This is a genomic window from Rahnella sp. P4_A8, assembly GCF_056402435.1.
This window is the reverse complement of record NZ_JBFUHK010000002.1, coordinates 115343-171969: the sequence shown is the minus strand read 5'-3', so window position 1 is coordinate 171969 and position 56627 is coordinate 115343. Positions and strand designations below refer to the sequence as shown.

Below are 56627 nucleotides of genomic sequence, written 5' to 3'. Positions count from 1 at the left end.
GACAATAAAGATGCGGAAAATGTGCAAGAGTTTCTGAAATCCTATCAGTCGCCAGAAGTGGCGAAAGCGGCGGAGAAGATCTTTAACGGCGGGGCGGTGCCGGGCTGGTGAGGGTGTTTGTGGGGAATATTATGAGCACTAAAAATGGTGTCCCCTACAGGAATCGAACCTGTAACTAGCCCTTAGGAGGGGCTTGTTATATCCGTTTAACTAAGGAGACACGGGCGCCTGTGGAAAGCGCCCGCGTAGTATACCCATTTTTCTCGTAATAATAAGGCATCAGGCTGCCGTTTGGTCGTTTCCTCGCCACTCAGGGCTTCGCGGCCTCTTTTTTCGCTGCTTCCTGCTCCTCTTTCTTCGCTTCAGCTTTTTTCTGAGTACTCATATCGTTGCGGATCTGCGCGTGGCTTATCAGCGCGAAGATAAAGGTGCCGCCGAAGATGTTGCCAGCCAGTGTCGGCAGGGCGAACGGCCAGATAAATTCGTACCAGGGAATGGCGCCCGAGAACACCAGATACAGCACTTCTACCGATCCGACGACGATGTGCGTCAGGTCGCCAATCGCCACCATATACGTCATCAGCATGATCACCCACAGTTTGGCGGTCCCGGCAGAAGGGATCATCCAGACCATGGTGGCAATCAGCCAGCCGGAAACCATACCGCCGACAAACATACCTTCGGGGTCTTTTTTCATGATATCCATGCTGATGGTGCGAAACGCCTCGTCGGTTGCGGTATCGAAAAAGGGCACCAGATGAAACACCAGCGCCGCCAGTCCGCCGCCGATGACGTTACCCGCCAGCACGATGCCCCATAAACGCAGCAACAACAGAATGTTTCTGCCGGTCGGTTTTTGCATGATGGGTAACACGGCAGTAACGGTGTTTTCGGTAAATAACTGCTGGCGCGCCATGATCACAATAATGAACCCGACGGTATAACCGATATTTTCAATGAAGAAACGTTCCGGTGTATCGGGCAGGCGGGCGTGAAGAATGCCTTTTGCCATCAGCGAGGCGCTGATCGACAATCCGGCGGCAATTGCCGACCACAGCAACGCCTGTCCGTCGCGCTCAAGCTCTTTTTCACCTTCCATGCGGATAACTTCGTGAACGGCGGCTGCTTTCGACGGCAAGTTCTCTTCACCGGTCTCGATTTCCTTTCCCTGTGTATGTTCGTCACTGTCAACATCCTTGTCATTGTGATGCTGTTTTTCTCCGGCCATCGTTGTTCCCCAAAAGTAAAGCAAAGTGATTGCAGATATGTTCATGAGTAAGCATAGGCGAGGCAGGTGAATTATGAGCAGGTATACAAAAAAGTTACAAACCGTTAACCCATGAACCTGATGGAACATTTCAGAAGATGTTTGCCGGATTTCAGGCTTTTCAGCCGGGTAAACTGTGCCTCCCTGAGCTGCGTCGCGCCTGACGCCTGTGATATGATGCACACTTGTGAAAAATAAGAGACATCACCATGTTTGAAGCCCTTGATCTGAGCTGTGTTCGTGATGAACGAACCCTGTTTAGCGGCTTAAGTTTCACTATCGAACCGGGCGAAATGGTGCAGATCGAAGGCCGTAACGGTGCCGGTAAAACCAGTTTACTGCGTATTCTTGCCGGGCTGTCCTCTCCGGACGCCGGTGAAGTCCGCTGGCAGGGCGTGAGTACCCGCCGTCAGCGCGATATTTTCCATCAGCAGCTTCTGTACCTCGGCCATCAGCCCGGCGTAAAGTCAGTGCTTACTGCGTTTGAAAACCTTGCCTTTTATCTGTCTGTGAATGGCCAGACGGTCAGAGGTAATGCCAGCGCGGAAGCGATTTATCAGGCGCTGGAAAACGTCGGATTGCTGGGTTATGAAGATGTGACGGTGGGGCAGATGTCCGCCGGGCAGCAACGCCGCGTCGCACTGGCGCGTCTGTGGCTGAGCGATGCGCCGCTATGGATCCTCGATGAACCGCTGACCGCCATTGATAAACAAGGCGTTGCCACACTGATTGCGCTGTTTGAACAGCATGCGCAGCAGGGTGGAATGGTGTTGCTGACAACGCATCAGGATTTGCAGGGTGTTAACCGCGACGTGCGAAAACTTCGTCTGACCAGCGCAGAGCCGGTGTGACGCGAAGGGGATATAAAAGGAATGTTTACGAAAGTCCTGCGCCGCGAGCTGAAAATTGCCTTTCGCAAAAGCGCTGAAATTATCAATCCGCTGTGGTTTTTCCTGATTGTGATTACGCTGTTCCCGTTAGGGATCGGCCCTGAGCCTGAACTACTGGCGCGCATTGCGCCCGGCATTGTCTGGGTCGCCGCGCTGTTATCTTCCCTGCTGGCGCTGGAAAGATTGTTCCGTGATGACTATCTCGATGGCACGCTCGAGCAGCTTCTGTTATTGCCTTCGCCGCTGGCACTCACGGTTCTGGGGAAAGTATGTGCTCACTGGGTGGTGACGGGGTTGCCGTTACTGATCCTTTCACCGCTGATTGCGCTGCTGCTTTCACTGGATTTTGAGACCTGGAAAGCCGTCGCACTGACGATTTTACTGGGCACGCCGACGCTGAGTTTTATCGGTGCGATTGGTGTGGCGCTGACCGTCGGGCTGCGCAAAGGTGGCGTTCTGCTCAGTCTGCTGGTATTGCCGCTGTATATTCCGGTGCTGATTTTTGCCACCGGCGCGATTGATGCCGCCTCGATGTCGATGCCGATCGGCGGTTATCTCGCCATTCTTGGCGCGATGCTGGCAGGCAGTGCAACGTTAGCGCCTTTTGCCACCGCCGCCGCTTTGAGAGTGAGTATCCACTGACACTTTTTGCCGGTAAAAGGCGATAGCACAGAATTATTTTACGTGTCGTTACAATAGAGAAGAAAAAACGCAACCTTTGACTAACATCACACTTCTCTATAGTGAACAATAGAGCTGCCAATAATAAGTGCGGGTGATTTAACACTGACCGCGCAAGAACCCACCGAGGTTTCACGGCATATCACACAGTGACATTTTAGAGTGAGCAACGATAACAATGTGGAAATGGTTACATCAACTCGCCAGGCCTGAACGGCTTTACCACGTCTGTGGCCGGTTCATTCCCTGGCTCGGGATTGTGGGGCTTGCCTGCCTGCTGATTGGCTGGGTATGGGGTTTTGGCTATGCGCCGCCGGATTACCAGCAAGGTAACAGTTACCGGATTATGTATATTCATGTCCCGGCGGCCATCTGGTCGATGGGGGTTTACAGCGGGATGGCGATTGCGGCATTTATCGGCCTGGTGTGGCAGATGAAAATGTCCGATCTGGCGGTAGCGGCAATGGCACCGGTTGGCGCTGTTTTCACCTTTATCGCGCTGGTCACCGGCTCGGCATGGGGCAAACCGATGTGGGGCACCTGGTGGGTGTGGGATGCGCGTCTGACCTCCGAACTGGTGTTACTGTTTCTGTATCTCGGTGTGATAGCGCTGTATAACGCCTTTGATGACCGCCGTCTGGCCGGGCGTGCCGCCGGTATTCTGGTACTGGTCGGCGTGGTGAACATTCCTATCATCCATTACTCCGTACAGTGGTGGAATACGCTGCATCAGGGTTCCACCAATATGCAGCAGACCATCGACCCGAGCATGCGTTATCCGCTGCGCTGGGCGATTTTCGGTTACCTGTTCTTCTTTATTACCCTGACGCTGATGCGGTTACGAAACCTGATTTTGGTGCAGGAACGTCTGCGTCCGTGGGTGGCCGGTCTTGTGAATAAGGAGCGTCGCGGATGAGTCCTGCATTCTCAAGCTGGCATGATTTCTTTGCGATGGGCGGCTACGCCTTTTATGTCTGGCTGTCGGTCGCTGCCACGCTGCTCTCGCTGGTTGTGCTGGTGGCGCATACCCTGATTCAGCACCGGCAAATCCTCGGCGACGTCCGTCGTCGTCAGGCACGCGAAAAACGCATCAGTCAGTCTCAGTCTAAAAAACAGCCAGGCGCACAGACGTCACCGCTGGAACCGGACACTTCCCCGGAGAAGTTATTGTGAATCCACGTCGTAAAAAGCGGCTGTCGCTGGCGCTGGTGGTGCTGATCGGTCTTGGTCTGAGCATTTCACTGGTGATGTACGCGCTGCGCTCCAACATTGATTTGTTTTATACACCCGGTGAAATCCTGCAGGGCAAAGGCGAGGACCACGAAATGCCGACGGTGGGCCAGCGCCTGCGTATCGGCGGCATGGTGATGCCCGGCTCCGTGAAACGTGACCCGAAAAGTTTGCAGGTGAGCTTTAAAATTTATGATGCGCGTGGCGCGATTGCCGTGACCTACAACGGCATCCTTCCCGACCTGTTCCGTGAAGGGCAGGGCGTGGTGGCGCAGGGTGTGATGGAACCGGGGAATGTGGTGAATGCCATTCAGGTTCTGGCAAAACACGACGAAAAATATGTGCCGCCGGAAGTTGCCGACGCCATGAAAGAAAACCACAAAGGACCGGCTTCGGCCTACGTGGGTAACGATAAAGGAAACGACCGCTCATGATGCCGGAACTGGGAACATTTGCACTCTGTCTGGCATTAGGGCTGGCGGTATTGCTGAGTATTTATCCGCAGTGGGGCGCCGCACGTCAGGATGGCCGGATGATGGCGATGGCGCGCCCGTTGTCTTACGGCATGTTTGCCTGCATCGCGCTGGCGTTCATTATTCTGGTGCATGCGTTTGTGGTGAATGATTTCACCGTCGCCTATGTTGCTAATAATTCCAACACCCACCTGCCGGTGTATTACCGCGTGGCGGCGACGTGGGGAGCGCACGAAGGTTCGCTGCTGCTGTGGGTGTTATTACTCAGTTGCTGGACGCTTGCCGTGGCGCTGTTTAGCCGCCGTATGCCGCAGGATGCGGTGTCGCGCGTGCTGGCGGTGATGGGCATGATCACCGGCGGTTTCCTGCTGTTTATTCTGCTGACATCCAACCCGTTCATCCGCTCGTTGCCTAATTTCCCGGTGGACGGCAGCGACCTGAATCCGGTGTTACAGGACATCGGCCTGATATTCCATCCGCCATTGCTGTACATGGGGTATGTCGGTTTCTCTGTGGCCTTTGCTTTCGCGATTGCTTCGCTGATGGCAGGGCGTCTGGATACCGCGTGGGCGCGCTGGTCGCGTCCGTGGACACAAGCCGCATGGGTGTTCCTGACCATCGGTATCGTGCTTGGATCGGCGTGGGCGTATTACGAATTAGGCTGGGGCGGCTGGTGGTTCTGGGATCCGGTTGAAAATGCTTCCTTTATGCCGTGGCTGGCGGGTACGGCGCTGATCCACTCGCTCGCCGTCACCGAAAAACGCGGGACGTTCAAAGCCTGGACGGTGCTGCTGGCCATCACTGCGTTCTCGCTGTGTCTGCTCGGGACTTTCCTGGTGCGCTCCGGCGTGCTGGTTTCGGTTCACTCGTTTGCCTCAGATCCGGCACGCGGCATGTTTATTCTCGCGTATCTGGTCATTGTGATCGGCGGTTCGCTGCTGCTGTACGCCTTTAAAGGTAACTCGGTGCGCGCACCAAGCCGTCATGAACCGCACTCCCGCGAAAGTTATTTGCTGGGCAATAACGTATTGCTGGTGGCGGCGATGCTGGTGGTGCTGCTTGGTACGCTGCTGCCGCTTATCCACAAACAGCTCGGGCTGGGCAGTATTTCTATCGGTGAACCTTTCTTTAATACGATGTTTACCTGGCTGATGGCGCCGCTGGCGCTGTTGTTAGGCATCGGACCACTGGTGCGCTGGCGTCGTGATGAGCCCAGCAAACTGTGGCGTCGTCTGGGTGTTGCGCTGGTCGTCACGCTGGTCTTGTCGATTCTTCTGCCGTGGTTGTTGCAGGATAAAATCGTCGGTATGACCGTGGTGGGAATGCTGATGTCGGTGTGGGTGATTGTGCTGACGTTGATGGAATTACACGAACGCGCCACCCATCGTCATTCATTCTGGCGCGGTCTGACCAAACTTTCACGCAGTCACTGGGGCATGGTGCTCGGCCATCTCGGCGTGGCGGTGACGGTGATCGGCATCGCGTTTAGCCAGAATTATAGCGTTGAACGTGATGTGCGCATGAAGTCCGGCGATACCGTGGATATTCATGATTATCACTTTATTTTCCGCGATGTTCGTGACATTACCGGCCCGAACTATACCGGCGGTGAGGCGAATATTGATGTGACGCAGAACGGCAAGCAAGTCACCACGCTGCACGCCGAAAAACGCTTCTACAGCGTGGCGCGCAGCATGATGACCGAAGCGGCCATCGACGGCAATCTGGCGCGTGACCTGTATGCGGCGCTCGGCGAAGAGATGGACGATGGCTCGTGGGCGGTGCGTTTGTACTACAAACCCTTTGTCCGCTGGATCTGGCTCGGTGGCCTGTTTATGGCGGCCGGTGGCGTGCTGTGTATTCTCGACCCGCGTTATCGCATGAGCAAAAAGCTTAAGAAGCAAGGTCTGACGGAGGCTGAAGAAGCATGAACCGTAAACTTCTCTTTATTCCGCTGATTTTGTTCCTGGCGCTGGCCGCGGCTTTTCTGGTGCAACTGACCCGCAATGCCAACGGCGATGATCCGACGCTGCTGGAATCAGCCCTGATTGGCAAACCGGTGCCGGTGTTCAAACTGGAATCGCTGGCGCAGGCGGGCAAAACCTACGATCAGTCGGTGCTGCGCGATGGCAAACCGATGCTGCTCAACGTCTGGGCGACGTGGTGTCCGACCTGCCGCGCCGAACATGATTATCTCAATACGCTGGCGGCGAAAGGTGTCCGTGTGGTCGGCCTGAACTACAAAGACGACCGGCAGAAAGCGGTCAACTGGCTGAACACGCTGGGTAATCCTTACATGCTGAGTCTTTACGACGGCGACGGCATGCTGGGGTTAGATCTGGGGGTTTATGGCGCGCCGGAAACCTTCCTGATCGACGGACAGGGCATTATCCGCTATCGCCATGCCGGTGACTTAAATGAAAAAGTCTGGCAGACCGAAGTTCTGCCGCTGTACAAAAAATACGGAGGCAATGTATGAGACTGATTTCATCGCTGCCTGCGTTGTTGCTGGGCATGCTGCTGAGTGTCAGCGCGTTCGCCTCCATCGACACGTATCAGTTCAAATCGCCGGAACAGGAACAGGCTTACCGGGACATCACGGCGCAGTTGCGTTGCCCGAAATGTCAGAACACCAATATTGCCGCGTCGGATTCGATTATCGCCGCCGATATGCGTACCAAGGTGTTTCAGTTGCTTAATGAAGGGCAGGACAGACAGCAAATCGTCGCGTATATGGTGGCGCGTTATGGCAATTTCGTGACTTACGAACCGCCGGTCACGCCCTCTACCTTTATTTTGTGGCTCGGGCCGGTGCTGGTCATTGTTATCGGCGCAGGCATGATTTTTATGCGTTCCCGCCGGGGTGCTGCGCGCACTGAAAACACGGCCACATCAATGTCAGAACAAGAGAGACAGCGCCTGGCGCAGTTACTTAAAGACAGCGACAGGAAAGGATCATGAGCATTTTTTGGCTGTGCATTTTGGTGATGCTGGTTATCGCACTGGCGCTGTTTATCGTGCCGGTTATCCGTGGCGACCGCGCGGAACACACTTCCCGCGATGCGCTGAATAAAGCGTTTTATCATCACCGTTTGACTGAGCTGGAAGAAGACGAAGCGCAGGGCGTGGTGGACGAACGTCCGGCGCATATTCAGGAATTGCAGGAAAACTTACTGACCGATATTCCGGCGGGTCAGGTGCCCGCCGCTATTCAGCCGATTGGTCGCTGGACGCTGGTGCCCGGTGCTATTTTGCTGGTGATCATCACGCTGGGTTTGTATCTCTACGCCGGTGGTCTGGGGCAGGTGAGTGCGTGGAATCAGGTCATGCAGCGTATGCCCGATTTACGCCATCGCATTGCTGATGATCACGGCGCGCCGCTGACCGCCACCGACGTACAGGATTTAGGGCTCGGATTGCGTACCGATTTGCAGGCAAATCCGCATAATATCCAGGACTGGGTGATGCTTGGCCGTGTAGGGATGGCGCTCAATAATGCCGCCACCGCCACGCAGGCTTATGCCCACGCTTATCAGCTCGCGCCGGATGATATGTCAGTCAAACTCGGTTATGCCGAAGTGTTAACCCGTTCGTCCGATCCGCAGGATAACCTTACCGGCGGCAACCTTTTGCGCAGTATGCTGGAAAAATCTCAGGGTGATCTGCGTGTATTAAGTCTGCTGGCCTATAATGAATATGAACAGGGACACTACCCGCAAGCCATTGGCGCGTGGGAAGTTATGCAGAAAATCCTGCCAGCCGGTGACAAACGCCTGGAAATGGTCAACGCCAGCATTGCGCAGGCAAAACAAAAAGCGGGGCTGGATCAGGTTAAACTGTCGGTCAATGTCACGCTTTCTGCTGAGGCTCAGGTGAAACTTCCGCAGAATGGCACGGTCTTTATTTCGGTGACTGATGGCAGCAGTCCGGTGCCGGTTGCGGTGAAAAAGCTGCCGCTGAGTCGCTTCCCGCTGGCGATCACCGTCGATGACAGCAACGCAATGATGCCGGAACGCTTGCTTTCTTCGCTGCATCAATTAAAAGTACGCGTTCGTATTTCACAAAATGGTCTGGCAACGCCAGCTTCAGGTGACTGGTACGGCGACAGTCCGCTGACTGATTTTTCCGGCAACGGTCAGGTCAGCATTGAGATTAATCAGCAGGTTCCTTAATCAGGAACCGACGATCAAAAACAGGGAGATATCCATGAACTTACGCCTGACTGGGCTGGCGTTTGCGACAGTTTTACTGGTCGGTTGTGCCGGCACATCCGGATCATCGGACAGCGAACAGCAGGGACGTTCTGATCCGCTCGAAGGTTTCAACCGGGTGATGTTCGACTTCAACTATAACTATATGGATCCGTATCTTGTGCGCCCTGTCGCGGTGGCGTGGCGTGATTACGTGCCGCAACCGGCGCGTAACGGCACCAGCAACTTCCTGAGCAACCTGGATGAACCGGCCAGCATGGTTAACTCCTTGCTGAAAGGCGATCCGTACCGTGCAGCGATCCACTTTAACCGCTTCTTCCTGAACACCATTTTAGGGATGGGGGGACTGATCGACGTCGCCGGGATGGCGAACCCGAAACTGGCGCGTGAAGAGGCGCAGGGCTTTGGCAGCACGCTTGGCCATTACGGCGTGGGTTACGGCCCGTATGTGGTTCTGCCAGGTTACGGCAGCGCGACAATTCGTGATGAAGGTGGTGATCTGGTTGATGATTTGTATCCGATGCTCAGCTATCTGACATTCTGGATGTCAGCCGGTAAATGGGTACTGGAAGGGGTGGAAACCCGTGCAGAACTGCTCGATTCTGATGGCCTGATCCGTAACTCTTCTGATCCGTATCTGTTTATACGTGAGGCTTACTTCCAGCGTCATGATTTTCTGGCAAGAGGCGGTCAGCTGATGCCGCAGGAAAACCCGAACGCCGCACTGATTCAGGGCGACCTGAAAGATATCGACTCGGAATAACCGTTCCGGACACACAAAAAAAGCGCCTTCTGGCGCTTTTTTTATATCAGGCGTATCACTCAGTTCATCAGAAGCTGTAGTTAAAGTTCGCGCCGTACAGCATGGCGGTCCCTTTGGCCTGGTATTCGTAATTCGGTACACCATCAGCGACTTTCTCACTGATGTTCACCGTCTGGCCATGCATATAGGAGACACCGACGTCCACAGATGCGTCTTTATTGAAGGCGTAAGTGGTACCGGCTGAAATCCAGAAGCGATCCTGATCCGGGATAGAAATGGTGCGGTTATCTGCCGGAACCGGGCTGTCATCAAAGGCGATACCGGTACGGAACGTCCAGTTATCGTCATAGTAGTAGGTGGTACCCAACGCGATGCGGTAAGCATCATGAAAGCCTTCATCTTTCTGGAACAGCGTCTGGCCGTTAGAACCGGTGGCTTTCAGCTCCTGGAACTGGCTCCAGCTGGTGTAAGCCAGGCTGTAGTGAATCGCCCATTTTGGTGCCACACGGTTATAACCGGACACTTCCCACATTTCTGGCAGGTTCAGGGTCAGGGAACCCGGAACAGTTTGACCGCCAGTCCCGCCTAAGGCTTTTGGAATGCCGTTGCGGTATTCGCCATCGAAGTCAATTTTGACTTCAGAACGGTAGGTGAAGCCGTAGCGGTTATTATCATCCACTTCATACAGAATACCGGCGTTCCAGCCGTAGCCCCACTCATTGCCTTTCAGCTTGGCGGCTTCCGTATCCGCAGGCAGCCGGCCACCGGTTTGAATTGGCACCAGTTCACCGGCGGTACGACGGAATTTAGCTTTCGCGTAAACGGCATCAAAGCCCAGGCCGAAGCTGAAATGCTGGTTCAAACGGTAAGCAACGCTTAAGTTAGTGTTGACGGTAGTGAGGTCAGTTTCGCCGCCGATCGGGCCTGCCGGATAATTATCGCTGAATTCTGTCGCCAGACCGTAGTTTGACGTAGCTGATGCACCGACGGCCCATTGATCATTGAGCGGCATAATAAAGTGCAGGTTCGGTACCCACTGATTTGGTGCAATGTTATCCGCATCAGTGCTCTGACCTGTAACCGGCGAGTTGCCCGTCACTTTGACATCCGGGTCGATATAAATCGCGCCCGCGGAGAAGGAAGGACGATCAAACATGGTCATGGTTGCCGGGTTACGGCTCCCGGATGCCGCGGTGTCAGCGATGGCACCTTCACCCGAGAAAGAGCGACCTAAACCCGCAGCGGTATATTCATTTAACTGAAAACCTGCTGCATATACGTTGGAGGAAACAATTGCCACTGCAGCTGCCAGAGCTGATCTTTTAAACAGGTTTTTCTGGTTCATGACCAAAACCTCAATTTTATGTTTTTTATCAAACAATGTTACATAGAGTAACAATGAGCGCGGGATTGTAGGGTCCGTTATCAGTCTGACAAATCAGACCAGTGAGCGAAGTATAGGTCTGACCTGTGGTGAAGTTGCAATAATGTTTCGTTGATATTTCTTATTTGATGCAAGAAATTGGATCTGCTTAACAAAAAACAAACAATAAAAGTTCAATTAAGAAACGTTAAAGTGAGAACAATAACGCTGTAATCATCGATTACTTACATATACGTGATCTGGATCACCTGAAAGGCACATAATAAGTAAGTGCTAGTGTGTTGTCAGAGAGGTGGCGTAAAATACAGGCTGGAAATAAAACTTTATTCGCAAACAGGCCAGACGGTGGATGTTGCCGTTGGTGCCGGGGAGAAATTATGTCTGACGTAACCATGTCCTCTAAATCCACTCAACCTCTGCATTCCATCAACAAATGTGGTGCGGAAGAAACCGCAGCCTGCTGTTGTGTAGATGTGGGTACCATCATGGACAACACTGATTGCACTGCTTCTTACAGCCGCGTTTTCGAAACCGAAGCCCAGGCGAAAGAAACCCTGCAAGCCCTGACCGAACGTGCCCGCGGCGTAGAATCTGAGCCGTGCGAAATCACCAGCCGTATCGAAAAAGTAGCAGGCGGTGTTGAACTGAATATCGATTTTACTTTCAGCTGTCAGGCTGAAACGATGATCTTCCAGCTCGGGCTGCGTTAATCCCCGTCATACTTTGAGCCGCAGATGCGTTGGCTGCACTCAGTAACCCGAATCACTGACTTATGTCAGCTCATCGGGATTACTTCGATTGCCGCCTTCCTGCGACTCAAATTATTTAGGGGAAGTTGTAATACCGCTTAAATAAGCGGTATTTTTTTGTCTGCTATTTCTGCCTGCCGCCTTTCTTCTCATTCTTATTTCAGAAAAATTTGCTGTTGCTCGCACTTCATTGCCTTTCACTTTGCCAAATGTAAATACATAGTTAAAACTGAGTTATCAGGTCTGACCTCTTAGGACCCTATTTTTCTCAGGAGCTCGTATGAATAACGTTATTCCACTGGTGACGCGTGAGGGCGATCGCATTGCGATTGTCGACGGCTTGCGCACGCCGTTTGCCAAACAGGCCACCGCTTATCACGGCATTCCTGCTGTCGATCTCGGCAAAATTGTGGTCAGTGAGCTGCTGGCAAAAAGTGGGATAGACCCGAAGCACATCGACCAGCTGGTTTTCGGCCAGGTAGTCCAGATGCCGGAAGCGCCGAATATCGCCCGCGAAATTGTGCTCGGCACCGGCATGAATGTGTCGACCGATGCGTACAGCGTTTCACGTGCCTGCGCCACCAGTTTTCAGGCGGTCGCCAACGTGGCCGAAAGCATTATGAGCGGCATGGTGCAGGTCGGGATCGCAGGCGGAGCGGATTCTTCTTCAGTACTGCCGATTGGCGTCAGCAAACGTCTCGCCCGCGCCCTGGTGGATGTTAATAAAGCGCGCACTCTGTCGCAGCGCCTTTCCATTTTCAGCAAACTGAAACTGCGTGATTTATTGCCGGTGCCGCCGGCAGTAGCCGAATATTCTACCGGTCTGCGCATGGGGGATACCGCTGAGCAGATGGCGAAAAGCCACAATATCAGCCGTGCGCAGCAGGATGAGCTGGCGCACCGTTCTCATACGCTGGCTGCACAGGCGTGGGAGCAGGGTTATTTAAGCTCGCAGGTGATGGCAGCGCAGATTCCGCCTTACCGCGAAGTGCTGCAAAAAGACAACAACATCCGCCTGAATTCTGAAATCAGCCAGTACGCCAAATTACGTCCGGCGTTTGACCGCAAACACGGCACTGTTACCGCTGCCACCAGCACGCCGCTGACTGACGGTGCGGCGGCGATATTAATGATGAGCGAATCCCGCGCGCGTGAACTGGGTCTTGAACCTCTCGGCTACCTGAAAAGTTTCGCATTTGCTGCCATCGACGTCTGGGAAGATATGCTTCTCGGGCCTGCTTATGCCACGCCGCTGGCGCTGGACCGCGCAGGGCTGACGCTGGGTGATTTGGATCTTATCGATATGCACGAAGCGTTTGCCGCGCAGACGCTGGCGAATATCAAAATGTTAGCCAGTGATGAATTCGCCCGCGAAAAACTCGGCCGCAGTCAGGCAGTTGGCGAAATAGACTGGGATAAATTCAATGTTCTGGGCGGTTCACTGGCCTACGGACATCCTTTTGCGGCCACCGGCGCACGCATGATTACGCAAACGCTGCACGAATTACGCCGTCGGGGAGGCCGTTACGGGCTGACGACGGCTTGCGCAGCGGGCGGCCTGGGTGCGGCAATGATTCTGGAGGCCGCGCAATGAGAGATAATATGGAAAATCTGAATCCGGCAGATACGGAAGCTGCCGAACCGGCTTCTGCTTTTTCGCTGATGTTTACTGCTGAACACGTGGGGATTATCACCCTCGATGTTCCCGGTGAAAAAGTGAATACCTTAAGGGCTGAATTTGCTCAGCAAATCTGTGCCATTTTGCAAAAAGCACAGCAGTATCCCAATCTGAAAGGTCTGGTGCTGATTTCCGGCAAACCGGACTCGTTCATTGCCGGTGCGGATATCACGATGATTTCCGGTTGCCGGACCGCTGCCGAAGCCAGTGAACTGGCGCAAAAGGGCCAGACGGTGATGTCGCAGATTGCGTCCTTTTCCGTGCCGGTGGTGGCGGCCATTCATGGTAGCTGTCTCGGCGGTGGTCTGGAACTGGCGCTGGCGTGCCATGCCCGCGTGTGTTCGCTGGATGAAAAAACGCAACTCGGCCTGCCGGAAGTACAACTGGGTTTACTGCCGGGTTCCGGGGGTACGCAGCGGCTTCCGCGGCTTATCGGCGCGCCTAAAGCGCTGGAGTTGATGTTAACCGGTCGCAGTGTTCGCGCGAAGCAGGCGCTGAGAATGGGGCTGGTGGATGACGCAGTACCGTATTCTATTTTGCTGCAAACGGCGCTGGAACGTGTGGCAAAAGGACGTAAATCACGTCCGCCATTGCCGTGGCAGGCGCGTCTGGCCGGTGGCCCGTTGGGCAAAAGTTTGCTGTTCCATTTTGTGCGCAAACAGACGCGGGCAAAAACGCACGGCAATTATCCTGCCACCGAAAAAATCATAAATGTGGTGAAAACCGGGCTGGATCAGGGCAGTGGTAGCGGCTATCAGGCGGAAGCTAAAGCCTTTGGGGAGCTGGTGATGACGCCGGAATCTGCGGCATTGCGCGGCCTGTTTTTCGCCTCCACCGCGCTGAAAAAAGAAAAGGGCGGCGATGCCGAACCCTTGCCGGTTCGCCGTGCAGGTATTCTCGGTGGTGGCCTGATGGGCGGCGGTATCGCGAATGTGACTGCCACCAAAGCCGGTCTGCCGGTGCGTATTAAAGACATTAATCACGAAGGCATCCGTCATGCCCTGAAATACAGCTGGGATTTGCTGGAGAAAAAGGTGCGAGGCCGCAGGCTGACCCGCAACGAACAGCAACGGCAGATGATGCTGATTTCCGGCACCACGGATTACAGCGGTTTTGCGCAGATTGATATCGTGGTGGAAGCGGTGTTTGAGGATTTATCGCTCAAGCAAGCCATGGTGGCAGAAATCGAGCAAAATGCTGCCCCCCATACGATTTTTGCCTCAAACACTTCTTCTCTGCCCATTCATAAGATTGCAGAGCAGGCTGACAGGCCGGAACAGGTGATCGGACTGCACTATTTCAGCCCGGTGGATAAAATGCCGCTGGTGGAAGTGATCCCGCATGCGGGCACCAGTGCGCAGACGATTTCGACAACGGTCTCGCTGGCCAGGAAACAGGGGAAAACGGCGATTGTGGTGGGCGACAGTGCCGGATTCTACGTAAACCGCATTCTTGCGCCTTACATCAATGAAGCGGCGCGTTGCTTACTGGCTGGTGAACCGGTCGATCACATCGACAAAGCGCTGGTGAATTTTGGTTTCCCGGTCGGGCCCATCCAGTTGCTGGATGAAGTGGGCATTGATGTCGGCACAAAAATTGGTCCGATTCTGGTGGATGCTTTTGGTGAGCGTTTTGCCGCACCCTCCGGTTTTGATGCAGTGCTGAAAGACGACCGAAAAGGGCGTAAGAACGGTAAAGGTTTCTACCTTTACGGGCAGAAAGGGCGGGCGACGGCGAAGAAACAGGTCGATCCGGCGATTTACCGTCTGCTGAATGTCACGCCAAAAGTGCAGCAATCAGAAGATGAGATCGCCCACCGTTGTGTGATGCTGATGCTCAACGAAGCCGTACGTTGTCTGGATGAAAACGTGATCCGCAGTGCGCGGGATGGCGATCTTGGTGCCGTGTTCGGAATTGGCTTCCCGCCATTCCTTGGGGGACCGTTCCGTTACATGGACCAGTTGGGCATCGCCAGTGTGGTGAAGACACTGGAGCGACTGGCGCATCAGTATGGTGAGCGCTTCACCCCATGCGAAGGGCTATTACGTCGGGCGCATCAGGGAGAACGGTTCTGTTCAGATAGCGGGACAGGCGATAAGGTCAGTAAAGTGTGATTGTGGTCACTGCTTATTGCTGAGTTTCGCGAGAATCTGGAACGGATCATGCTTCATGCTTGCAGTCAGACAAATGCCCGCGGGATCTTTTTTATGGTGGGAATGACTTTGTACAGAAACAATCCCAAGCGATTGATCTACAACCTGAGTGGTTAAAAAATCGCCTGAATAGTTTACAAGCGGTAAGGGTTGGTGTAAAAAACAGCGTTTTCTTTACGTGAAGTTTCAGGCAAAATGCCCGACCGCTGATGCTTACCATGCAAAGCATGTGGGCACAGCGCGTTAAGTGGATGTACTGCCTGACAGCTATCTTGTAATGAGAGACATCAATCAGACAGTGATTGAAATGCTGGGCAATGGGTAATACAGCACGCAAGGCGTTTCTGTATGGCGCTATTTTTGTTAACAAAAGCGGTGCAATATGCAAGTTGTAATCATGCGTCACGGTGATGCAGTTCTCGAAGCTGCAAGCGATTCAGTTCGCCCCTTAAGCGAATGCGGATGTGACGAATCAGTACATATGGCTGCCTGGCTGAATGGCCGTGGCGTCAAAATTGACCGCGTTCTGGTCAGTCCGTACCTGCGTGCGCAGCAGACGCTTGAAAAAGTGCGCCAGTGTCTGGCGCTGCCTGAAAACGTTGAGATTGATATTCTGAAAGAACTGACACCGGGCGGAGATCCTGCTGTGGTCGCCAGTGAACTGCAGCATCTGGCGCTGACCGGCGTCAGCGCGGTACTGGTGGTATCTCACCTGCCGCTGGTCGGTTATCTGGTGGCAGAGCTGTGTCCGGGTGTTTGCCCCCCGATGTTCGCCACTTCCGCGATGGCAAGTGTTGAACTGAACGGTGAAACCGGGCAGGGGACTTTCGACTGGCAGTTCAGCCCATGCCAGGTGATGGCTAAGGTTTAGTTTTCCGGGACGGAAAACTAAACAAAGAAAGGCACAGCTTCTGCTGTGCCTTTCTCGTTTCTGGATATCGGTGTTGAGTTCGCGGTTAGCTGATTTTGTCGTCCAGCTCCACCAGCACCAGCAAAGCAGCGTTGCCGCCGAACTCTTTTGGGGCCTGATGGAAGGCTTCGACATCAGGATGCTGTGCCAGCCACAGCGGAGTTTGCTGCTTGAGAATATGTTTGCCGTGACCGTGCATTACGCAGGCGCAATGCACATGCTCGCGGCGGCAGGCGGCGATCAGCGCGCCCAGTTCCTGCTTAGCTTCTTTCTGTGTTAAACCATGTAAATCCAGAAACAGTTCGGGCGAATAATCCCCGCGGCGCAATTTTTTCAATTCGAAATGACTGACGTCAGGCCGGATATGGCGAACCGGGCCTTCTTCCTGCAACATCGGCTGGAATTCATCGGAAAAATAATAACTCGCGTCCACCTGTTCCTGAATCAGCTTTTTAGGCGACAGTTCTGATACCTTTTTCCGTAGCGGGCGGTGAGTAATCGTATCGTTTTTCAGGCGCTTGATGCCCGGAACAGCCTCGCGGAATAACGCCGCTTCCTCGGGGCTGAGCAGGTGTTTTTTCTTCATTTTTTTATCGTCATTTTCGTTCAATACAGACAGTGTACCTTCCGTCCCCCTGCGGTTTAAAGAAAACTCAGGGTTAAATTCTTCGAGACATCGCGCAAGTGCGTTGACTAGCTGCTGATTTGTGGCAGGCTTCGTGGCAAACTATGCGGCAAATAATGGGTTAAACGTCTGTTAAAAACCCGTGCACTGCCTGGAGAATAAAATTGGACAAAATTTTCGTCGACGAAGCTGTCAGTGAACTGCATACCATTCAGGATATGCTGCGCTGGACCGTCAGCCGCCTGAACGCGGCCAATGTCTATTACGGTCACGGCACCGATAATCCGTGGGACGAAGCAGTGCAACTGGTCTTGCCAAGCGTGTTTTTGCCGCTGGACATTCCTGAAGATATGCACACCGCGCGCCTGACATCCAGTGAGCGCCACCGCATTGTTGAACGAGTCATCCGCCGCGTTAATGAGCGTGTTCCGGTTGCCTATCTGACTAACAAAGCCTGGTTCTGTGACATGGAATTCTATGTCGATGAACGCGTACTGGTGCCCCGTTCGCCAATTGGTGAGCTGATCAGCAACCGTTTTTCCGGCATTCTTAGCGAACAGCCCCAACACATTCTGGATATGTGTACCGGCAGCGGCTGCATTGCCATTGCCTGCGCTTACGCGTTCCCTGAAACCGAAGTCGATGCCGTCGACATTTCTGCCGACGCGCTGGCCGTGGCGGAGCGCAATATCGACACGCACGGTATCGAGAACTGGGTCACGCCAATCCGCTCTGACCTGTTCCGCGAATTGCCGCCGCTGCAATACGACCTGATTGTCACCAATCCGCCGTATGTGGACGAAGAAGACATGTCAGATTTGCCGCAGGAATACCGCCACGAGCCGGTTCTGGGTCTGGCTTCCGGCAGCGACGGTCTGAAACTGACCCGCCGCATTCTGGCCTGCGCGCCGGATTACCTGACCGATAACGGCGTACTGATTTGCGAAGTGGGTAACAGCATGGTGCATCTGATGGAACAGTATCCTCAGATCCCGTTCACCTGGCTGGAATTTGAAAACGGCGGCGACGGTGTCTTTATGCTGACTAAACAGCAGCTCGTCGATTGTGCCGAAGAGTTCCGCGCATACCGCGACTGATATACCCGTCATCGATGACAATCATGACCGGTGTTGTGCCGGTCATTCAGAAAACAATCAACATAATGGTTAAGGAGCCGTGATGGCAGGGAACAGTATTGGGCAGTTTTTCCGCGTCACTACTTTTGGCGAATCCCACGGTGTGGCACTGGGCTGTATTATTGACGGCGTGCCGCCGGGCATTTCGCTGACCGAAGCAGACCTGCAACACGATCTCGACCGTCGTCGTCCGGGCACCTCGCGTTACACCACGCAGCGCCGCGAAGCCGACGAAGTGAAAATTCTTTCTGGCGTGTTTGAAGGCGTGACCACCGGCACCAGCATCGGTCTGATTATCCAGAATACCGATCAGCGTTCGCAGGATTACAGCGCGATCAAAGACGTGTTCCGTCCGGGACATGCCGATTACACCTACGAGCAAAAATACGGCGTGCGCGATTACCGTGGCGGCGGTCGTTCGTCTGCCCGTGAAACCGCGATGCGCGTGGCCGCAGGTGCGGTTGCCAAGAAATATCTGCTGGAAAAATTCGGCGTTAAAGTGCGCGGATATATGTCGCAAATGGGCGATATCACCTGCGAACTGAAAGACTGGGATCTGGTGGAAACCAACCCGTTCTTCTGCCCGGATGAAAGCAAGCTGGAAGCGCTGGATGAACTGATGCGTGCGCTGAAAAAGGAAGGCGATTCGATTGGTGCCAAAATCACCGTCGTGGCGGATCACGTGCCGGTCGGTCTTGGTGAACCGGTGTTTGACCGTCTGGATGCCGATCTGGCGCACGCGCTGATGAGCATTAATGCGGTGAAAGGCGTTGAAATTGGTGACGGTTTTGCGGTTGTCGCAAAACGCGGCAGCGAAAATCGTGACGAAATCACACCGAAGGGTTTCGAAAGCAACCACGCTGGCGGCATTCTTGGCGGGATCAGCAGCGGCCAGCCGGTCGTAGCGCATCTGGCGCTGAAACCGACTTCCAGCATTACCGTTCCCGGCCGTACGATTAACCGCGAAGGCGAGCAGGTCGAGATGATTACCAAAGGTCGCCATGACCCGTGTGTCGGTATCCGCGCTGTGCCGATTGCCGAAGCAATGATGGCGATTGTGCTGATGGATCATTTACTGCGTCAGCGTGCTCAGAACGGCGACGTCCACTCCACAGTGCCACGCTGGTAATTTATCTGATGAATCCTTTACGCACGCTACCTGCGTTTCGTGCTGTTTGCGTCAGTTTTCTGGCGCTTGCACTTTGCGCACCTGCCATAGCCGTAACGCCGTGGCAGAAAATCACCCAGCCCATTTCCGGCACGCCGCAAGCGATTGGCAGTTATGCCAATGGTTGTCAGGTTGGCGCACAGCCGCTGCCGCTGAACTCTCCGGCCTATCAGGTAATGCGTACCGATCAGCGTCGCTATTTCGGCCAGCCGGATTTACTGGCGTTCATCACCCGTCTGGGCACACAGGCTCAGCAAAAAGGGCTGGGCACCATGCTGGTCGGGGATATGGCGATGCCGGCTGGCGGGCGCTTTAGCAGTGGTCACGCCAGTCATCAGTCCGGGCTGGATGTGGACATCTGGTTGCAACTGCCGCGTCAGCGCTGGAGCGAACAGATGTTGCTCAAGCCGCAGCCTATCGATCTGGTCAGCGCCAACGGTAAATCCATTGTGCCAGCTCAGTGGCAGCCACGGATCGAAACGCTGATAAAAATGGCAGCGCAAGATAAAGACGTGGTACGGATCTTCGTCAATCCGGCCATCAAACAACAGCTTTGTCTGGATGCCGGAACGGATCGTGAATGGCTGCATAAGGTGCGTCCGTGGTTTGGTCATCGCGCGCACATGCACGTTCGTCTGCGTTGTCCGGTCGGTAACCTCGAATGTGAAAATCAGGCACCGCCGCCTCCGGGTGATGGCTGTGGCGCTGAGCTGCAAAGCTGGTTCCTGCCACCCAAGCCGGGCAGCGGAATCCCTGTGAAAAAAGAGCCGCCTCCGTTGCCGCCTTCGTGTCAGGCGCTGCTGGATAAACACGTTCTTTAATACGTTTTACTCACCCTTCGCCACGCATAGCGAGCTGACAGAAAAATGGACTGGTTGATTGTTGCCCCGTGGGTTTTGGTTGTTTTATTTTTCGTTGCACTGTTTGCCGGTTTCATTGATTCCATTGCAGGTGGCGGCGGGCTGATCAGCCTGCCAGCGCTGCTGGCGGCAGGTGTGTCACCGGCGCAGGCCATTGCCACCAATAAGCTGTCATCGATCGGCGGATCTTTCTCTGCCAGTCTTTACTTTGTGCGGCGTGGCGTGGTGGATCTCAACGATCAGAAGCTGAACATTGCCTGTACCTTTACCGGTTCGGTGATCGGCGCGATCCTTATCCAGCATCTGCGCGCCGACATATTGCGTCAGGTTTTACCGCTGCTGATCATCTGCATCGGTTTGTATTTTTTACTGACGCCGCGTCTGGGCGAAAGTGACCGGGCAAGGCGCTTAAATGCACTGCCGTATGCACTGGTAGGCGGCGGTTGCGTGGGTTTCTACGACGGCTTTTTCGGCCCCGGCGCAGGGTCTTTCTACGCACTGGCTTTTGTGACGTTATGCGGGTTTAATCTGGCAAAAGCCACGGCACATGCGAAAGTCCTGAATTTCACCTCAAACCTGGGCGGGCTGATCTTCTTTATACTGGGCGGCAAAGTGATCTGGGTGCTGGGATTTGTCATGGCCGCCGGACAGTTTATCGGCGCACGACTGGGCGCACGTATGGTGCTCAGTAAGGGGCAGAAGATGATCCGCCCGATGGTGGTTATCGTTTCCGTGGTGATGAGCTGCAAGCTGATTTACGACAATCATGGTGCTGAAATTCATCAGTGGTTAAGCCTGCATTTATAATGTCCGGAGCAGCAGAATGCTTGCCTGAAGTCATGAAAACACGCGTTTAAACAGGGGTATATTGTCGCCCCTGATCTTACTTTAACGAGTTTCACTGCAATTATGTCTGATTCGACTGCAACACATAACTATCATCAACTGATCGACATTTTTGATTCCTGCTTCTTTGAGGAATTCAACGTTCGCTTAGTGAAAGGCGACGACGAACCGATCTATCTGCCTGCTGATGAACAAGAACCGTTTAACCGTATTGTGTTCGCACACGGTTATTACGCCAGCGGCATGCATGAAATTTCCCACTGGTGCGTGGCCGGGGCCGAACGCCGTAAACGGGTTGATTTCGGTTACTGGTATTGCCCGGATGGCCGCGATGCGCAAACACAAAGTGAATTCGAGAAAGTGGAAGTCAAACCACAATCTTACGAATGGTTGTTCTGTGCGGCGGCAGGTTTCCGTTTCAACGTTAGCTGTGACAATCTCAGCGGCGATTGCGAGCCGGACCGCGTGGGTTTCCAGAACAAAGTACGCGAAGAAGTGCTGCGTATGCTGGAGCAGGGTATCCCTGAAAGACCGGCGCGCTTTATTAAAGCGTTACAATCGTTTTACAATACGGCCCCGTTGACGCCTGCAGATTTCCCTGCATTGCAGCCGATCGAATAAGAACTGAACACGAGAGGAAGAGTAATGATCGCAGAATTTGAAACGCGAATTTTAACGCTAATCGACGATATGGTCGAAAGCGCCAGCGACGATGAGTTATTTGCCAGTGGCTATCTGCGAGGCCACCTGACCGTCGCGGTGGCGGAAGCGGAAGAGAACGGTGAACACACCGCCGAAGCGCTGAAAATCCGTGTTCAGGATGGTCTGGACAAAGCCATCAAAGCCGGTGAACTTTCGCCGCGCGATCAGCTTCTGGTGCAGGGGATGTGGGAAAATCTGTATCAGGCATCTCTCCCTCAGTAATCTCTTTTCAGTAAAAAAAAGCGCAGCGACGGATTAACCGGCTGCGCTTTTTTATTGCCTGAGAAGGGGCTGGTTAATGCGATTCGACCGGGCGGCCTTTCAGCAGTTTTCTGACCCACATCCGGTTCGGGTTCAGTGCTGCCAGCGTGTCACTGTCGAGCGGCAGCGGTTCACCGGCAATCTGCGCCGCCAGAATTTCCGCCCCCAGCGGCGCGGAACTCAGACCGCGTGAGCCGAGCGCGCCAAACAGAAACAGATTTTCATACACCGGCGCTTCTGCAACCGGGCGATGACGCTGAATATCCAGATCCAGTTTTTTATAGCTTTCCAGCAATGCGTCGTAATCTGACACCGAGCCGATCATCGGCAGATGATCTCGTGTCGCGCAACGTACGCCGTTTCGCGCTTCGCCTTCACTCACATCCACGTCATGCGGCCATTGCTGATCCGGCAAACAGTTGAGTAAACGCTGGCGGTTTTCCTGCTGATCCTCCTCAAGGTAATCCGTGCATTTGTCGGCGCGGTGATAGCTTGCGCCAATACAATGATGCTGATTCTGCGGGCTGACCGGCGTCATATAGCCGTCGTAACACAGCACCTGTTTAAGCTTGCTCAGCGCCGGTGTGGTCGGAATATGCGAAACCTGACCGCTGACCGCGTAAACCGGCAGTTTTTCGGTCTGGCTGAAATCTGTAATGTCCGCACCGTTCGCCAGGACTACCGCCTGATGACGGGCAACATGGCCATCGGCAAAGGTCAGCGCCCACTGCGAATCTGCGTCAAAATTTAATGCGGTCACGCGCTGGCGATAATGTACCGTCAAGCCCTGCGTTTCGGCCAGCGCAATCAGCGAAGCCGTCAGTTCTGCCGGACACAGCCACGCGCCGAGCGGGTACGTCACGCCGCCGCTGCCGCATGGCAATCCGCACAACGCTTCCACATCTTCTTCACTCAGCCCTTTCGCCAGTGCTTCCGGCCAGCCGCCTGTGAGAATGCCGTCAATTTTGCCCTGACTTTTTTCGTCATAACCCAGTTGCGTGACGCCACTCCAGCCGTGATCGAAAGGCACATCCCGCTTTTCAAGCTGCGCATACTGGCGGCGGGCGAAGGTGAAGGCATGGGCAAAGAAGTTTTCCAGCGTGTCGCCGCGGCCATTGAGCAACGGATAAACCGCGCCCTGGCGGTTACCGGAAGCGCCGAGCGCCGGTTTTTCATCGGCGCAATACAGCGTGACCGCAAAGCCACGGCGAAGTAATGCCAGCGACAATACGGCGCTGGCGACGCCGCCGCCGAGAAGGGCGAATTCAGTGGCATTTTTCGCCGCCGGGCGCACATACCACGGTGCGGGATGAGGTACATCAATTTTTGCCGGCAGCACACCGGCTAACATATGCCGCTTTTCGCCGAATCCCGGCACCTTGCTGATGTCAAAACCTGCGTCCTGCAATCCGCGGCGGACAAAACCGGCCACGGTGAAAGTGGCGAATGTACCCTGCGGGCGGGTCATTTTCGCCATAGAACGGAATAACGCCTCCGTCCACATGTCCGGGTTTTTGGAAGGTGCAAATCCGTCGAGAAACCAGGCGTCGACCTGCTGATTCATACTGGTGTCACATGCCGGAAGCAGGGTAGTCACATCGCCGAACCACAGATCAAGCGTGATGCGCCCGTCCGCCAGCAGCAGCCGGTGACAGCCGGAAAAGGCCATCGGCCATTGTTCGCAAAGCTGCGCGGAATACGCGGCGAGTTCGGGCCATTGTGTGTGCGCTGTCGCCAGATCATGGGCAGACAGCGGGAATTTCTCGTAGCTGATGAAATGCAGGCGTTGCAGCACAGCGTCGGCGTGCGCGTCGCGGAACGCATCGAAGGCTTGCCACAGCGACAGAAAGTTCAGTCCGGTGCCAAAACCGGTCTCGGCGATGATGCACAACTGGCGGGGGTGAGCGGCAAAACGCGCCGGAAAATGATTGCCATTGAGAAAAACATGACGCGTTTCCAGCAGGCCGTTCTGATTGGAAAAATAGACGTCATCAAAATGTCGGGAAACAGGTGTACCCTGTTCGTTCCAGCTTAATTCAGCGGGTGTGATCGGGTTATGGCTCACGTGAAACTCTCTCAGTTCAAGGCGATGCCGGAGTTTAACGCTGCGTTTGCACCCGCGCAAATTTACCACGATTTACACAAGGAATTGCTGATCGGACTTGTTCGGCGTACAACTGTACGCTAGAGTGCGTGACGAAATCCCAAATGGTGAATAGTACAAGAGGTATTAAATGAAACGTGCAGTGATTACTGGCCTGGGTATCATCTCGAGCATCGGTAACAACAAGCAGGAAGTTCTTGCATCTCTGCAGGAAGGTCGCTCTGGGATCACCTTCTCGCAAGAGCTGAAAGATGCCGGGATGCGTAGTCACGTCTGGGGTGATGTCAAATTAGACACCGCAGGCCTCATCGATCGTAAGATTGTGCGTTTCATGAGTGATGCCTCGATCTACGCTTACCTTTCCATGCAACAGGCGATTGAAGACTCTGGTCTGACCCCTGAAATGGTTTCCAACGAACGTACCGGCCTGATTGCAGGTTCCGGCGGCGGTTCTCCGCGCAATCAGGTTGCGGGCTCCGACGGTATGCGTGCCAAAGGCCTGCGCGGCGTTGGCCCTTACATGGTGACCAAAGCGATGGCTTCCGGCGTGTCAGCCTGCCTTGCGACCCCATTCAAAATTCGTGGTGTTAACTATTCCATCAGTTCTGCCTGTGCCACCTCTGCACACTGCATCGGTAACGCGGTAGAAATGATTCAGCTGGGCAAACAGGACGTGGTGTTTGCCGGTGGCGGTGAAGAGCTGTGCTGGGAAATGGCGTGCGAATTCGACGCGATGGGCGCACTGTCCACCAGCTACAACGAAACTCCAGACAAAGCTTCCCGTACCTACGACAAAGCGCGTGACGGTTTCGTTATCGCAGGCGGCGGCGGTATGGTTGTTGTCGAAGAGCTGGAACACGCTCTGGCACGTGGCGCACACATTTACGCAGAAATCGTTGGCTACGGCGCAACGTCTGACGGTGCAGATATGGTGGCTCCATCTGGTGAAGGCGCAGTGCGTTGCATGAAAATGGCAATGAACGGCGTGGATACCCCAATCGACTACGTGAACGTGCACGGGACTTCTACCCCGGTCGGCGACGTGAAAGAACTGGGCGCTATCCGTGAAGTGTTCGGCGATAAAACCCCGGCACTGTCTTCTACCAAAGCCATGACCGGTCACTCGCTGGGTGCCGCAGGCGTTCAGGAAGCGATCTATACCTTGCTGATGGCTGAATACGGCTTCATCGCGCCAAGCATCAACATCGAGAATCTCGATGAGCAGGCCGAAGGCATGGACATCATCACTAAACCCACTCAGCGCGAGCTGACGACTGTGATGTCCAACAGCTTCGGCTTCGGTGGCACCAATGCCACGCTGGTCATGCGTAAGCTGAAAAACGACAAATAATCTGTCGCTAAGTCAGTCAATAAAAGCCTGCTTCCGAGCGGGCTTTTTTACATCCATCATCCTTCGGGTTGCCTCTGCGTTGGCTTCGTTCATTCACCTCAGTCACTTACTTTTGTAAGCTCCTGAGGATTCATTCTCTCGCCGCCTTGATGCAACTCGAATGATTTTGGATATGTTTATCAATAATTCAGGTACAATTTCGCCGCTTCTTATTTTCACCTTGTTGACATAATGCTCTCACTCAGACACATCCATCATCGACATCTGCATGTTCCGGCCTGGCTCGGGATAGTGGCGATCCTGATGTTGTTTATTGCGCCGGTGATTTCTAAATCGCTGGTGGCTGAGGGTGCGCAGCATATGATGATGTCCGGCATGGTGATGTCCGATATGGACATGGATATGCCGGATGCAGATATGGCTGACATGAATATGTCAGGCCATCACGCCTCATCGATGGAACATTGTCAGAAGCAAACCTGTAAATCAGCGCCGCAGGATGCGGTGAAAGCGATGCTTTCCGGTGAAATGAGCGATGCTGCCTGCGGTTATTGCGTGCTGCTGGTGCATTTACCGATGCTCGATTTACAGGCCATGCCGATGCTGTGGTCGCTGGATTTTTCCAGCCGTGCCCCTCCGCGCGCTGTTATACAACGTCTTATCCCTTCTCTGTTTTTCACGGATTCCCAACCCCGCGCACCGCCTGTTTTTCTGTAACTGCCTCTGAATCAATTTTTTCAAGTTAACTGCGATTGTTATCGCTGTTGACGGCGTGCTATTTGAAATTCAGGAAATCAGATTTATGAATCAACCTGCAAACCTGCCTGCCAGCGCGGGTAAAAAAATGCCTGCACGAGTGGCCTTTCTGGCGTTGCTGCGCCGCGTGCATTTTTACATTGGCCTGTTCGTCGGACCGTTTATTTTTGTCGCGGCACTCACCGGTACGTTGTATGTGCTGACCCCTCAGTTCGAAAATCATCTCTATTCTGATGCGCTCTTCACCTCCTCACACGGTGAACCGCAGCCGCTTTCCCGACAGATTGATGCGGCGCTAAACGTAACCGGCCAGGATAGACAGATTTATGCGGTCAGACCGGCTCCGTCTGCCGGTGAGACCACCCGGGTCATGTTTTCTGATCCGCAACTGGGCGCCTCCAAAAGCCGGGCGATTTTCATCGATCCGGTGACGCTGGCGGTGAAAGGGGACATGACGGTGTACGGCACCAGCGGCATTTTGCCGTTCCGCACCTGGCTGGATGATTTACATCGCGGCTTACTACTCGGTGATGCGGGGCGTATTTACAGCGAACTTGCCGCCTCCTGGTTGTGGGTAGCGGCATTGGGCGGCGTCGTGCTCTGGTTCACTGGCCGCCGTCAACCCCGCCAGTTGCGTAAGGTCAGCGGGAAAGCGGAAAAACAGCAGCACAGCCGCCGCTGGCACAGCTCGCTCGGCCTGTGTTTACTGGCTGGCTTACTGTTCTTCTCCGCTACCGGCCTGACGTGGTCGCAATGGGCGGGTGACAATATCGGTGTGCTGCGCGCGTATATGGGCTGGATGACGCCTGCCGTGAAAACCAGTCTGGATCCGCAGGCGGTCGCTGCACCTGCGGATGAACATGCGGAACATCATGCGCAGATGGCAGACATGCCTGATATGCCGGGAATGGATATGTCTGCGCATAAAATGCCTGCTGTGCCGCAAGCCGTCGCTGTTTCTGCACAGACTTTTGATGCAGTGGTACAGGCGGCGCGTGAGTCTGGCATTGCGGCGAACAAGATTGAAATCCGTCCAACGTATAGTGCGGAGAAAGCCTGGACGGTGACGGAAGTTGATCGCCGCTGGCCGACGCAGGTGGATGCGGTGTCCGTCGATCCCCGTTCAATGCAGATTGTCGATCACGTGCGTTTTGCTGATTTCCCGTTGCTCGCCAAACTCACCCGCTGGGGCGTGGATGCACATATGGGGATTCTGTTCGGCGTCTGGAATCAGGCCATCCTGGTGATTTTTGGTGTCGGACTTTGCGTGATGATTGCCTGGGGATATCGCCTGTGGTGGCTGCGAAGAACTGTCAGCAATGACGGTAGTCATCCGGTTGTTACTCTGCTACAAACCTGGACGTCGGTGCCGTTCAGCCTGCAATGCCCGATTTTGGTGATCACGCTCGGTCTGGCAATTTCATTGCCAGTAATGGGCGCGAGTTTACTTATTTTTATGCTGATCGATGTTATCCGCTGGCAGCGGCGAAATTCTTCGGGTAACGTCAGCGCATTCTGATCAGAGAAGAAAAAAACATGTTGATGGCGGCATCTGGCTCTGTATTGAAGCCTTTTTTACGTGACAGATTTTTGCATCTGTTAATCCTGCTTGGCGTCATTCTGACCCTGTTCCAGCCGGAGAAAATCAGCCGGTTCCCGCAGTTTGTGGACTGGGACACGATCGTCACTTTGCTGGGTTTGCTGATGCTGACCAAGGGCGTTGAGGTCAGCGGTTATTTTGATTTTGTTGGCCGTAAGATGATTAACGCCATCGACAATGAGCGGCGGCTGGCGCTGTTTCTGGTCACTGCGGCGGCGCTGCTGTCCACGTTTATGACCAATGACGTCGCACTGTTCATCGTGATTCCGCTGACGATCACGCTGAAGAAACTGACGTCGTTGCCGGTGACGCGGCTGATTATATTTGAAGCGCTGGCGGTAAATGGCGGTTCGCTGCTTACGCCGATCGGTAATCCGCAAAATATCCTGCTATGGAATAAATCCGGTCAGTCGTTCCTGCATTTTATCGGGCAGATGACACCGCTGGCGCTGATAACCCTGGCTGCATTATTGCTGGTGACCTGGTTTTGTTTTCCGTCGCATAGCCTGAAAAAGATTGAGAACAATCAGGGATACCCTTTCCGCAAGCGTCTGCTGGTAAGCTGCGTCGTCCTTTACGTGGTGTTTATTGCCTGTGTCGATCTGGGGCTGGCGTTGTATGGGTTGCTGGCGGTGATCCTGTGCTTTTTATTGCTGGCGCGGAATGTTCTGCTGCGTATCGACTGGCCGCTGATCCTGGTGTTTATCGTGATGTTTATCGATGTGCGTTTACTGGTCGGGTTGAATGCCCTGCAGCCTGCGTTTACCCACATTCATAGCTTGCCAGATTACGGACATTATCTGCTGAGCATCGGGCTTTCTCAGGTGATCAGCAATGTGCCTGCGACGATCCTGATGATCAACTATTTACCTTCCGGGCCGCTGCTGGCTTATGCCGTCAATGCCGGCGGTTTCGGGCTGGCGATAGGCTCATTGGCCAATCTCATCGCGTTACGCATGGCGAATGACAAAAAGATCTGGCTGCGGTTTCACTATTACTCTTTCCCGTTCCTGCTGTTCAGCGGCATCACGGGCTGGCTATTGCTGACGCTGTTTGTTAAATGACGGGCACCTGCAGCGAAGCCAGACGGTTCACGGCGGCGGTGATTTCAGCGGGGGTTAATGCTGAAAACCCCAGCAGCCAGCCGTCCTGATGTCGTGTCACTACACCGGCGCTGGCGGTAAACAAAGGTGAAAGCCGTGGCGTCTCAACGCCAGCCTGTGCGGCAAGGGCGCTGAAATGCGGTTCCTGCCCGGCAGGCAGACGGGCAGCGAGCTGTAGCCCTCCGGCTGCCACCTGAGGTGTCAGCCATTCAATCTTTTGCTTAATTTGCGCCAGCAGATGATCACGGCGGCTATGGTAAAGCTGACGTGACAAGCGCAGATGTGAAGCGAAATGCCCGGCCTGCATAAATTCCGCCGTGACGGCCTGCATCAGTTGCGAAGAATGGCCGTCATTCACGGTGCGCATCATCACCATTGGCGCCACCAGCGCAGGCGGTAATACGGCATAGGCCAGCCGCAAAGACGGAAATAAAACTTTCGAGAACGTCCCCACATAAATAACCCGCTGATGTTTATCCAGTCCCTGCATGGCCGGAAGCGGTCGCCCGTCGTAATGCAGTTCGCTGTCATAATCATCTTCGATGATCCAGCTGTTGTGACGTTTCGCGTATTCGAGCAGGTGTAAACGGCGTGACAAACTCAGGCTGACACCGGTCGGGTAATGGTGTGATGGTGTCAGGTACATAAGGCGTGGCACGGGTGAATCAGCTTCCGGCGCCATTCCCTGCTCATCCACCGCAATGGCGCAAATGTCGGCTCCGGCACTGGCAAACGCGTTGCGGGCGCCCGGATATCCCGGCTGCTCAACCCAAACCCTATCAGCCGGATCAATCAGCAGCATCGCCAGCAGTTGTAATGCCTGCTGAGAACTGGTGGTGATCAGGATGTGTTCAGCGCTGCAAATGACCCCGCGTGACTGCTGAAGATAGCTGGCCAGCACCTCGCGCAACGGCAAATACCCTTGCGGGTCGCCATATCCCAGCAGACGTTCGCCCTGAGTCCGCAGTTGTCTGGCGCTAATTTGCTTCCAGATTTTCAGCGGGAAGGCGCGCAGATCAGGCGAACCGGCTGCAAAGGCGACGGGCGATTGCGGATCACGACAACCGCCGGTGGCGACAATTTTCTCTCCGCGCGCTGACAATCCCGCCAATCCCGGTGGGATGACTTTACTGTTTCGGGAGGACGGAGCGCGGGGCAGTGACTGGCTGACAAAGGTGCCTTTGCCGGTATGGCGCTGAAGATAACCCTCCGCTTCTGCCTGCGCGTAGGCGGCTTCCACGGTCACCCGTGAGAGTTTCAGATCACAGGCCAGAATGCGGGAAGAGGGCAAGCGTTCTCCGCCAGCCAGCGCGCCGGAATTGATGGCCTGCCGCAACGCAGCACACAGCCGGTCACGCAAACCTGCCGCAGCGCCTGAACCGTTGGTCGCTGTGTTTTCGAAAAGCGTAATCAGTGCAGAGGGCTGAGACAGTGCTGGCATAATGGGTCTTATCATCGGCTTGAAATTGGCATTAATCATAAGACCAAAAACAGCGATGATGGAACTGTTTTCAGCCATATCACTTAATGAGGAAGCGTTTATGCAACAAGAGTCTTATGTTTTGGGATTCGCACCACCGTCACCTGAAATCAGTGCTGCGTATTTGTTGTCGAAACTGAGTTTTTATACTGATGCCGCCGATGTCGCGGCGGATTTACAAAACGGTGTGAGCGCAATTGTGGTTATTGATACCCGTTCTGCTGAACATTATGCACGCGGCCATGTGCCGGGCGCGGTCAGTTTTCCGCATAAACTGATGACAGCAGAAAGCACCCGCGAACTTAGCAAAGACGTGGTGTACGTGACGTATTGCGACGGAATCGGCTGCAACGGTTCAACGCAGGGCGCGTATAAACTGGCGAAACTTGGATTCAGGGTAAAGGAAATGATTGGCGGGCTGGATTTCTGGATCCGCGATCAGCACCCGGTTACGCCAGGTGAAGAACGCGGACAGTATTCACGGGAACAAATGCCGCCAGATTGCGGTTGTTGATAAGGCGTTATTGCAGGATTAAAACAGCAACCACAACAGCAGTACGACCACCACGAACGCGATAAACAACAGCGGCTTGCCGCCCATCGCCTGCATGGACGGCGGCAACATCGCGATAAACGGATTCATGATCGGTTGAGGATCGGTCCGTGTCACGGTGGTGAATGTATCGTCTGTATCATCGGCGCGTGGAGAACGGTCAACCCGCTGGCTGAACAGCACACCAATCAGATCACTGACCTGAACCTGCGTCAGCGGCGTGGAAAGCGTCGCACTGAAACGGTTTTCGGCGTATTCCGTTAGCTGATGAATTTCATGGGTGCTGGCCGGTTGCTTGAGCACGCTCAGCAATGTGGTCAGCGTCGGTGCGGTGGTCTGCTGGCTCAGTGACGCTTTCACCTGCATAAACTGGCTGAGCACCTGAAAATGCTTCGCCGGTATAGGTTCGCCCACTTTCACGCCAACCAGGGTAAACAGTTCCTGCCAGACTTTCACCGGGGCTTCGCCAGTGGCTGCACTGAGGCGGGTGACAAGCTGTTGCAGGCTGTTGTGTTCGGCAGGCAGCAACGGACGATCGGTGACCGGCGTCTGCTGGGGCTGCGGGATATTCATCTGACGGGTCTGGATCAGATCCAGCACCTGTTGCAACTGCGGATGCGTCAGCTGACTCAGTACGGTATGACCGAAATTCTGGCGGATAAAATCGCTCACCGCCTGCCGGTTATTACCCTGCGGCAGCAGCTCAGTCAGTTGCAGCATCAGCTGGCGTGAGGCATGGCTGTCCTGCGCCTGCGAGAGTTTTCCCTGCAACAGCGCTTCGGCCTGCGGGAATTGCTGTGAGGTGATTTCTGCACCGTGAGGCAACGCAAGATCGTGGCGCAAATTGGCCCAGATCTCAGCAGATTTGATTGGCGTGAGTGCCATCAGTTTGACGATCAGTTTTTCCAGCGTGGTGCGCTGTACCGGCGTTAATGGCAGCTCAGTACCTGCTTTAGCCGGAACGGTCTGACCCTGGGGTTGTGTTCTGTTGTCGCCAACCGGCATGCCCGGGCCGCTCAAAGGTTGCATATCACCGTCCTTCGCTGGAAATTTAAAACGTCGCTTAAACTCAATGATAAGTAAAAAGCACGGCGCAGAGCGCGGAAGCGCCTCATCATACCTGCAAAGTGTTTTAATCGACACAGTGAATAGCAGGCTGAGAAAGATTCTTCAGGATATTGTTTCCTAAAACAGCCGCTAAAAACGTCTGGCGGGGCGCGAAAGCAGAAAGTGGAGGGAAGGCGCCACCCTCTTCAGTGAGGATGGCATACGATTGAGAGAATTTATTTTTGTTTCGCGGACGCGCTACGGGTGAACAGCGGCTTTCGCAAACGCTGTGCCAGAATGACCCCGGCAAGCGTGATACCTCCGCCAATCAGATGGTAGCTGTGCAACTGTTCGTGCAGAAACAGTACGGCGATGACCGCAGTGAAAATCGGCGACAGATTCATGAAAATCGACGCTTTATTGGCACCCAAACGGATCACACCCTGGATCCACAAAAATGGCGCAATAATTGACGCCGGGATCCCCGCGAAAAGCACCAGCGGAATATTATGTGCCGTCAGGCTGACATCCTTCGCGAGCAGGAAGTTGGGCAGCAGCAATAAAACGCCGAAAATGATCTGCACATACAACGACTGCCAGTTCGGCAGCGGGATCGCCCAGCGTTTGGTGAGCACGCCATACAGCGCGTAGGAGGCCGAAGCCGCAAACATCATCAGTTCGCCCGTGCCGATGCCGTGTTGCAGCAACTGCGCCGGATCCCCGGCACTGACCAGCCAGACTAAACCGCCGAGGGAAATAATACTGCCCAGCGCCACACCTACTGTCGGGACCACACTGAGCACAAACAGGCCAATCAGCACGGTCAGCAGCGGGATGAGTGAATTCAGGATACCCATAAACAGTGCGCTGACGCTGTGTGCGGCGTAGTAAGCCAGACTCTGATACAGCACCATGCCCAACAGGCCGAGGATCAGCAGTTTCCACCCGTATTGTTTCACCACCTGAAGGTTGCGCAGCATGCCGGGCAGAACGAAAGGCGTCAGCGTCAGCAATGCCAGAAGCCAGCGGTAGAACGAAATGGCGGCAGGATCAATCGCGCTGGCCGAGGCTTTGCTGACAACAGCATTCAGCGACCAGATCAGGACGGCGAGCAGGGGAAAGAGCACATTCATTGAATATTATTCCTGAGTAAATCGTCACGTCAGTGTACGGTTGTCTTATTTGTTATATATAACGATAATCAGACAACTGATCGCGTAATTCAGACAATCCTCGTGTTGCTCACAGACAAAAGGTATTTATGCCCGCGCCCCGTAGTTCTTTGCCCCGATATTACCCGCCGTTACCGGAAAAGATGCCGGTGACCCTGCTTTTTCGCGGGGAAATTGTGGAGGGAAATTCTGAGTATGTTGAGCATTCACATCTGTGGAGCCAGATTATCTGCGTGAAATCCGGCGTTCTTGCCATGCGCGTGGCCGGACAGCGTTATCTGGCCCCGCGTGAATTCGCTATCTGGGTGCCCGCAGGGGTTGAGCATTCAAGCTATAACCGTAAAACCACGCGTTTTTGCGTCATTGATATCGCGCCTGAGCTGGATACCCATCTGCCCGCCGGGCCTTGCCTGCTGACGCCGACGGCCATTTTTAACGCCATTGCTGATGACTGTTTCTCACGGAATATGACCGAGCCGCAGAGTGAAACGGATCTGCGTATGTGCCGCGTTTTATTGGATCAAATCAGTCTGGCACCCCGTCAGAACACTTATTTACCCACATCGGAAAATAAATTACTGGCCCCCGTTCTGAGCGCACTGGAGAAAAACCCGGCGGATAATACGTCGCTGGCGCAATGGGCGAAGCAGGTGTATACCACCGAACGAACATTGTCGCGGCGTTGCCAGCAGGAACTGGGGATGAGTTTTGCCCAATGGCGTCAGCGGTTGCGTTTCCTGCATTCGGTCTCATTGCTGGAGCAGGGGAAAACGGTGCAGGAAGTCGCGCTTGATCTGGGCTACAGCTCGTCTTCGGCATTTATCGCCATGTTCCAGCAGGTTTCCGGCACCACGCCGCAGCGTTTTCGTAACGACAGGTAAACCTGTGCCCTGAAAGTTGGGATCTGGCCCGGTATCGTGGCAAAATCAATGCCCTCTTTATTTTCTATTCTTTCTTTAGGCCATGCTGCCGGAGACAAACGTGAAAATCCTGGTTGATGAAAATATGCCGTATGCCGTCGAGCTTTTTAGCCGGTTGGGGAACGTGCAGGCCGTACCTGGCCGTCCTATCCCGCAAGATGCCCTGAATGATGCCGATGCGTTGATGGTGCGGTCTGTGACCAAAGTGAACGAAAGTTTGCTGGCGGGAAAACCGGTGAAATTTGTGGGTACCGCCACGGCGGGCACCGATCACGTTGATGATGCATGGCTTGCCAGCGCAGGGATTGGTTTCTCGGCCGCGCCCGGCTGTAATGCCATTGCCGTGGTGGAATATGTTTTCTCATCCTTGCTGATCCTTGCTCAGCGCGACGGTTTCCATCTGCGCGATAAAACGGTCGGGATCATTGGTGTCGGTAACGTCGGTTCACGTCTGAATACCCGCCTTGAAGCGCTGGGTGTACGCACGTTATTGTGCGATCCGCCGCGAGCCGATCGGGGTGATGCCGGTGAATTCTGGCCGCTTGAGAAGCTGGTCGCTGAAGCCGATATCCTGACGTTCCATACGCCGCTGAATATGTCCGGCCCTTATGCCACACATCATCTGGTGGATGCGGATTTACTGGCGCGTCTGCCCGCTGACCGGATCCTCATTAACGCCTGTCGTGGTGAGGTGGTGGATAACGCCGCGCTGCTCGACGCACTGAATGGCAGCAAAAAACTGACGGCTGTGCTGGATGTCTGGGAACCGGAACCTGATTTGTCGTTAGCGTTGCTGGATAAAGTTGCTATCGGCACGGCACATATCGCCGGTTACAGCCTGGAAGGGAAAGCACGCGGCACCACACAGGTGTTCGAAGCATTCAGTCAGTTTATCGGTCAGCCACAAACGGTGCCGCCGGAATCATTACTCCCTGCGCCTGAATTTGCCGAAGTGACGCTGAGTGGCGCGCTGAGCGAAGCCAAACTGCTGCGTCTTATTCACTTAGTGTATGATGTGCGCCGCGATGACCGGCCTTTGCGCCGTGTCGCCGGAAAACCGGGCGAATTCGACAAGCTGCGTAAGTTCTATGAAGAACGTCGTGAGTGGTCATCTTTACGGGTGATTTGCGACGATGCGGCGACCGCCGGTGTGTTGAAAAAACTGGGCTTTAACAGCCAGTTAGCCACTGCTTAAAACGGCCTTAAGTTTTTTCGCCGCGAGTGGTGCGATAACACGTTTGCAAACAGGGCGGTGATCATCATCGCCCCTTGTATTTTGTACTTTTATTTTCTGGAGAATACCAACATGTCTGATGGCTGGAATATTGCGCTGCTTGGCGCAACGGGCGCAGTCGGTGATGCGTTACTGGAATTATTGGCTGATCGTCAGTTCCCGGTTGGTGAGCTCTTCCCGCTGGCAAGTGAACGCAGCGCCGGTAAGACCGTGCGTTTTAACGGCAAAAGTCTGCGCGTACAACAGGCATCTGAGTTCGACTGGTCGCAGGTCCAACTGGCGTTCTTTGTTGCGGGTTCTGAGGCTTCTGCCTTGTATGCCGAAGAAGCGGCAAATCAGGGCTGTCTGGTCATCGACAGCAGCGGCCTGTTCTCTCTTGAACACGATATTCCTCTGGTGGTGCCGGGCGTGAACCCTGACGCACTGTCTCATTACCGCAACCGCAATATCGTGGCCGTGGCCGACAGCCTGACCAGCCAACTGCTGACCGCCATCAAACCACTGACCGAACAGGCCGGTTTGTCGCGTCTGCATGTCACTTCTTTGCTTTCCGTTTCTGCGCTGGGCAAAGCCGCGGTTGACGATCTGGCCGGGCAAAGCGCCCGTCTGCTGAACGGCATTCCGGCAGAAGAAGGCATTTTCAGCAAACAACTGGCGTTTAACCTGTTACCGCTGGTCAGTGATGAAGAGGGCAGTGTGCGTCAGGAACGCCGTCTGGTGGATCAGGTTCGCAAAGTGTTGCAGGACGATGGGCTGCCGATTTCTGTCAGTTGCGTGCAGTCGCCGGTGTTTTACGGTCACGCGCAGGTGGTTCATATGGAAGGTTTGCGTCCGCTGTCAGCGGAAGAAGCGCGCGCTGAACTCGAACGCATTGATGATATTAATCTGAGCGATGAAGATGATTTCCCGACGCAGGTCAGCGATGCGTCCGGTAATGCCAATCTGAGCATCGGTTGTATCCGTAATGACTACGGCATTCCTGAGTTACTGCAATTCTGGTCAGTGGCTGACAACGTCCGTTTTGGCGGCGCACTGATGGCGGTGGAAACCGCAGAGAAGCTGATTAACGAGTACTGGTACTGATTATGTCCGATGAAGTGATCGCTGACGTCAGCACCGCACCGGTTGCCGGACGTGTGGCGTTAGGCATTGAATATGACGGCAGTGCCTATTTTGGCTGGCAGCGTCAGCAGGGCGTCGCCAGCGTGCAGGAGTGTCTGGAAAAAGCACTGAGCCGTGTGGCCAATGCACCGATCGTCGTGTTTTGCGCCGGGCGTACAGACGCAGGCGTCAGCGCAACGGGGCAGGTGGTGCATTTCGACACGCCGGTGCTGCGCAAAGACGCGGCGTGGACGATGGGGGTGAATACCCATTTGCCCAAAGATATCGCTGTGCGCTGGTGTGCGAATGTGGGCGAGGATTTTCATGCCCGTTTCAGCGCCACCGCCCGCCGGTATCGATACGTTATTTATAACAACCGTTACCGTTCAGCGATTTTGCATGCCGGCGTGACCCATGTTCACATGCCGCTCGACGTCGAAAAAATGCAGCTTGCCGGTCAGGCGTTGCTGGGTGAGAACGATTTCACGTCTTTTCGTGCATCACAGTGCCAGTCGCGTACGCCGTGGCGTTATGTGATGCATGTGAATGTGAGCCGTCACGGCAGCTATGTGGTGGTCGATATCAAGGCTAATGCGTTTGTTCATCACATGGTGCGCAACATCGTGGGTAGCCTGGTGGAAATCGGTGCCGGTAATCAGCCTGTTGGCTGGATGGGGGAGCTACTGGCAGCGAAAGATCGCAATCTTGCGGCAGCTACGGGCAAGCCTGAAGGGTTATATCTGGTCTGCGTGGATTACCCTGAGAAATTTGCGCTGCCTCAGGTGAATATGGGACCCCTGTTCCTCGAAGATTAAGGAACGGATCAAGCGATTGTTTAAATGGGCTGTTAAACCGGAAAGAGGTGGAAAATCAAATGGGTTTTATTCACTTTGTCATTGATTTTATTTTGCATATTGATGTGCATTTAGCGGAGCTGGTTGCGCAGTATGGCATCTGGGTTTACGGCATTTTATTCCTGATTTTGTTCTGCGAAACCGGTCTGGTGGTGACACCTTTCCTGCCGGGTGACTCATTATTGTTCGTAGCAGGTGCGCTGGCGGCGTTGCCGGGCAACGACATGAACGTTCATCTGATGGCGTTCCTGATGGCGATTGCGGCGATACTCGGCGATGCGGTGAACTACACTATCGGACGGGTCTTTGGTGAACGTCTGTTCAGTAATCCTGATTCAAAGATTTTCCGTCGCAGTTATTTGGACAAGACGCATAAGTTTTACGAGAAACATGGCGGCAAAACGATTATTCTTGCGCGCTTCGTGCCGATCGTCCGCACGTTTGCACCGTTTGTGGCCGGTATGGGGCATATGTCTTACCGCCATTTCGCTGCGTATAACGTGATTGGTGCACTGGTTTGGGTGCTGTTATTTACCTATGCTGGCTACCTTTTCGGCGATCTGCCGATTGTTCAGGAAAATCTGAAATTACTGATCGTGGCAATCATTGTGGTTTCCATCCTGCCGGGTGTGATTGAAATCTGGCGGCACAAACGCGCAGCGGCCAAAGAAAAGCGTCAACAGGATTAATTCCGTACGTTTTTTACGCAAGCGCTTTAAAATTTAAGGCATTAAACCTGAGGGTAGGACCAGTTTTTTATCCACAGTGTCTGGCCGTTATGGTTTAATGAGCGACAATTTATGGTCTGTTCCTGCGAACAACCCTTCTGTGGCGCGGTGTGTGAGGTTTTTTATCACCCCGTACACAGGCGATTTTGGGTAGGTTTCAGGGGACTTGTTACAGCATGAACAGCGGACTGGCTTCGGCCGGGTTCAAACAGAAAGGTTATCGATGAGCTGGATTGAACGAATTCTTAGTAAGAGCACTGACTCGCAAACCCGTAAGGCAAGTATTCCTGAGGGCGTCTGGACTAAATGTGACAGCTGCGGGCAGGTCCTTTACCGCGCCGAGCTTGAGCGCAATCTCATGGTGTGCCCTAAGTGCGACCACCATATGCGCCTTACCGCGCGTATGCGTCTGTCCACTTTCATGGACGAGGGCAGTGAGATTGAGTTAGGCAGTGAGCTTGAGCCTAAAGATGTTCTGAAGTTTAAAGATTCCAAGAAATACAAAGATCGTCTGGTTGCAGCACAAAAAGAAACCAACGAAAAAGACGCCATGGTCGTCATGAAAGGTACGCTGTTTGGCATGCCAATCGTGGTCGCATCGTTTGAATTTGCTTTCATGGGCGGTTCAATGGCGTCCGTCGTGGGGGCACGTTTTGTGCGTGCCGTTGAGCAGGCACTGGAAGATAACTGCCCGCTGGTCTGTTTCTCTGCCAGTGGCGGCGCCCGTATGCAGGAAGCGCTGATGTCGCTGATGCAGATGGCGAAAACCAGTGCAGCACTGGCGAAGTTACAGGAACGTGGCCTGCCATACATTTCTGTACTGACTGACCCTACGATGGGCGGTGTTTCTGCCAGTCTGGCAATGCTGGGTGACATTAACGTCGCGGAGCCGAAGGCGCTGATCGGTTTTGCCGGTCCACGTGTTATCGAGCAAACCGTTCGTGAAAAACTGCCGCCGGGCTTCCAGCGCAGTGAATTCCTGATCGAAAAAGGTGCGATTGATATGATCGTACGTCGTCCGGAAATGCGCGCCAAACTGGGCAGCGTTCTGGCGAAACTGACCGGGCAACCGGAGCCGAAAGTGGCTGACGTCCATGTTGCTGTCAACGGTTCTGCCGCTGACAACCAGGATGCCTGATCGAACAGGGTAAACGCCGGTCAGTTATTCGGGCGGCCACCGCGTGTTGTGCCGCCCACACTGTTTTTCTGCAAAACAGACAGCCGTGCTTTTACTCTGTTGGTGTGATCTGACAAAGAGGGCATTGCCTGCTGTCACAGTCTGGTGATGTAGTGTCGAAGTGAACCTGACAAGGTTGAACGGGACTCATGCAAAATCAACTTATTCCCCAAGCCACGTCGCCTTTGGCCACGTGGCTTTATTATCTTGAACATCTCCACTCTCAGGCTATTGAGCTTGGCCTTGACCGGGTCAAAGCGGTTGCCGCCAAACTCGACTTACTGACGCCAGCGCCGCTGGTTTTCACCGTGGCCGGAACTAATGGTAAAGGCACCACCTGCGCGACGCTGGAATCCATCCTGATGGCGGCGGGTTACCGTGTGGGCGTTTACAGCTCCCCGCATCTGGTGCGCTACACTGAACGTGTCCGTATTCAGGGGGAAGAATTAGCGGAATCTGCGCATTGCGAATCTTTTGCGGGGCTGGAGGCTGGCCGTGGCGATATCTCGCTGACCTACTTTGAATACGGCACATTGTCGGCGTTGCAGCTGTTTAAACAGGCTAAGCTGGATGTGGTGATACTTGAAGTCGGGCTGGGCGGTCGTCTGGATGCGACTAATATTGTCGATGCCAGCGTGGCTGTCGTCACCAGTATTGCGCTGGATCATACCGACTGGCTGGGATCTGACCGCGAAAGTATTGGCCGCGAAAAAGCCGGTATTTTCCGCGCCGGTAAACCGGCCGTGGTGGGTGAGCCGGATATGCCACAATCCATTGCTGCGGTTGCGCAGGAAAAACATGCGGATTTACACCGCCGCGATGTGAACTGGCATTTTTCTGCGGATGCCGGACAGTGGCGCTGGGCAGCGCGGGAAGAAGGTAATGAGGTTAACGTGCTGGAAGGTTTACCGTTGCCGAATGTACCGCTGGCTAACGCCGCGACCGCGCTGGCTGCACTGCATTATTCAACACTGGATATCCCTGAAGCCGCGTTGCGCAGCGGTTTACAGCGCGCTGCTTTGCCGGGACGTTTCCAGACGGTGAGTGAATCGCCAAGGCTGATCCTGGATGTCGCGCACAATCCGCATGCGGCAGCGTATCTGGCCGGACGTCTGGCGGAACAGCCGCGAAAGGGTGGCAAAGTGCGTGCCGTCGTCGGAATGTTGAAAGACAAAGATATTGCCGGTACGCTGGCTTGCCTGTCGCCGCAGGTGGATGAATGGTATTGCGCGCCGCTGGAAGGCCCGCGCGGGGCCAGTGTCGAAGAACTGACCGTCCATCTGCCGCAGGCGCGCCAGTTTGATGATGTGGAGTCTGCCTGGAAACAGGCTATGCAGGAGGCGGCTCCTCAGGATATTGTGATTGTCTGCGGCTCGTTCCATACCGTAGCTCACGTAATGGATGCTATAGACACGGGGAAAACCAGTGGCAAGTAAGTTTCAAAATCGTCTGGTCGGGACGGTCATTCTGGTGGCACTGGGTGTCATCATTTTGCCTGGTTTACTCGACGGCAAGAAAAAGCATTACGAAGACGAATTTGCGTCTATTCCATTGGTGCCAAAACCGGGTGATGTTGAGGAACAGGACTCGGTGCCACCGGTCACGCAATCTTTGCCTGCTCAGCCGCCGGAAGGTGCCGATCAGATGATGAATGGTGAACAGGACGATACAAGTCCTGCCAATAACACCAACGCCGCCAATCATGGCAATGTGGCGCCGGGTAATACCACGATAGAAGCGCCGCCGGTCACCACACTGCCTGAGCAGAAAAAACCGGTGCAGCCTGCTCCTCAAAAACCCAAAGTGATCGAACCGAAACCGATGGTGGAAGCGAAGCCAACGGTGAAACCTAAGCCGGTCGAACAGCCAAAACCGGTTGAACAACCGAAGGCCGTTGCTGAACAGCCAAAACCGGTTGAACAGCCGAAGGCCGTTGCTGAACAGCCAAAACCGGTTGAACAGCCGAAGGCTGCGCCGGCAGAAAAAGCGCCGACAGGGCAGTCTTATGTGGTGCAGCTTGGCGCATTGAAAAATGCCGCCAAAGCCAATGAGATTGTGGCGAATCTGCGGTTGTCTGGTTTCCGTGCTTACACAGTGCCTGCAACACCGGTACAGGGGCAGATCACGCGCCTGTACGTCGGCCCGGATGCCTCGAAGCAGAAACTCGAAGCGTCACTTCCGCAACTGCAACAGCTGAGCGGATTGGGTGGGCAGGTTCGCGCTTACTCCGCACACTGACTTTGCTCCTCCCCCTGCGAAGGGGGAGGCGGGGAGGGGGTTTAGCTGGCAACGCCAGATTCAACGTTGCCATTAATACCCCACCCCAACCCTCCCCTTCGCAGGGGAGGGAGTCGTTAAAACATAAAAAATACCACGGAGGGCACAAGCGATTTGTGCCCTTTTTCTATAAGATCCTCTGGTTGGATTTTTATAGGTTTATGCTGCGATTGAGGTTTTTTTAATCGCTATTATTAATTTGTCTGACCGGCTGATTTCCCCTACGCAAACGTTTTCTTTTTCTGTTAGAATTCGCCGCGAACTGGATGCCGGGGCAGATGTGACTGGATTAGACACTGGAATAGTTAATGGTCTGGATTGATTACGTCATTATTGCGGTTATCGGATTTTCTGCTTTAGTCAGTTTGATCCGTGGCTTTGTTCGTGAGGCTTTATCGCTGGTAACCTGGGCTTGCGCCTTTTTTGTTGCCAGCCATTATTACCCTTACCTCGCCATCTACTTCACACGTTTCGAAGATGAGTTAGTTCGAAACGGGATCGCAATTGCCATCTTGTTCATCGCGACGTTGATCGTAGGTGCAATTGTCAACTATGTGATTGGTTCACTGGTTGAAAGAACCGGGTTGTCCGGCACTGACAGGGTGTTAGGTGTGTGCTTCGGCGCACTGCGCGGGGTGTTAATTGTCTCCGCGATGCTGTTCTTCCTCGATACTTTTACCGGTTTTTCGCAAAGTGAAGACTGGAAACAATCCCAGTTGATCCCACAGTTCAGTTATATCATCAGGTGGTTCTTTGACTACCTGCAGAGCACGTCGAGTTTCTTGCCAAAACATATTTAGTTTTGGCAGCGCTGAAGAGGAAAAGACAACATGTGCGGTATTGTCGGTATCGCCGGTTTCATGCCGGTAAACCAGTCGATTTATGACGCGTTAACGGTGTTACAACACCGTGGTCAGGATGCCGCAGGCATCACCACCATCGACGCGAATAATAACTTCCGTTTACGTAAAGCGAATGGCCTGGTGAAGGATGTTTTCGAAGCCCGCCATATGCAACGCTTACAGGGCAACATGGGTATCGGCCATGTGCGCTACCCAACGGCTGGCAGTTCCAGCGCTTCAGAAGCTCAACCCTTTTACGTCAACTCTCCGTTCGGCATTACCCTTGCCCATAACGGCAACCTGACCAATGCTCACGAATTGCGCAGCAACCTGTTCGAAGGCCAGCGCCGTCATGTGAACACCACGTCCGATTCTGAGATCCTGCTCAATATCCTGGCGAGTGAACTGGATCGTTTCCAGCATTACCCGCTGGAAGCTGACAACATTTTTGCTGCGGTTGCTGCAGTGAATCTGAAAATCCGTGGTGCCTACGCGTGTGTGGCGATGATTATCGGTCATGGCATGCTGGCGTTCCGTGACCCGCACGGTATCCGTCCGCTGGTTATCGGTAAACGTACGCTGGAAGATGGCCGTAATGAGTACATGGTGGCTTCTGAGAGTGTGGCACTCGATACGCTGGGCTTTGAGTTCCTGCGCGACGTTGCGCCGGGTGAAGCGGTGTATATCACCGAAAAAGGTCAGTTGTTCACCCGTATGTGTGCCGAGAACCCGCAGTACAATCCGTGCCTGTTCGAATACGTGTATTTCGCGCGTCCGGATTCCTTCATCGATAAAATTTCCGTCTACAGCGCCCGTGTTCGTATGGGTGAAAAGCTGGGCGCGAAAATTGCCCGTGAATGGGAAGACCTGGATATTGACGTGGTGATCCCGATCCCGGAAACCTCCTGCGATATCGCGCTGGAAATCGCCCGCATCCTGGATAAACCGTACCGTCAGGGATTTGTGAAAAACCGCTATGTCGGCCGTACCTTTATCATGCCGGGCCAGCAGGAACGCCGTAAATCTGTACGCCGTAAACTGAATGCTAACCGCGCTGAATTCCGTGATAAAAACGTGTTGCTGGTGGATGACTCCATCGTGCGTGGCACCACCTCTCAACAGATTGTTGAGATGGCGCGTGAAGCCGGAGCGCGACGTGTTTATCTGGCCTCTGCGGCACCGGAAATTCGTTTCCCGAACGTGTACGGTATCGATATGCCAAGCGCGAACGAGCTGATTGCCCATGGCCGTGAAGTCAGTGAAATCAACCAGATAATTGGTGCTGATGCCTTGATCTTCCAGGATCTGAGCGACCTGATCGCCGCAGTGAAAGAAGACAATATGGATATCGAGAAATTCGAATGTTCAGTTTTCGATGGTGTTTACGTCACCAAAGACGTTGACCAGAACTATCTGGAATACCTCGAAGCCCTGCGCAATGACGACGCTCAGGCGTTGCGTGGCCAGCAGGAAGCTGAAAACCTTGAGATGCACAACGAAGGCTGACCGGCCCGTTACTGACATTCTCTCAGGCGCGCCCCTCCGGTGAACACCGGGCGGGCGCGTTTTTTTATGCCTGAATTTATGTCAGTATTGGCACCACCGGGTCCGGGTTAATTTTTCTAAGGCAGTGTTCATGAAACGACTTATCGTCGGTATTTCCGGCGCCAGCGGCGCAATCTATGGTGTCAGGCTCTTGCAGGTATTGCAGAGCGTACCTGATATCGAAACACATCTGGTGATGAGCAATGCGGCCCGCCAGACGATGACACTGGAAACCGATCTCACACTACGCGACGTTCAGGCGCTGGCCGATGTGGTGCATGATTCCCGCGATATCGCGGCCAGCATTTCTTCCGGTTCTTTTAAAACTGCCGGAATGGTGATTTTGCCCTGCTCGATCAAAACGCTTTCCGGCATCGTAAACAGTTACACCGACGGTTTGCTGACCCGTGCAGCCGACGTGGTGTTGAAAGAGCGCCGCCGTCTGGTGTTGTGTGTGCGTGAAACGCCGCTGCATCTCGGCCATTTACGGCTGATGACCCAGGCCGCTGAACTGGGTGCTGTCATTATGCCGCCGGTTCCGGCGTTTTATCATCGCCCGGCCTCGGTGGAAGATATCATCGATCAGACGGTAAACCGGGTGATTGATCAGTTTGATATCGAACTGCCGGAAGACTTATTTGTTCGATGGCAGGGCAGTCGTTAAACTTTCACGTCCCAATACGCACTCATTTCGCGCACTTCAGTTACATTGCACCAACAATGATCACAATTTGATTCATTGGGGTGCAGTGTTAAACCTCCCTTCAGCTATCCTTCCCTCAGACCTTTGAAAACTTTCATTATCCCGATGCTTTTTTGACCGGTTTTCACTCTCTCGCTGCGGAAAGTCGCGATGCGGAGAAACGGCACGAAAAGTGCATGAGAAAATCTGGCAAAAAGCCATTTGCATCGTTCAGCAAACTATAAAAAGACGTTCATTCACGCACACACAACCACAACAGATGAATAATCACTGAGGCTAATGTATGAAAAAGTTGTTCAAGGTTCTCCCGCTGGTTCTGGTCTTAGCCAGTGCAGGTAGTGCATTTGCTGCCGTGCCTAAAGCAATTAATATCGGTACTGATCCGACTTACGCCCCATTTGAATCAAAAGACTCCAGCGGCAAGCTGGTTGGTTTTGATATCGACCTGGCCAACGAGATGTGCAAACGTGCAGCCATTAAATGCACTTACGTTGAAAGTGATTTTGATGCGCTGATCCCGTCCCTGAAAGCGAAAAAGATTGATGCGATTATTTCCTCATTATCCATCACTGAAAAACGCCAGCAGGAAATTGATTTCACAGAGAAACTTTACGCCGCTAACGCCCGTCTGATCGCGCCTAAAGGTTCTAAAGTTCTGCCTACTCTGGATGCGCTGAAAGGTAAAAATGTCGGTGTTCTGCAGGGTTCCACTCAGGAAGCTTATGCCAACGCGATGTGGCAGCCAAAAGGCATCAACGTAGTCGCTTACCAGAACCAGGATCTGATTTATGCGGATCTGGCTTCCGGTCGTCTTGACGCGGCATTCCAGGATGAAGTGGCAGGCAGCGAAGGCTTCCTGAAACAGGCTGCAGGTAAAGATTACGCGTTTGCTGGCCCGTCAGTTAAAGACGATAAATTCTTCGGCGTGGGCACCGGCATGGGTCTGCGTAAGACGGATACTGACCTGAAAGACGCACTGAATAAGGCATTTGACAGCATGCGTAAAGACGGGACTTACGACAAACTGGCGAAAAAATACTTCGACTTTGATGTTTACGGCGGCTGATACGCGTCGTGAGATGTGCCAAAGGGGGCGGTGTGCCGCTCCCTGCGGTTCTGACGCTGGCCGTCTTTTTGTCTGCGCAGGGATCCACTAAAGACAGGAAAAAACCATGCTGTATGGGTATTCCCAGGTAATTATCCAGGGCACGTTAGTGACACTGGAGCTGGCGATTTCGTCAGTCATTCTGGCGCTGGTGATAGGGTTAATCGGCGCGGGCGGGAAACTGTCAAAGAACCGGATCGTGTCTGGTTTTTTTGGTTGCTACACCACGCTTATTCGCGGCGTACCTGATCTGGTATTAATGTTATTGATTTTCTACGGGTTGCAGATTGCGCTTAACAGCGTCACCGAATCACTGGGATTGACGCAAATTGATATCGATCCGATGAGCGCCGGTATTATCACGCTGGGCTTTATCTACGGGGCTTATTTCACTGAGACGTTCCGTGGTGCGTTTATGGCGGTCCCGCGTGGACAAATCGAAGCTGCGACGGCTTTCGGGTTCAGCGGTTCACAGATTTTCCGACGAATTTTATTTCCGGCCATGATGCGCTTTGCACTGCCGGGTATTGCCAACAACTGGCAGGTTATTCTCAAAGCCACCGCGCTGGTGTCATTGCTGGGTCTGAATGATGTGGTCAAAGCCACGCAACTGGCCGGGAAAGGCACTTATCAGCCGTTCTATTTTGCGATTGTGGCGGGAGTGGTTTATCTGATTTTCACCACGCTGTCGAACGGCGTGCTGGTATGGCTTGATCGCCGTTATTCGCTGGGTGTGAAGAGGGCTGATCTATGATCGAAATTTTACAACAGTACGGTATGTCTTTGCTCTACAGCGATGGCTACCGTTTTACCGGTCTGGCAATCACCCTGTGGTTACTGATCAGCTCCGTGGTGATAGGCGGATTACTGGCGGTGCCGATGGCGGTGGGGCGCGTGTCTTCTAACAAATTCCTGCGTTATCCGATCTGGCTGTACACCTATATTTTCCGCGGAACGCCGCTGTATGTTCAGTTGCTGGTGTTTTATTCGGGGATGTACAGCCTGGAAATCGTGCGTGGTACCGACTTCCTCAATGCCTTCTTCCGCAGCGGGCTTAACTGTACGATTCTGGCGCTGACGCTCAACACCTGTGCCTACACCACCGAGATTTTTGCCGGTGCCATCCGCGCAGTACCGCACGGCGAAATCGAAGCGGCCAATGCCTACGGTTTCTCACGCTTTAAACTGTACACCTGCATTATTTTGCCGTCGGCATTACGTACGGCGCTGCCTGCTTACAGTAATGAAGTCATTCTGATGTTGCACTCCACCGCGCTGGCATTTACCGCCACGGTACCGGACGTGCTGAAAATAGCCCGCGACATCAACTCGGCGACGTATCAGCCGTTTTATGCTTTCGGGATTGCAGCAGTGATTTATCTTTGTGTTTCTTTTGTCCTGATCGGGCTGTTCCGCAAGGCGGAAAAACGCTGGCTGGCTCACGTAAAGCCCCAAGCTCATTAATAAGAATTATTTTTGCGGAATAACTTTATGCCAGAAAACAAATTAGCGGTTCTCGATCTCCACAAGCGCTATGGCGACCACGAAGTGCTGAAAGGTGTTTCGTTGTCGGCCAATGCGGGTGATGTGATCAGTATTATCGGTTCATCAGGTTCCGGAAAAAGTACCTTCCTGCGCTGCATTAACTTCCTCGAGAAACCAAGCGAAGGCTCGATCAGCGTTAATAATCAGGATATCCGCATGGTGCGCGACACCGACGGTCAGCTGAAAGTGTTTGATAAGAAGCAACTGCAGCTGCTGCGTACCAAACTGACGATGGTGTTCCAGCATTTCAACCTGTGGAGCCACATGACGGTGCTGGAAAACGTCATGGAAGCGCCGGTGCAGGTGCTGGGGCTGAGCAAAGCCGAAGCGCGTGAACGTGCGGTGAAATACCTCGATAAAGTGGGCATCGACGCCCGCGCACAAGGTAAATATCCGGTGAACTTGTCAGGCGGTCAGCAACAGCGTGTGTCTATTGCCCGCGCGCTGGCGATGGAACCCGAAGTGCTGCTGTTTGATGAGCCGACTTCCGCGCTGGATCCTGAACTGGTCGGCGAGGTGCTGCGTATCATGCAAAAGCTGGCGGAAGAGGGAAAAACCATGGTGGTGGTAACGCATGAGATGGAGTTTGCCCGTCATGTCTCCAGCCATGTCATCTTCCTGCATCAGGGTGTGATTGAAGAACAGGGCGATCCTGCTGAAGTCTTTGGCAATCCGAAAAGCGCCCGTCTGCAACAGTTCCTTTCCGGTGCGCTGAAGTAACATCTGTACGCGCCTTCCCCTCACATGAGGGGAAGGTTTAAAGCAAATCAACCTTTCGCGGCCAGCAGGCACAACTGAAGGGTCAGTTCATAGGATTTCACAAACGAATTCACCGGCAGGAACTCAAACTTCGAGTGGAAATTGTGCGCGCCGGTAAAGTAGTTCGGCGTCAGTAATCCTTTGGCCGATAATGCTGCGCCGTCGGTGCCGCCACGCATCGGGATCACTTTCGGCTCCACGCCAATCTCTTTCAATCCGGCAAAGATCAGGTCAATCGCCCGGCGATCTTCGCCGATGGCGCTGCTGATATTGCTGTAGGTATCGCTGATCTCAACTGAGACTTTTGCGGTCGGATACTGCGCGGCTATCTCTTTCGCCACATCCTGAATTTTCTGCTTACGGGCGGCAAAACTGGCGCTGTCGAAATCGCGAATAGAAGCTTTCAGTTCCGCGCCTTGCTGCGAAGCGCTCATGCCGTTGAACCAGATATAACCTTCCCGGCCTTCAGTGTTTTCAGGGGTTTCAGCGCGGTCAAAATGACTGATGAAATCCTGCGCCATCAGCAGCGGATTCACCAGCACGCCTTTGGCCGACATCGGATGCGCTGTCACGCCGGTGAAGGTAATTTCTGCCGCTGCCGCATTGAAGTTTTCATACACCACTTCGCCGAGTTCGCAGCAGTCGATGGTGTAAGCAAAATCGACATCAAAGCGGGCGAGATCCAACGCCTTGGCACCGCGCAGACCAATTTCTTCGTCAGGCACAAACGCCACCACGATATCGCCGTATTCCTGCTCAGCCGTCAGGTTTTCCAGCAATGTCATCACCACCGTCACTGCCGCTTTATTATCCGCACCCAGCACACTGGTGCCGTCGCTGAAAATAATATCCTCACCTTTGTAAGGCAAGATTTCCGGGCGTTCCGCAGGGCGCAGCCAGATATCCAGCGCCTTGTTCAGACACACATCCTCACCGGTAAAACGCAATGTCTGCGGATGAATATCCGGGCGCAGGCCGACATCCACGGTATCGATATGCGTGATAAAACCGATACGCGGCCCCCCTTTTTTGGTGCCGGATTTGACTGCCGTCACGGTGGCATGTTCATCGATCTGAATATTTTCCAGACCCAGCTGATGCAGTTCTTCAGCCAGCAACCGCGCCATGTCGTGCTGGCCCGGCGTGCTGGGTAAGGTCGTCGCGCTGGCATCACTTTGTGATGTCACGGAGAGATAGCGGTAGAAGCGTTCGGTAAGCTGTGTTGCGATTGTTGTCGACATCTTAACCTCTGAATGTGCGCAAATATTGTTCCCTGTTATAAGATTTTCATATATAACAAAGTATTACTACGTGTTATCCAGATGTTAATCTGTTTTTGCTTTAGGTTCCACGATGAAGAAGATCTAAACACTCTCCGGACAGGGAAAATAGGGAAAAGAATGAAACACAACATCTTAAAAATAAGCACAGGTTTACTGGCGTTAACCATCACCAGCGGCGTTTGTGCTAAAACGCTGGTTTACTGCTCCGAAGGCTCGCCTGAGCAATTCAACCCGCAACTTTATACATCGGGCACTTCCGTGGATGCCGGCGCTGCGCCAATTTATAACCGTCTGGTGGATTTCAAAATCGGTACTACAGAACTGGTGCCGAGTCTGGCGGAAAGCTGGGAGGTCAGCGCAGACGGTAAAACCTATACCTTCCACCTGCGTAAAGGCGTGAAATTCCAGAGCAGCAAGTTGTTCAAACCCACCCGCGACTTCAACGCTGACGACGTGATCTTCTCGTTCATGCGCCAGAAAGACGAGAATAACCCTTATCATAAAATTTCCGGCGGCACTTACCTTAACTTCGACAGCCTGAAAATGGGCGATCTTATCGGCAGCATTGATAAGGTGGATGATTACACGGTGCGCTTTAACCTGACACGTCCCGAAGCGCCGTTCGTGGCCGATCTGGCGTGGTATTTTGCTTCCATCCTCTCGGCGGAATATGCCGATCAGATGCTTAAAGCCGGTACACCGGAAAAATTGGATCAGGATCCGATTGGGACCGGGCCGTTTGAGCTGGTGCAGTACCAGAAAGATACGCGTCTGCTGTACAAAGCGTTCCCGGATTACTGGCAGGGCAAATCCAAAATTGACCGTCTGGTGTATACCATTACGCCTGACGCCTCAATGCGCCTCGCTAAACTTGAGAAAAACGAATGCCAGGTGATGCCGTTCCCGAATCCGGCTGATCTGGATCGTATGCGCGCCAATAAAGACATCAACCTGATGAGCAAGGCTGGCCTGAACACGGGTTTCCTGTCGTTCAATACGCAGAAAGCGCCGCTGGATAATGTGAAAGTGCGTCAGGCGCTGACCATGGCCATTAACAAACCACAGATCATTGAAGCGGTGTTCCACGGTACGGGAACCGTCGCGAAAACGCTGCTGCCTACGGGGGTCTGGAGTTACAACGACAAACTGGTGGATTACGATTACTCACCGGAGAAAGCCAAAGCTCTTCTGGCCGAAGCCGGGATGCCGAACGGTTTTGATATCGATTTATGGGCGATGCCGGTACAGCGTCCGTATAACCCGAATGCCCGGCGTATGGCGGAAATGATCCAGGCGGACTGGGCAAAAATTGGCGTGAAAGCGCATATCGTCAGTTACGAATGGGGTGAATACCAGACCCGTATCCGTAACGGCGAACATATGGCAGCGCTGATGGGCTGGACAACGGCGAACGGTGACCCGGATAACTTCTTTGGTCCGCTGTTTACCTGTAATGCCGCGAAGGGCGGTTCGAACTCAGCGAAATGGTGTTACGCGCCGTTTGACCAGTTGATCACCGAAGCGAAAGAAACCACCGATCATGCGAAACGCGTGGCGCTTTACGAGCAGGCCCAGCAGATGATGCACGATCAGGCACCGGCGGTGATGATCGCCCACTCGACCATTTTCGAACCGGTACGCAAAGAAGTGACCGGTTATGAAGTGGACCCGTTTGGGAAACATGTGTTTTATCAGGTGGATGTGAAGGAGTAGAACCTGAGGGGGGGAAATTGAATTGTGAAAGTTTCGGTTTCTCAATAACAGTTCTCACACGAGATATTTCGCCGAAACCGAGCAGAGGGGAAAGGCTTTTCCCCTCTGCACTCCCCTCGCTTTTTCACTGCGCGCTGTCGCTGGAACGAAGGACATGTTCTGATCGTTCTGAGTGTGGCGCAAAATGTCATCGCTCCGCGATTCCCTCATTTCAGGCTTCGAGCCATAGGTCTCGAACCGTTCATTCGGTGCCATTTTTGAGCACGCCAATCAACATTTCTAAAAGATAAAACCTCTCTGTTTTTGAATTTAAGAACGTGCGGGCGATTCAGAAATCTTGCTGAACGGAGCGGCCTGAAGACCAAGGCTTCAGGACCGAGAGAAGGCACCGCGCAGCGGCAAGATTTCCAGCCTGTCGCAGTGATAGCTGAAACATAGCCAGCGAGCGAAGCGCTTGTTGAAAAAGCGAGGAGGAATCCAAAGGAGGAAAAGCACTTTCCTCCTTTGGGCGGTTTCGGTGCAGAAAGTTAAGTAATCTCAGTTATTGAGAAACCGAAACATCCCCCCGATCAGTTTTTAAAAAGCGCCAGTACCGCGCCATTGTACCTATGAGACCCCAATCTGGTTGAGCAGGGTGAAGGGCTGCAAGACCCTTCATCCCAGCAAATCCTCCAGCGTTTCCTTTAACTCCTGATGCTTAAAAATAAACCCTGCTGCTTCCAGCCGGCGCGGCACTGCCCGCTGACCACCCAGCACTAATACAGCTGATTCGCCCATCAGCAAGCGCACCACAGGCGCGGGTGCCCGCATAAACGCCGGGCGGTGCAATACTTCGCCGAGCAGGGCACTGAATTGCTCGTTGCGCGCCGGATACGGCGACACCATATTGAACGGGCCGGAAAGTGTTTCGTGTTCCAGCAAGAACAGAATCCCGTCAATCATGTCGTTGATGTGGATCCATGGCATGTATTGCTGACCATCACCGAGCGGGCCACCGAGACCGGCGCGGTAGGGCAGAACTATTTTGGCCAGCGCACCGCCTTTTTCAGCCAGTACGATGCCGGTGCGCAGCAAACAAACACGCGTCGCCGCGCTTTGTGCTGACATCGCCAGTGCTTCCCAGCGGGCACACAATTGCCAGGTAAACTGCTTGTTAGGCGGCTCATCTTCAGGCACCAGAGCCTGGCCCTGATCGCCGTAATAGCCGACCGCCGAACCGGAGATAAACACGGCAGGGGGCTTTTCACTGGCGTTAATCAGCGTTGCCAGCTTTTCTGTCAGCTTCCAGCGGCTCTCGCATAACAACGCTTTGTGTTCTTTGGTCCAGCGTTTGTCGGCAATGGGTTCACCGGCAAGGTTAATTACGGCATCGAAACCGTCGAGCGAGGTTTTTCCTTCCAGCGTTTCCCAGACGGAAACCTGCGACCCGAGTATTTTCGCCGCGCGTTCAGGGGCACGGCTCAGGGCGGTGATCTGATGAGATTGCTCAAGAAGCCGTTCGGTCAATTTTCTTCCGATGAGGCCGGTGGCGCCGGTAATCAAGATCTTCATATCGGGATCCTTAACTGTCTGAATACGCGGATGAACTGTCTTTAATCATAGATGAGTCATCGCAATTAACTCGCGATATGGAGCACAGTTAAGGGTTTTTTATTCTGAGATATTCAGAACACCTCCGGCAGGCTGAAGGGGCTTACTGAACCTGCGCCAGCGCGTAGGCTTTTTGTGTCGCCGGGCGGCTTTTAACCCGTTCGAACCAGTTGCGTACGGCAGGGTATCCAGCCAGATCAATACGCTGGCGTTCATGAGCCGCGACCCACGGATAAGTGGCCATGTCGGCGATACTGTAATTCTCCCCGGCGATATAGGCATTTTTCTCTAACTGGCGGTTCAGCACGCCATACAGACGCTGAGTTTCCTGTAAATAACGCTCAATGGCGTAAGGCACCGGCTGCGGCGCATAATGCGTAAAGTGGTGGTTCTGACCCAGCATCGGGCCAAATCCGGCAACCTGCCAGGTCAGCCATTCCAGTGTCACTGTGCGCTCACGCAACTCTTTGCTGAGAAATTTTCCGGTTTTTTCTGCCAGATATTGCAAAATTGCGCCAGACTCAAAAATACTGACCGGTGTGCCGCCGTCAACGGGCTGACTGTCGACAATGGCCGGGATTTTGTTGTTGGGTGAAATGGCGAGGAATTCAGGTTTGAATTGCTCCCCTGCGCTGATATCAATACGGTGGAGCCGGTATTGCAGGCCACTCTCTTCAAGAAAAAGAGAAACTTTATGGCCATTCGGTGTTGGTGCGTAATAAAGATCGATCATATTGCCTCCTGCGTTGTTTTAATCACTCTCCGCGAATGGCGGGGCGGGATGCGCTAATGTGGAACGGGTAATCACAAGCTTCTTATCCGATTGAGTAGGGTATCATAATGCAGATGTTTAGAAGTCTATGTCGGACTTGTCTGATGGCGAACTTTGCGGGGTAACATAGCTTTTAGGTTGCATCAACGCATCCATAGCTATTGAAGCCACCCAGCAGACCCAGATAGAATCTCCGGACATTATCGACGTGTTGCAAAATCACAGCGCACAGACTTATTGCGCACAGACCAGCGCTTAAAAGAGAAGGTTCCAGCGGATGTCAGAACAAGAGCAAAACATCAGTACGGATGAGTGGGTTGATATCGTCAACGAAGACAACGAGGTCATTGCCCAGGCCAGCCGACAACAAATGCGTGCTCAGGTCCTGCGTCATCGTGCCAGCTATATTGTGGTTCATGATGGAATGGGGAATATTTTGGTTCAGCGTCGGACTGAAACCAAAGATTTCTATCCGGGCTGGCTCGATGCAACGGCCGGTGGTGTGGTGCAAAGCGGTGAAAACATACTTGATTCAGCTCGCCGTGAAGCCGAGGAAGAGCTGGGTATTGCCGGTGTGCCGTTTGCAGAGCACGGTCAGTTCTACTTTGAAGAAGAGAACAAATGTCGCGTATGGGGGGCATTGTTTAGCTGTGTATCCCATGGCCCGTTTGCCCTGCAGGAAGAAGAAATTGATGCCGTCCGCTGGATGACACCGGAAGAAATCACTGCGCGTTGTGATGAATTTACGCCGGACTCCCTGAAAGCACTTTCTCTGTGGATGACGCGAAACAATGAGAAAGAACACGGTAAGCCGCTGACCCGTGAAGCCGTAGCCCCTGTGGCGGATGCGTCTGTCCCGGGTAATAAAGAAAACGATGAAGAAGAATCGTCAGCGAAAGATGATATCTGAATCACATCACGGGCGAACGCATATCGCCCGTTCTCTTTTTAGCAACTCTCCCGCTTGCACAACGACGAAGCGATCGTCACTTCTTCCCATTCCTCGTCATTAATCCTCGCCAGCAATGCCTGGGCAGCGCGCACCCCGATTTCTTTATGCGGAATAGCAATAGTGGTCAGCGGCGGCTGGCATACTTTACTGACATCGGCATTGCCGAAACCGACCACGGCAAGTTCATCTGGCACTTTGATGCGTCTGCGCTGGCATTCATACAGTGCGCCACAGGCGAGATCGTCGGAAACACACACCAGCGCGTCAATTTCCGGCCAGGCAAGCAGGAACTCCGGCAGTTGCTGAGCGCCGGTGGAAAAGCTGGCAGGCTCGGCGGCGTTTATCACCCGGTGCGGGGACATGTGCGCTTTCAACATGGCCTTACGCCAACCCTGAAGGTGCTGCTGGAAAATCCACTGTTCCTGATTGGCACACAGCATGCCAATATTCTGATATCCCTTCGCCACCACCGTCTGGGTCAACTGAAACATCGCCTCGACATAATCAATGCCGATATTCATGTCGATTGGCGAAGTGGTCAGCGCACCGATTTCCAGCACCGGGATGGTCAGGTTATCCAGCCATTGACGTACATTGGCGGAGTGTTCAACGGACAGTAAAATCGCCGCCGCCAGATTGTAGGAAAGCAACGTTTCCAGCAGTTTTTCTTCCCGCTCAATACGATGTTGAGATTCCGCCAGCATGATCTGATAACCGGCCGGTTGCAGCACTTTCTGTAGCCCGGCAAACATCTCGGCGCAGCCCGCTTCGGAAAGGCTCGGCACAATCATCGCAATGGTATTTGAGGAGGCGGAAGCCAGGGAACTGGCGGCCTGGTTGGGCAGATATCCCAGCTGACTGACCGCTTCTTCGATCTTCTCCCGTAGCTTGTCGGAGACCTGTTCGGGTGTGCGCAGCGCACGGGAAACAGTCATGCTGCCCACGCCCGCCAGTTGCGCGACATCAGCCAGCGTCACTCTTCCGGTACTGCGTCTTTTCTTGTTAATGGACATTCACGATCCTGACCTTAACTGCGCATCTTGCGCAAAATGTATACCCACAGGTATAGCGAAAAAAGCGGGCCGCAGCAGGACCGGTAAATCGGGAACCACGGCAGAATTCGGTAAATTATCGGCAATTTCCCGACAAAGTATACCGTTATTTATGCGATCCACGGGACGGCGATACCGCTGTGTGATTATTTTTGATAGCGCTATCACAGATCTCAATGATAGAAGTTTGGTAGCGCTATCTTTGAGATCTGTATCACAGATGTTAACGCTACCGCTGAAGTAGAGTCTGGATCGTTGGTGCGGTCTGGGGGAAATTTGACCGGCCATCTTTAAAAATAAAAACGGAGCATCACTATGCTGAATGATTGGCTGACATCTGAACGAATTCAGATCAGAACGGATATCACGGACTGGCGGCAGGCAGTGGAAGTGAGCGCTGAGCCACTGCTGAAAGAAGGGGCAATTACCCCGGATTACCTGACGGCTATTTTTGCTCAACGGGAAAAACTGGGGCCGTATTTTGTTCTGGCGCCGGGCATTGCGATGCCACACGCCAGACCAGAAGAAGGGGCGAACGGGTTGGGACTCTCGTTGCTGACGCTGCCGCACGGCGTGGCGTTTAATTCAGAGGATAACGATCCGGTGTATACCGTGGTGATGTTATCGGCAGCAGATAAGCACAGCCATATTGAACTGATTTCTGAACTGGCAGAATTATTTTCCAGTGAAGAAGATATGCAGAAAATACATCAGGCAAAAACCATCAGAGAAATTCAGGACATTATATCCCGCTATTAATTTGACTTAATATTGTAAAGGGAGTGCGACTTAAATCTAAGGGTATTCTGACCATTCATATGCATTAATATGTGCAGATGGAGTACGGTTCTACATATTTTAATCGTTTAAAAACAGATAAAGGACAAGTGAATAATATGAAAATCATGGCGATTTGTGGTTCCGGTTTAGGCAGCAGCTTTATGGTTGAAATAAACATCAAAAAGGTCCTGAAGAAACTCAATATTCAGGCAGATGTTCAGCACTCCGATTTGTCCTCAGCCATTCCGGGTGAAGCCGACCTGTTCGTGATGGCAAAGGACATCGCTGCCAGTGCCAGCATTCCTGAAAACCAGTTAGTGGTGATTACCAACATCATTGATATTAATGAACTTGAAACAAAACTGATTGCTCACTTTGAAAAACATCCAGTGTCCTGACCGGCACTGAATAACCCTACAAATAAAACAAATAGACAAACGAGGTGGATATGTTTATCCAGGAAACGCTCAAGTTTGTGGTCGATATATTAAAAGTGCCTTCCATACTGGTGGGGCTCATCGCATTAATCGGTCTGGTGGCAC

57 protein-coding genes and 1 tRNA gene (2 of these 58 running past the window's edge) are annotated in these 56627 nt (G+C 53.6%); 46 read left to right on the top strand and 12 right to left on the bottom strand.

Annotated features, from left to right (window positions below; genetic code table 11):
* A protein-coding gene (gene nlpA, locus AC1DUO_RS01890; protein WP_013574508.1) for a lipoprotein NlpA crosses the window boundary here: on the top strand, positions 1 to 111 show its final stretch. 708 nt of this gene lie to the left of the window's left edge; 111 of the gene's 819 nt are visible here — the last part of the coding sequence; the start codon falls outside the window, past its left edge; its stop codon occupies positions 109 to 111.
* Between the two features lie 34 nt (positions 112 to 145).
* Here the strand turns inward: nlpA and AC1DUO_RS01885 are convergent.
* A tRNA-Arg gene (locus AC1DUO_RS01885) sits at positions 146 to 220 on the bottom strand.
* A gap of 90 nt (positions 221 to 310) precedes the next feature.
* Positions 311 to 1228: a formate/nitrite transporter family protein gene (locus AC1DUO_RS01880; RefSeq protein WP_112151229.1), complete on the bottom strand. Its 918-nt coding sequence runs from the start codon at positions 1226 to 1228 to the stop codon at positions 311 to 313.
* 248 nt (positions 1229 to 1476) lie between these two features.
* On the opposite strand from AC1DUO_RS01880, the gene ccmA reads away from it, so the two are divergent.
* From ccmA to mlaA, 10 genes are all read left to right on the top strand, one after another.
* A complete protein-coding gene (gene ccmA / locus AC1DUO_RS01875; RefSeq protein ID WP_455268813.1) occupies positions 1477 to 2118 on the top strand; it encodes a cytochrome c biogenesis heme-transporting ATPase CcmA in 642 nt (213 codons plus the stop codon).
* A gap of 21 nt (positions 2119 to 2139) precedes the next feature.
* Complete coding sequence (gene ccmB, locus AC1DUO_RS01870; RefSeq protein WP_013574523.1) at positions 2140 to 2799, top strand: heme exporter protein CcmB; 660 nt, start codon at positions 2140 to 2142, stop codon at positions 2797 to 2799.
* 217 nt (positions 2800 to 3016) lie between these two features.
* Positions 3017 to 3754, top strand: a complete 738-nt coding sequence (locus AC1DUO_RS01865) for a heme ABC transporter permease (RefSeq protein WP_477986353.1) — start codon at positions 3017 to 3019, stop codon at positions 3752 to 3754.
* A complete protein-coding gene (gene ccmD / locus AC1DUO_RS01860; protein WP_013574525.1) occupies positions 3751 to 4011 on the top strand; it encodes a heme exporter protein CcmD in 261 nt (86 codons plus the stop codon). The genes AC1DUO_RS01865 and ccmD overlap by 4 nt, the downstream gene beginning before the upstream one ends.
* Positions 4008 to 4502, top strand: a complete 495-nt coding sequence (ccmE, locus tag AC1DUO_RS01855; protein ID WP_013574526.1) for a cytochrome c maturation protein CcmE — start codon at positions 4008 to 4010, stop codon at positions 4500 to 4502. Before ccmD ends, ccmE begins: the two co-directional genes overlap by 4 nt.
* A complete protein-coding gene (locus tag AC1DUO_RS01850) occupies positions 4499 to 6472 on the top strand; it encodes a heme lyase CcmF/NrfE family subunit (RefSeq protein WP_455268814.1) in 1974 nt (657 codons plus the stop codon). Before ccmE ends, AC1DUO_RS01850 begins: the two co-directional genes overlap by 4 nt.
* On the top strand, positions 6469 to 7020 hold the full coding sequence (locus tag AC1DUO_RS01845) for a DsbE family thiol:disulfide interchange protein (protein WP_013574528.1): 552 nt from the start codon (positions 6469 to 6471) through the stop codon (positions 7018 to 7020). The genes AC1DUO_RS01850 and AC1DUO_RS01845 overlap by 4 nt, the downstream gene beginning before the upstream one ends.
* Positions 7017 to 7502 (top strand): cytochrome c-type biogenesis protein, encoded by a 486-nt coding sequence (locus AC1DUO_RS01840; RefSeq protein ID WP_013574529.1) that lies wholly within the window; start codon positions 7017 to 7019, stop codon positions 7500 to 7502. Before AC1DUO_RS01845 ends, AC1DUO_RS01840 begins: the two co-directional genes overlap by 4 nt.
* Positions 7499 to 8713: a c-type cytochrome biogenesis protein CcmI gene (gene ccmI / locus AC1DUO_RS01835; RefSeq protein ID WP_013574530.1), complete on the top strand. Its 1215-nt coding sequence runs from the start codon at positions 7499 to 7501 to the stop codon at positions 8711 to 8713. The genes AC1DUO_RS01840 and ccmI overlap by 4 nt, the downstream gene beginning before the upstream one ends.
* Before the next feature lie 34 nt (positions 8714 to 8747).
* Positions 8748 to 9515, top strand: a complete 768-nt coding sequence (gene mlaA / locus AC1DUO_RS01830; protein WP_013574531.1) for a phospholipid-binding lipoprotein MlaA — start codon at positions 8748 to 8750, stop codon at positions 9513 to 9515.
* A gap of 67 nt (positions 9516 to 9582) precedes the next feature.
* On the opposite strand, the gene fadL is transcribed toward mlaA, so the two are convergent.
* Positions 9583 to 10860 (bottom strand): long-chain fatty acid transporter FadL, encoded by a 1278-nt coding sequence (gene fadL, locus AC1DUO_RS01825; protein ID WP_013574532.1) that lies wholly within the window; start codon positions 10858 to 10860, stop codon positions 9583 to 9585.
* Positions 10861 to 11276: 416 nt separating this feature from the next.
* Between fadL and AC1DUO_RS01820 the strand changes: the two genes are divergently transcribed.
* The 4 genes from AC1DUO_RS01820 (at position 11277) to sixA (ending at position 16350) form a co-directional block, all read left to right on the top strand.
* Complete coding sequence (locus tag AC1DUO_RS01820; protein WP_013574533.1) at positions 11277 to 11609, top strand: YfcZ/YiiS family protein; 333 nt, start codon at positions 11277 to 11279, stop codon at positions 11607 to 11609.
* A gap of 319 nt (positions 11610 to 11928) precedes the next feature.
* Complete coding sequence (gene fadI, locus AC1DUO_RS01815; RefSeq protein WP_112197714.1) at positions 11929 to 13242, top strand: acetyl-CoA C-acyltransferase FadI; 1314 nt, start codon at positions 11929 to 11931, stop codon at positions 13240 to 13242.
* Complete coding sequence (gene fadJ, locus AC1DUO_RS01810; protein ID WP_455268815.1) at positions 13239 to 15440, top strand: fatty acid oxidation complex subunit alpha FadJ; 2202 nt, start codon at positions 13239 to 13241, stop codon at positions 15438 to 15440. Before fadI ends, fadJ begins: the two co-directional genes overlap by 4 nt.
* A gap of 421 nt (positions 15441 to 15861) precedes the next feature.
* A complete protein-coding gene (gene sixA / locus AC1DUO_RS01805) occupies positions 15862 to 16350 on the top strand; it encodes a phosphohistidine phosphatase SixA (protein ID WP_013574536.1) in 489 nt (162 codons plus the stop codon).
* An 85-nt stretch (positions 16351 to 16435) separates the two neighbouring features.
* On the opposite strand, the gene smrB is transcribed toward sixA, so the two are convergent.
* Positions 16436 to 16975, bottom strand: a complete 540-nt coding sequence (gene smrB / locus AC1DUO_RS01800) for an endonuclease SmrB (RefSeq protein WP_013574537.1) — start codon at positions 16973 to 16975, stop codon at positions 16436 to 16438.
* Positions 16976 to 17178: 203 nt separating this feature from the next.
* Between smrB and prmB the strand changes: the two genes are divergently transcribed.
* From prmB to AC1DUO_RS01770, 6 genes are all read left to right on the top strand, one after another.
* Positions 17179 to 18111: a 50S ribosomal protein L3 N(5)-glutamine methyltransferase gene (gene prmB / locus AC1DUO_RS01795; protein ID WP_013574538.1), complete on the top strand. Its 933-nt coding sequence runs from the start codon at positions 17179 to 17181 to the stop codon at positions 18109 to 18111.
* An 82-nt stretch (positions 18112 to 18193) separates the two neighbouring features.
* A complete protein-coding gene (gene aroC, locus AC1DUO_RS01790; RefSeq protein WP_013574539.1) occupies positions 18194 to 19279 on the top strand; it encodes a chorismate synthase in 1086 nt (361 codons plus the stop codon).
* An 8-nt stretch (positions 19280 to 19287) separates the two neighbouring features.
* Positions 19288 to 20139 carry a penicillin-insensitive murein endopeptidase gene (mepA, locus tag AC1DUO_RS01785; protein WP_013574540.1) on the top strand — a complete coding sequence of 284 codons (852 nt, stop codon included), beginning with the start codon at positions 19288 to 19290 and terminating at the stop codon, positions 20137 to 20139.
* A gap of 45 nt (positions 20140 to 20184) precedes the next feature.
* A complete protein-coding gene (locus tag AC1DUO_RS01780; protein WP_013574541.1) occupies positions 20185 to 20985 on the top strand; it encodes a sulfite exporter TauE/SafE family protein in 801 nt (266 codons plus the stop codon).
* A gap of 102 nt (positions 20986 to 21087) precedes the next feature.
* A complete protein-coding gene (locus AC1DUO_RS01775; RefSeq protein ID WP_013574542.1) occupies positions 21088 to 21645 on the top strand; it encodes an elongation factor P hydroxylase in 558 nt (185 codons plus the stop codon).
* A 24-nt stretch (positions 21646 to 21669) separates the two neighbouring features.
* Positions 21670 to 21948, top strand: a complete 279-nt coding sequence (locus AC1DUO_RS01770; RefSeq protein ID WP_015696417.1) for a YfcL family protein — start codon at positions 21670 to 21672, stop codon at positions 21946 to 21948.
* Between the two features lie 73 nt (positions 21949 to 22021).
* Here the strand turns inward: AC1DUO_RS01770 and mnmC are convergent, their stop codons facing one another.
* Positions 22022 to 24052: a bifunctional tRNA (5-methylaminomethyl-2-thiouridine)(34)-methyltransferase MnmC2/FAD-dependent 5-carboxymethylaminomethyl-2-thiouridine(34) oxidoreductase MnmC1 gene (gene mnmC / locus AC1DUO_RS01765; protein WP_477986343.1), complete on the bottom strand. Its 2031-nt coding sequence runs from the start codon at positions 24050 to 24052 to the stop codon at positions 22022 to 22024.
* Between the two features lie 169 nt (positions 24053 to 24221).
* Between mnmC and fabB the strand changes: the two genes are divergently transcribed.
* From fabB to AC1DUO_RS01745, 4 genes are all read left to right on the top strand, one after another.
* On the top strand, positions 24222 to 25442 hold the full coding sequence (fabB, locus tag AC1DUO_RS01760) for a beta-ketoacyl-ACP synthase I (RefSeq protein ID WP_013574545.1): 1221 nt from the start codon (positions 24222 to 24224) through the stop codon (positions 25440 to 25442).
* A 231-nt stretch (positions 25443 to 25673) separates the two neighbouring features.
* A complete protein-coding gene (locus AC1DUO_RS01755) occupies positions 25674 to 26159 on the top strand; it encodes a DUF2946 domain-containing protein (protein ID WP_013574546.1) in 486 nt (161 codons plus the stop codon).
* 85 nt (positions 26160 to 26244) lie between these two features.
* Positions 26245 to 27717 carry a PepSY-associated TM helix domain-containing protein gene (locus AC1DUO_RS01750; RefSeq protein WP_443567071.1) on the top strand — a complete coding sequence of 491 codons (1473 nt, stop codon included), beginning with the start codon at positions 26245 to 26247 and terminating at the stop codon, positions 27715 to 27717.
* A 17-nt stretch (positions 27718 to 27734) separates the two neighbouring features.
* A complete protein-coding gene (locus AC1DUO_RS01745) occupies positions 27735 to 28862 on the top strand; it encodes an SLC13 family permease (RefSeq protein WP_455268816.1) in 1128 nt (375 codons plus the stop codon).
* On the opposite strand, the gene pdxR is transcribed toward AC1DUO_RS01745, so the two are convergent.
* A complete protein-coding gene (pdxR, locus tag AC1DUO_RS01740) occupies positions 28855 to 30342 on the bottom strand; it encodes a MocR-like pyridoxine biosynthesis transcription factor PdxR (RefSeq protein WP_232829670.1) in 1488 nt (495 codons plus the stop codon). The genes AC1DUO_RS01745 and pdxR overlap by 8 nt on opposite strands.
* A gap of 100 nt (positions 30343 to 30442) precedes the next feature.
* On the opposite strand from pdxR, the gene AC1DUO_RS01735 reads away from it, so the two are divergent.
* Positions 30443 to 30895 carry a rhodanese-like domain-containing protein gene (locus AC1DUO_RS01735; RefSeq protein ID WP_013574550.1) on the top strand — a complete coding sequence of 151 codons (453 nt, stop codon included), beginning with the start codon at positions 30443 to 30445 and terminating at the stop codon, positions 30893 to 30895.
* An 18-nt stretch (positions 30896 to 30913) separates the two neighbouring features.
* Here AC1DUO_RS01735 and flk read toward each other — a convergent pair whose 3' ends face one another.
* The gene (gene flk / locus AC1DUO_RS01730; protein ID WP_013574551.1) at positions 30914 to 31963 is read right to left on the bottom strand and encodes a flagella biosynthesis regulator Flk; all 1050 of its coding nucleotides are present in this window, start codon (positions 31961 to 31963) and stop codon (positions 30914 to 30916) included.
* A gap of 254 nt (positions 31964 to 32217) precedes the next feature.
* A complete protein-coding gene (locus AC1DUO_RS01725; protein WP_013574552.1) occupies positions 32218 to 33114 on the bottom strand; it encodes a DMT family transporter in 897 nt (298 codons plus the stop codon).
* A gap of 128 nt (positions 33115 to 33242) precedes the next feature.
* Here AC1DUO_RS01725 and AC1DUO_RS01720 point away from each other — a divergent pair, with 128 nt between their 5' ends.
* The 15 genes from AC1DUO_RS01720 (at position 33243) to hisP (ending at position 47904) form a co-directional block, all read left to right on the top strand.
* Positions 33243 to 34034: an AraC family transcriptional regulator gene (locus tag AC1DUO_RS01720; RefSeq protein WP_454843188.1), complete on the top strand. Its 792-nt coding sequence runs from the start codon at positions 33243 to 33245 to the stop codon at positions 34032 to 34034.
* Positions 34035 to 34134: 100 nt separating this feature from the next.
* Positions 34135 to 35268, top strand: coding sequence for a 4-phosphoerythronate dehydrogenase PdxB (pdxB, locus tag AC1DUO_RS01715; RefSeq protein WP_112151215.1), 1134 nt, complete (start codon positions 34135 to 34137; stop codon positions 35266 to 35268).
* Between the two features lie 111 nt (positions 35269 to 35379).
* Complete coding sequence (locus AC1DUO_RS01710; protein ID WP_013574555.1) at positions 35380 to 36390, top strand: aspartate-semialdehyde dehydrogenase; 1011 nt, start codon at positions 35380 to 35382, stop codon at positions 36388 to 36390.
* Positions 36391 to 36392: 2 nt separating this feature from the next.
* Positions 36393 to 37223: a tRNA pseudouridine(38-40) synthase TruA gene (truA, locus tag AC1DUO_RS01705; RefSeq protein ID WP_013574556.1), complete on the top strand. Its 831-nt coding sequence runs from the start codon at positions 36393 to 36395 to the stop codon at positions 37221 to 37223.
* A gap of 59 nt (positions 37224 to 37282) precedes the next feature.
* Entirely contained in the window at positions 37283 to 37951 is a 669-nt protein-coding gene (locus AC1DUO_RS01700) for a DedA family protein (RefSeq protein ID WP_013574557.1), read from the top strand.
* A gap of 262 nt (positions 37952 to 38213) precedes the next feature.
* Positions 38214 to 39128, top strand: coding sequence for an acetyl-CoA carboxylase, carboxyltransferase subunit beta (accD, locus tag AC1DUO_RS01695; RefSeq protein ID WP_013574558.1), 915 nt, complete (start codon positions 38214 to 38216; stop codon positions 39126 to 39128).
* A 188-nt stretch (positions 39129 to 39316) separates the two neighbouring features.
* Positions 39317 to 40603, top strand: a complete 1287-nt coding sequence (gene folC / locus AC1DUO_RS01690; protein WP_013574559.1) for a bifunctional tetrahydrofolate synthase/dihydrofolate synthase — start codon at positions 39317 to 39319, stop codon at positions 40601 to 40603.
* Entirely contained in the window at positions 40593 to 41405 is an 813-nt protein-coding gene (gene dedD / locus AC1DUO_RS01685; RefSeq protein WP_443529824.1) for a cell division protein DedD, read from the top strand. The genes folC and dedD overlap by 11 nt, the downstream gene beginning before the upstream one ends.
* Before the next feature lie 347 nt (positions 41406 to 41752).
* Positions 41753 to 42244: a colicin V production protein gene (gene cvpA, locus AC1DUO_RS01680; RefSeq protein WP_013574561.1), complete on the top strand. Its 492-nt coding sequence runs from the start codon at positions 41753 to 41755 to the stop codon at positions 42242 to 42244.
* 30 nt (positions 42245 to 42274) lie between these two features.
* Entirely contained in the window at positions 42275 to 43792 is a 1518-nt protein-coding gene (purF, locus tag AC1DUO_RS01675) for an amidophosphoribosyltransferase (protein WP_013574562.1), read from the top strand.
* A 130-nt stretch (positions 43793 to 43922) separates the two neighbouring features.
* Positions 43923 to 44495 (top strand): UbiX family flavin prenyltransferase, encoded by a 573-nt coding sequence (locus AC1DUO_RS01670; protein WP_013574563.1) that lies wholly within the window; start codon positions 43923 to 43925, stop codon positions 44493 to 44495.
* A gap of 322 nt (positions 44496 to 44817) precedes the next feature.
* Positions 44818 to 45600, top strand: a complete 783-nt coding sequence (gene argT / locus AC1DUO_RS01665) for a lysine/arginine/ornithine ABC transporter substrate-binding protein ArgT (protein WP_013574564.1) — start codon at positions 44818 to 44820, stop codon at positions 45598 to 45600.
* Positions 45601 to 45706: 106 nt separating this feature from the next.
* Positions 45707 to 46393 (top strand): histidine ABC transporter permease HisQ, encoded by a 687-nt coding sequence (locus AC1DUO_RS01660; RefSeq protein ID WP_013574565.1) that lies wholly within the window; start codon positions 45707 to 45709, stop codon positions 46391 to 46393.
* On the top strand, positions 46390 to 47103 hold the full coding sequence (locus tag AC1DUO_RS01655) for an ABC transporter permease (protein WP_013574566.1): 714 nt from the start codon (positions 46390 to 46392) through the stop codon (positions 47101 to 47103). Before AC1DUO_RS01660 ends, AC1DUO_RS01655 begins: the two co-directional genes overlap by 4 nt.
* 27 nt (positions 47104 to 47130) lie before the next feature.
* Positions 47131 to 47904 carry a histidine ABC transporter ATP-binding protein HisP gene (gene hisP, locus AC1DUO_RS01650; protein ID WP_013574567.1) on the top strand — a complete coding sequence of 258 codons (774 nt, stop codon included), beginning with the start codon at positions 47131 to 47133 and terminating at the stop codon, positions 47902 to 47904.
* Positions 47905 to 47951: 47 nt separating this feature from the next.
* Here the strand turns inward: hisP and pepT are convergent, their stop codons facing one another.
* Positions 47952 to 49184: a peptidase T gene (gene pepT, locus AC1DUO_RS01645; protein ID WP_112151213.1), complete on the bottom strand. Its 1233-nt coding sequence runs from the start codon at positions 49182 to 49184 to the stop codon at positions 47952 to 47954.
* Between the two features lie 159 nt (positions 49185 to 49343).
* Here pepT and AC1DUO_RS01640 point away from each other — a divergent pair, with 159 nt between their 5' ends.
* The gene (locus AC1DUO_RS01640) at positions 49344 to 50939 is read left to right on the top strand and encodes an ABC transporter substrate-binding protein (RefSeq protein WP_449632230.1); all 1596 of its coding nucleotides are present in this window, start codon (positions 49344 to 49346) and stop codon (positions 50937 to 50939) included.
* Positions 50940 to 51593: 654 nt separating this feature from the next.
* On the opposite strand, the gene AC1DUO_RS01635 is transcribed toward AC1DUO_RS01640, so the two are convergent.
* Both AC1DUO_RS01635 and yfcG read right to left on the bottom strand, forming a co-directional pair.
* Complete coding sequence (locus tag AC1DUO_RS01635) at positions 51594 to 52490, bottom strand: TIGR01777 family oxidoreductase (RefSeq protein WP_013574570.1); 897 nt, start codon at positions 52488 to 52490, stop codon at positions 51594 to 51596.
* Positions 52491 to 52632: 142 nt separating this feature from the next.
* A complete protein-coding gene (yfcG, locus tag AC1DUO_RS01630; RefSeq protein ID WP_013574571.1) occupies positions 52633 to 53262 on the bottom strand; it encodes a GSH-dependent disulfide bond oxidoreductase in 630 nt (209 codons plus the stop codon).
* Positions 53263 to 53578: 316 nt separating this feature from the next.
* Between yfcG and yfcD the strand changes: the two genes are divergently transcribed.
* On the top strand, positions 53579 to 54211 hold the full coding sequence (yfcD, locus tag AC1DUO_RS01625) for an NUDIX hydrolase YfcD (protein ID WP_112151210.1): 633 nt from the start codon (positions 53579 to 53581) through the stop codon (positions 54209 to 54211).
* Between the two features lie 38 nt (positions 54212 to 54249).
* Here yfcD and AC1DUO_RS01620 read toward each other — a convergent pair whose 3' ends face one another.
* Positions 54250 to 55266, bottom strand: coding sequence for a LacI family DNA-binding transcriptional regulator (locus AC1DUO_RS01620; protein WP_037036215.1), 1017 nt, complete (start codon positions 55264 to 55266; stop codon positions 54250 to 54252).
* A 354-nt stretch (positions 55267 to 55620) separates the two neighbouring features.
* Here AC1DUO_RS01620 and AC1DUO_RS01615 point away from each other — a divergent pair, with 354 nt between their 5' ends.
* The 3 genes from AC1DUO_RS01615 to AC1DUO_RS01605 form a co-directional block, all read left to right on the top strand.
* Entirely contained in the window at positions 55621 to 56064 is a 444-nt protein-coding gene (locus AC1DUO_RS01615) for a PTS sugar transporter subunit IIA (protein ID WP_449632231.1), read from the top strand.
* 137 nt (positions 56065 to 56201) lie between these two features.
* Positions 56202 to 56483: a PTS sugar transporter subunit IIB gene (locus AC1DUO_RS01610; RefSeq protein WP_104921260.1), complete on the top strand. Its 282-nt coding sequence runs from the start codon at positions 56202 to 56204 to the stop codon at positions 56481 to 56483.
* Between the two features lie 50 nt (positions 56484 to 56533).
* Positions 56534 to 56627, top strand: partial view of a PTS ascorbate transporter subunit IIC gene (locus tag AC1DUO_RS01605; protein WP_477986329.1) — the beginning only. Its footprint extends 1283 nt past the window's final position; the window shows 94 of its 1377 coding nt (coding positions 1–94); it begins with the start codon at positions 56534 to 56536; its stop codon lies beyond the right edge, outside the window.

Bases quoted from the DNA above. Each gene is read 5' to 3' on its own strand.
- yfcG (WP_013574571.1), bottom strand. From the start codon at position 53,262: ATGATCGATCTTTATTACGCACCAACACCGAATGGCCATAAAGTTTCT.
- AC1DUO_RS01670 (WP_013574563.1), top strand. From the start codon at position 43,923: ATGAAACGACTTATCGTCGGTATTTCCGGCGCCAGCGGCGCAATCTAT.
- AC1DUO_RS01750 (WP_443567071.1), top strand. From the start codon at position 26,245: ATGAATCAACCTGCAAACCTGCCTGCCAGCGCGGGTAAAAAAATGCCT.
- pepT (WP_112151213.1), bottom strand. From the start codon at position 49,184: ATGTCGACAACAATCGCAACACAGCTTACCGAACGCTTCTACCGCTAT.
- ccmI (WP_013574530.1), top strand. From the start codon at position 7,499: ATGAGCATTTTTTGGCTGTGCATTTTGGTGATGCTGGTTATCGCACTG.
- AC1DUO_RS01735 (WP_013574550.1), top strand. From the start codon at position 30,443: ATGCAACAAGAGTCTTATGTTTTGGGATTCGCACCACCGTCACCTGAA.
- AC1DUO_RS01725 (WP_013574552.1), bottom strand. From the start codon at position 33,114: ATGAATGTGCTCTTTCCCCTGCTCGCCGTCCTGATCTGGTCGCTGAAT.
- AC1DUO_RS01640 (WP_449632230.1), top strand. From the start codon at position 49,344: ATGAAACACAACATCTTAAAAATAAGCACAGGTTTACTGGCGTTAACC.
- pdxR (WP_232829670.1), bottom strand. From the start codon at position 30,342: ATGCCAGCACTGTCTCAGCCCTCTGCACTGATTACGCTTTTCGAAAAC.
- AC1DUO_RS01820 (WP_013574533.1), top strand. From the start codon at position 11,277: ATGTCTGACGTAACCATGTCCTCTAAATCCACTCAACCTCTGCATTCC.
- AC1DUO_RS01660 (WP_013574565.1), top strand. From the start codon at position 45,707: ATGCTGTATGGGTATTCCCAGGTAATTATCCAGGGCACGTTAGTGACA.
- AC1DUO_RS01755 (WP_013574546.1), top strand. From the start codon at position 25,674: ATGCTCTCACTCAGACACATCCATCATCGACATCTGCATGTTCCGGCC.
- fabB (WP_013574545.1), top strand. From the start codon at position 24,222: ATGAAACGTGCAGTGATTACTGGCCTGGGTATCATCTCGAGCATCGGT.
- AC1DUO_RS01655 (WP_013574566.1), top strand. From the start codon at position 46,390: ATGATCGAAATTTTACAACAGTACGGTATGTCTTTGCTCTACAGCGAT.
- AC1DUO_RS01620 (WP_037036215.1), bottom strand. From the start codon at position 55,266: ATGTCCATTAACAAGAAAAGACGCAGTACCGGAAGAGTGACGCTGGCT.
- ccmD (WP_013574525.1), top strand. From the start codon at position 3,751: ATGAGTCCTGCATTCTCAAGCTGGCATGATTTCTTTGCGATGGGCGGC.
- yfcD (WP_112151210.1), top strand. From the start codon at position 53,579: ATGTCAGAACAAGAGCAAAACATCAGTACGGATGAGTGGGTTGATATC.
- AC1DUO_RS01720 (WP_454843188.1), top strand. From the start codon at position 33,243: ATGCCCGCGCCCCGTAGTTCTTTGCCCCGATATTACCCGCCGTTACCG.
- AC1DUO_RS01880 (WP_112151229.1), bottom strand. From the start codon at position 1,228: ATGGCCGGAGAAAAACAGCATCACAATGACAAGGATGTTGACAGTGAC.
- sixA (WP_013574536.1), top strand. From the start codon at position 15,862: ATGCAAGTTGTAATCATGCGTCACGGTGATGCAGTTCTCGAAGCTGCA.
- AC1DUO_RS01850 (WP_455268814.1), top strand. From the start codon at position 4,499: ATGATGCCGGAACTGGGAACATTTGCACTCTGTCTGGCATTAGGGCTG.
- mlaA (WP_013574531.1), top strand. From the start codon at position 8,748: ATGAACTTACGCCTGACTGGGCTGGCGTTTGCGACAGTTTTACTGGTC.
- fadL (WP_013574532.1), bottom strand. From the start codon at position 10,860: ATGAACCAGAAAAACCTGTTTAAAAGATCAGCTCTGGCAGCTGCAGTG.
- AC1DUO_RS01710 (WP_013574555.1), top strand. From the start codon at position 35,380: ATGTCTGATGGCTGGAATATTGCGCTGCTTGGCGCAACGGGCGCAGTC.
- AC1DUO_RS01610 (WP_104921260.1), top strand. From the start codon at position 56,202: ATGAAAATCATGGCGATTTGTGGTTCCGGTTTAGGCAGCAGCTTTATG.
- truA (WP_013574556.1), top strand. From the start codon at position 36,393: ATGTCCGATGAAGTGATCGCTGACGTCAGCACCGCACCGGTTGCCGGA.
- AC1DUO_RS01745 (WP_455268816.1), top strand. From the start codon at position 27,735: ATGTTGATGGCGGCATCTGGCTCTGTATTGAAGCCTTTTTTACGTGAC.
- AC1DUO_RS01635 (WP_013574570.1), bottom strand. From the start codon at position 52,490: ATGAAGATCTTGATTACCGGCGCCACCGGCCTCATCGGAAGAAAATTG.
- fadI (WP_112197714.1), top strand. From the start codon at position 11,929: ATGAATAACGTTATTCCACTGGTGACGCGTGAGGGCGATCGCATTGCG.
- flk (WP_013574551.1), bottom strand. From the start codon at position 31,963: ATGCAACCTTTGAGCGGCCCGGGCATGCCGGTTGGCGACAACAGAACA.
- purF (WP_013574562.1), top strand. From the start codon at position 42,275: ATGTGCGGTATTGTCGGTATCGCCGGTTTCATGCCGGTAAACCAGTCG.
- AC1DUO_RS01700 (WP_013574557.1), top strand. From the start codon at position 37,283: ATGGGTTTTATTCACTTTGTCATTGATTTTATTTTGCATATTGATGTG.
- folC (WP_013574559.1), top strand. From the start codon at position 39,317: ATGCAAAATCAACTTATTCCCCAAGCCACGTCGCCTTTGGCCACGTGG.
- accD (WP_013574558.1), top strand. From the start codon at position 38,214: ATGAGCTGGATTGAACGAATTCTTAGTAAGAGCACTGACTCGCAAACC.
- ccmB (WP_013574523.1), top strand. From the start codon at position 2,140: ATGTTTACGAAAGTCCTGCGCCGCGAGCTGAAAATTGCCTTTCGCAAA.
- AC1DUO_RS01845 (WP_013574528.1), top strand. From the start codon at position 6,469: ATGAACCGTAAACTTCTCTTTATTCCGCTGATTTTGTTCCTGGCGCTG.
- AC1DUO_RS01840 (WP_013574529.1), top strand. From the start codon at position 7,017: ATGAGACTGATTTCATCGCTGCCTGCGTTGTTGCTGGGCATGCTGCTG.
- argT (WP_013574564.1), top strand. From the start codon at position 44,818: ATGAAAAAGTTGTTCAAGGTTCTCCCGCTGGTTCTGGTCTTAGCCAGT.
- mepA (WP_013574540.1), top strand. From the start codon at position 19,288: ATGAATCCTTTACGCACGCTACCTGCGTTTCGTGCTGTTTGCGTCAGT.
- AC1DUO_RS01780 (WP_013574541.1), top strand. From the start codon at position 20,185: ATGGACTGGTTGATTGTTGCCCCGTGGGTTTTGGTTGTTTTATTTTTC.
- ccmA (WP_455268813.1), top strand. From the start codon at position 1,477: ATGTTTGAAGCCCTTGATCTGAGCTGTGTTCGTGATGAACGAACCCTG.
- AC1DUO_RS01615 (WP_449632231.1), top strand. From the start codon at position 55,621: ATGCTGAATGATTGGCTGACATCTGAACGAATTCAGATCAGAACGGAT.
- cvpA (WP_013574561.1), top strand. From the start codon at position 41,753: ATGGTCTGGATTGATTACGTCATTATTGCGGTTATCGGATTTTCTGCT.
- smrB (WP_013574537.1), bottom strand. From the start codon at position 16,975: ATGAAGAAAAAACACCTGCTCAGCCCCGAGGAAGCGGCGTTATTCCGC.
- AC1DUO_RS01770 (WP_015696417.1), top strand. From the start codon at position 21,670: ATGATCGCAGAATTTGAAACGCGAATTTTAACGCTAATCGACGATATG.
- fadJ (WP_455268815.1), top strand. From the start codon at position 13,239: ATGAGAGATAATATGGAAAATCTGAATCCGGCAGATACGGAAGCTGCC.
- hisP (WP_013574567.1), top strand. From the start codon at position 47,131: ATGCCAGAAAACAAATTAGCGGTTCTCGATCTCCACAAGCGCTATGGC.
- AC1DUO_RS01775 (WP_013574542.1), top strand. From the start codon at position 21,088: ATGTCTGATTCGACTGCAACACATAACTATCATCAACTGATCGACATT.
- aroC (WP_013574539.1), top strand. From the start codon at position 18,194: ATGGCAGGGAACAGTATTGGGCAGTTTTTCCGCGTCACTACTTTTGGC.
- AC1DUO_RS01865 (WP_477986353.1), top strand. From the start codon at position 3,017: ATGTGGAAATGGTTACATCAACTCGCCAGGCCTGAACGGCTTTACCAC.